49 protein-coding genes, 3 pseudogenes and 1 CRISPR repeat array are annotated in these 51,858 nt (G+C 42.9%); of the genes and pseudogenes, 28 read left to right on the plus strand and 24 right to left on the minus strand.

Annotation, left to right across the window (positions count from 1 at the left end):
- Positions 1-111 precede the first annotated feature (111 nt).
- From FC62_RS06845 to FC62_RS08035, 10 genes and pseudogenes are all read left to right on the plus strand, one after another.
- A complete protein-coding gene (locus FC62_RS06845; RefSeq protein ID WP_000234705.1) occupies positions 112-1,137 on the plus strand; it encodes a hypothetical protein in 1,026 nt (341 codons plus the stop codon).
- 70 nt (positions 1,138-1,207) lie between these two features.
- A complete protein-coding gene (locus FC62_RS06850) occupies positions 1,208-1,603 on the plus strand; it encodes a conjugal transfer protein (protein ID WP_000723886.1) in 396 nt (131 codons plus the stop codon).
- Positions 1,587-4,040, plus strand: coding sequence for a conjugal transfer ATPase TcpF (gene tcpF / locus FC62_RS06855; RefSeq protein WP_000941001.1), 2,454 nt, complete (start codon positions 1,587-1,589; stop codon positions 4,038-4,040). Before FC62_RS06850 ends, tcpF begins: the two co-directional genes overlap by 17 nt.
- The gene (locus tag FC62_RS06860; protein ID WP_000192390.1) at positions 4,037-6,064 is read left to right on the plus strand and encodes a CD3337/EF1877 family mobilome membrane protein; all 2,028 of its coding nucleotides are present in this window, start codon (positions 4,037-4,039) and stop codon (positions 6,062-6,064) included. Before tcpF ends, FC62_RS06860 begins: the two co-directional genes overlap by 4 nt.
- Positions 6,061-7,083, plus strand: coding sequence for a bifunctional lytic transglycosylase/C40 family peptidase (locus tag FC62_RS06865; RefSeq protein ID WP_000768374.1), 1,023 nt, complete (start codon positions 6,061-6,063; stop codon positions 7,081-7,083). The genes FC62_RS06860 and FC62_RS06865 overlap by 4 nt, the downstream gene beginning before the upstream one ends.
- Before the next feature lie 16 nt (positions 7,084-7,099).
- A complete protein-coding gene (locus tag FC62_RS06870) occupies positions 7,100-8,029 on the plus strand; it encodes a conjugal transfer protein (RefSeq protein ID WP_000584387.1) in 930 nt (309 codons plus the stop codon).
- Between the two features lie 313 nt (positions 8,030-8,342).
- Positions 8,343-8,390 (plus strand): annotated as a pseudogene (locus FC62_RS08545) (hypothetical protein); the annotation flags it as partial.
- A gap of 15 nt (positions 8,391-8,405) precedes the next feature.
- Positions 8,406-10,325 (plus strand): tetracycline resistance ribosomal protection protein Tet(M), encoded by a 1,920-nt coding sequence (tet(M), locus tag FC62_RS06875; protein WP_000691737.1) that lies wholly within the window; start codon positions 8,406-8,408, stop codon positions 10,323-10,325.
- 175 nt (positions 10,326-10,500) lie between these two features.
- Positions 10,501-11,691 carry an IS256-like element ISLgar5 family transposase gene (locus tag FC62_RS06880; protein ID WP_002299749.1) on the plus strand — a complete coding sequence of 397 codons (1,191 nt, stop codon included), beginning with the start codon at positions 10,501-10,503 and terminating at the stop codon, positions 11,689-11,691.
- 96 nt (positions 11,692-11,787) lie between these two features.
- Positions 11,788-11,955, plus strand: a complete 168-nt coding sequence (locus FC62_RS08035) for a cysteine-rich KTR domain-containing protein (RefSeq protein WP_001803271.1) — start codon at positions 11,788-11,790, stop codon at positions 11,953-11,955.
- Positions 11,956-12,012: 57 nt separating this feature from the next.
- Here FC62_RS08035 and FC62_RS06885 read toward each other — a convergent pair whose 3' ends face one another.
- A complete protein-coding gene (locus FC62_RS06885; RefSeq protein WP_001227350.1) occupies positions 12,013-12,366 on the minus strand; it encodes a helix-turn-helix domain-containing protein in 354 nt (117 codons plus the stop codon).
- A 530-nt stretch (positions 12,367-12,896) separates the two neighbouring features.
- Between FC62_RS06885 and FC62_RS06890 the strand changes: the two genes are divergently transcribed.
- From FC62_RS06890 to FC62_RS06905, 4 genes are all read left to right on the plus strand, one after another.
- On the plus strand, positions 12,897-13,319 hold the full coding sequence (locus FC62_RS06890; RefSeq protein WP_000804879.1) for an RNA polymerase sigma factor: 423 nt from the start codon (positions 12,897-12,899) through the stop codon (positions 13,317-13,319).
- Complete coding sequence (locus FC62_RS06895) at positions 13,316-13,546, plus strand: helix-turn-helix domain-containing protein (RefSeq protein WP_000845143.1); 231 nt, start codon at positions 13,316-13,318, stop codon at positions 13,544-13,546. Before FC62_RS06890 ends, FC62_RS06895 begins: the two co-directional genes overlap by 4 nt.
- A gap of 497 nt (positions 13,547-14,043) precedes the next feature.
- Positions 14,044-14,244, plus strand: coding sequence for a DUF3173 family protein (locus tag FC62_RS06900; RefSeq protein ID WP_000633907.1), 201 nt, complete (start codon positions 14,044-14,046; stop codon positions 14,242-14,244).
- Between the two features lie 26 nt (positions 14,245-14,270).
- Positions 14,271-15,464, plus strand: a complete 1,194-nt coding sequence (locus tag FC62_RS06905; protein ID WP_000237797.1) for a site-specific integrase — start codon at positions 14,271-14,273, stop codon at positions 15,462-15,464.
- A 67-nt stretch (positions 15,465-15,531) separates the two neighbouring features.
- Here FC62_RS06905 and guaA read toward each other — a convergent pair whose 3' ends face one another.
- From guaA to FC62_RS06920, 3 genes are all read right to left on the minus strand, one after another.
- The gene (guaA, locus tag FC62_RS06910; RefSeq protein WP_141322594.1) at positions 15,532-17,076 is read right to left on the minus strand and encodes a glutamine-hydrolyzing GMP synthase; all 1,545 of its coding nucleotides are present in this window, start codon (positions 17,074-17,076) and stop codon (positions 15,532-15,534) included.
- 108 nt (positions 17,077-17,184) lie between these two features.
- Positions 17,185-18,105 (minus strand): type I pantothenate kinase, encoded by a 921-nt coding sequence (gene coaA, locus FC62_RS06915; protein ID WP_056947093.1) that lies wholly within the window; start codon positions 18,103-18,105, stop codon positions 17,185-17,187.
- Complete coding sequence (locus FC62_RS06920; protein ID WP_054745602.1) at positions 18,089-18,562, minus strand: acyl-CoA thioesterase; 474 nt, start codon at positions 18,560-18,562, stop codon at positions 18,089-18,091. Before FC62_RS06920 ends, coaA begins: the two co-directional genes overlap by 17 nt.
- Before the next feature lie 79 nt (positions 18,563-18,641).
- Between FC62_RS06920 and FC62_RS06925 the strand changes: the two genes are divergently transcribed.
- Complete coding sequence (locus FC62_RS06925; protein ID WP_056947096.1) at positions 18,642-19,211, plus strand: SGNH/GDSL hydrolase family protein; 570 nt, start codon at positions 18,642-18,644, stop codon at positions 19,209-19,211.
- Between the two features lie 62 nt (positions 19,212-19,273).
- Here FC62_RS06925 and FC62_RS06930 read toward each other — a convergent pair whose 3' ends face one another.
- From FC62_RS06930 to FC62_RS08255, 4 genes are all read right to left on the minus strand, one after another.
- Complete coding sequence (locus FC62_RS06930) at positions 19,274-20,575, minus strand: NAD(P)H-dependent oxidoreductase (protein WP_056947099.1); 1,302 nt, start codon at positions 20,573-20,575, stop codon at positions 19,274-19,276.
- Positions 20,576-20,595: 20 nt separating this feature from the next.
- Positions 20,596-21,207, minus strand: a complete 612-nt coding sequence (locus tag FC62_RS06935; protein ID WP_054745606.1) for an NADPH-dependent FMN reductase — start codon at positions 21,205-21,207, stop codon at positions 20,596-20,598.
- 170 nt (positions 21,208-21,377) lie between these two features.
- A complete protein-coding gene (gene helD / locus FC62_RS06940) occupies positions 21,378-23,687 on the minus strand; it encodes an RNA polymerase recycling motor HelD (protein ID WP_054745608.1) in 2,310 nt (769 codons plus the stop codon).
- A gap of 145 nt (positions 23,688-23,832) precedes the next feature.
- Complete coding sequence (locus tag FC62_RS08255; RefSeq protein WP_169787591.1) at positions 23,833-24,000, minus strand: hypothetical protein; 168 nt, start codon at positions 23,998-24,000, stop codon at positions 23,833-23,835.
- A 92-nt stretch (positions 24,001-24,092) separates the two neighbouring features.
- Between FC62_RS08255 and FC62_RS06945 the strand changes: the two genes are divergently transcribed.
- A complete protein-coding gene (locus FC62_RS06945; RefSeq protein ID WP_054745610.1) occupies positions 24,093-24,749 on the plus strand; it encodes a histidine phosphatase family protein in 657 nt (218 codons plus the stop codon).
- Positions 24,750-24,932: 183 nt separating this feature from the next.
- Here the strand turns inward: FC62_RS06945 and FC62_RS06950 are convergent, their stop codons facing one another.
- Positions 24,933-26,747: an ABC transporter permease gene (locus FC62_RS06950; protein WP_054745612.1), complete on the minus strand. Its 1,815-nt coding sequence runs from the start codon at positions 26,745-26,747 to the stop codon at positions 24,933-24,935.
- A 10-nt stretch (positions 26,748-26,757) separates the two neighbouring features.
- Positions 26,758-27,516 (minus strand): ABC transporter ATP-binding protein, encoded by a 759-nt coding sequence (locus FC62_RS06955; protein ID WP_054745614.1) that lies wholly within the window; start codon positions 27,514-27,516, stop codon positions 26,758-26,760.
- Positions 27,517-27,755: 239 nt separating this feature from the next.
- Between FC62_RS06955 and FC62_RS06960 the strand changes: the two are divergent.
- Together FC62_RS06960 and hflX are read left to right on the plus strand one after the other, a co-directional pair.
- Positions 27,756-28,786 (plus strand): annotated as a pseudogene (locus FC62_RS06960) (amino acid permease).
- Between the two features lie 269 nt (positions 28,787-29,055).
- Entirely contained in the window at positions 29,056-30,375 is a 1,320-nt protein-coding gene (hflX, locus tag FC62_RS06965) for a GTPase HflX (RefSeq protein WP_056947102.1), read from the plus strand.
- A gap of 96 nt (positions 30,376-30,471) precedes the next feature.
- On the opposite strand, the gene FC62_RS06970 is transcribed toward hflX, so the two are convergent.
- The 6 genes from FC62_RS06970 to FC62_RS06995 all read right to left on the minus strand — a co-directional run bounded on the left by FC62_RS06970 (position 30,472) and on the right by FC62_RS06995 (position 35,397).
- Positions 30,472-31,131, minus strand: coding sequence for an amino acid ABC transporter permease (locus FC62_RS06970; RefSeq protein ID WP_054745616.1), 660 nt, complete (start codon positions 31,129-31,131; stop codon positions 30,472-30,474).
- A 7-nt stretch (positions 31,132-31,138) separates the two neighbouring features.
- Positions 31,139-31,780 (minus strand): amino acid ABC transporter permease, encoded by a 642-nt coding sequence (locus tag FC62_RS06975; RefSeq protein WP_054745618.1) that lies wholly within the window; start codon positions 31,778-31,780, stop codon positions 31,139-31,141.
- Positions 31,777-32,601 (minus strand): transporter substrate-binding domain-containing protein, encoded by an 825-nt coding sequence (locus FC62_RS06980; RefSeq protein ID WP_056947105.1) that lies wholly within the window; start codon positions 32,599-32,601, stop codon positions 31,777-31,779. The genes FC62_RS06975 and FC62_RS06980 overlap by 4 nt, the downstream gene beginning before the upstream one ends.
- Before the next feature lie 14 nt (positions 32,602-32,615).
- On the minus strand, positions 32,616-33,353 hold the full coding sequence (locus tag FC62_RS06985) for an amino acid ABC transporter ATP-binding protein (RefSeq protein ID WP_054745803.1): 738 nt from the start codon (positions 33,351-33,353) through the stop codon (positions 32,616-32,618).
- 189 nt (positions 33,354-33,542) lie between these two features.
- On the minus strand, positions 33,543-34,694 hold the full coding sequence (locus tag FC62_RS06990) for a C40 family peptidase (protein WP_056947108.1): 1,152 nt from the start codon (positions 34,692-34,694) through the stop codon (positions 33,543-33,545).
- Between the two features lie 145 nt (positions 34,695-34,839).
- On the minus strand, positions 34,840-35,397 hold the full coding sequence (locus FC62_RS06995) for a guanylate kinase (protein ID WP_054745624.1): 558 nt from the start codon (positions 35,395-35,397) through the stop codon (positions 34,840-34,842).
- An 80-nt stretch (positions 35,398-35,477) separates the two neighbouring features.
- Between FC62_RS06995 and FC62_RS07000 the strand changes: the two genes are divergently transcribed.
- Complete coding sequence (locus tag FC62_RS07000) at positions 35,478-35,687, plus strand: DUF2187 family protein (RefSeq protein ID WP_056947111.1); 210 nt, start codon at positions 35,478-35,480, stop codon at positions 35,685-35,687.
- A 61-nt stretch (positions 35,688-35,748) separates the two neighbouring features.
- On the opposite strand, the gene FC62_RS07005 is transcribed toward FC62_RS07000, so the two are convergent.
- Positions 35,749-36,381 (minus strand): LVIS_2131 family protein, encoded by a 633-nt coding sequence (locus tag FC62_RS07005; RefSeq protein ID WP_056947115.1) that lies wholly within the window; start codon positions 36,379-36,381, stop codon positions 35,749-35,751.
- A gap of 315 nt (positions 36,382-36,696) precedes the next feature.
- Here FC62_RS07005 and nrdH point away from each other — a divergent pair, with 315 nt between their 5' ends.
- The 5 genes from nrdH to FC62_RS07030 all read left to right on the plus strand — a co-directional run bounded on the left by nrdH (position 36,697) and on the right by FC62_RS07030 (position 41,081).
- Positions 36,697-36,927 carry a glutaredoxin-like protein NrdH gene (nrdH, locus tag FC62_RS07010; RefSeq protein WP_054745628.1) on the plus strand — a complete coding sequence of 77 codons (231 nt, stop codon included), beginning with the start codon at positions 36,697-36,699 and terminating at the stop codon, positions 36,925-36,927.
- On the plus strand, positions 36,927-37,307 hold the full coding sequence (gene nrdI / locus FC62_RS07015; RefSeq protein WP_056947118.1) for a class Ib ribonucleoside-diphosphate reductase assembly flavoprotein NrdI: 381 nt from the start codon (positions 36,927-36,929) through the stop codon (positions 37,305-37,307). The genes nrdH and nrdI overlap by 1 nt, the downstream gene beginning before the upstream one ends.
- The gene (gene nrdE, locus FC62_RS07020) at positions 37,288-39,453 is read left to right on the plus strand and encodes a class 1b ribonucleoside-diphosphate reductase subunit alpha (protein WP_056947120.1); all 2,166 of its coding nucleotides are present in this window, start codon (positions 37,288-37,290) and stop codon (positions 39,451-39,453) included. Before nrdI ends, nrdE begins: the two co-directional genes overlap by 20 nt.
- 61 nt (positions 39,454-39,514) lie before the next feature.
- Positions 39,515-40,483 carry a class 1b ribonucleoside-diphosphate reductase subunit beta gene (nrdF, locus tag FC62_RS07025; RefSeq protein ID WP_056947124.1) on the plus strand — a complete coding sequence of 323 codons (969 nt, stop codon included), beginning with the start codon at positions 39,515-39,517 and terminating at the stop codon, positions 40,481-40,483.
- 139 nt (positions 40,484-40,622) lie between these two features.
- Positions 40,623-41,081: an OsmC family protein gene (locus tag FC62_RS07030; protein ID WP_054745630.1), complete on the plus strand. Its 459-nt coding sequence runs from the start codon at positions 40,623-40,625 to the stop codon at positions 41,079-41,081.
- Positions 41,082-41,135: 54 nt separating this feature from the next.
- Here FC62_RS07030 and glmS read toward each other — a convergent pair whose 3' ends face one another.
- From glmS to FC62_RS07050, 4 genes and pseudogenes are all read right to left on the minus strand, one after another.
- Positions 41,136-42,947 (minus strand): glutamine--fructose-6-phosphate transaminase (isomerizing), encoded by a 1,812-nt coding sequence (gene glmS / locus FC62_RS07035; protein ID WP_056947127.1) that lies wholly within the window; start codon positions 42,945-42,947, stop codon positions 41,136-41,138.
- Between the two features lie 201 nt (positions 42,948-43,148).
- A complete protein-coding gene (locus FC62_RS07040; protein WP_075362810.1) occupies positions 43,149-43,712 on the minus strand; it encodes a GNAT family N-acetyltransferase in 564 nt (187 codons plus the stop codon).
- Positions 43,713-43,852: 140 nt separating this feature from the next.
- On the minus strand, positions 43,853-46,255 hold the full coding sequence (gene ppsA, locus FC62_RS07045; protein WP_056947130.1) for a phosphoenolpyruvate synthase: 2,403 nt from the start codon (positions 46,253-46,255) through the stop codon (positions 43,853-43,855).
- A 209-nt stretch (positions 46,256-46,464) separates the two neighbouring features.
- Positions 46,465-46,707, minus strand: a pseudogene (locus FC62_RS07050) (FAD-binding protein); the annotation flags it as partial.
- Between the two features lie 35 nt (positions 46,708-46,742).
- On the opposite strand from FC62_RS07050, the gene FC62_RS07055 reads away from it, so the two are divergent.
- Both FC62_RS07055 and FC62_RS07060 read left to right on the plus strand, forming a co-directional pair.
- Positions 46,743-46,934, plus strand: a complete 192-nt coding sequence (locus FC62_RS07055; RefSeq protein ID WP_054745634.1) for a type II toxin-antitoxin system HicA family toxin — start codon at positions 46,743-46,745, stop codon at positions 46,932-46,934.
- Between the two features lie 46 nt (positions 46,935-46,980).
- On the plus strand, positions 46,981-47,382 hold the full coding sequence (locus FC62_RS07060; RefSeq protein ID WP_056947132.1) for a type II toxin-antitoxin system HicB family antitoxin: 402 nt from the start codon (positions 46,981-46,983) through the stop codon (positions 47,380-47,382).
- A gap of 140 nt (positions 47,383-47,522) precedes the next feature.
- On the opposite strand, the gene FC62_RS07065 is transcribed toward FC62_RS07060, so the two are convergent.
- The 3 genes from FC62_RS07065 to FC62_RS07075 all read right to left on the minus strand — a co-directional run bounded on the left by FC62_RS07065 (position 47,523) and on the right by FC62_RS07075 (position 48,659).
- Positions 47,523-47,843, minus strand: coding sequence for a hypothetical protein (locus FC62_RS07065; RefSeq protein WP_056947134.1), 321 nt, complete (start codon positions 47,841-47,843; stop codon positions 47,523-47,525).
- Positions 47,844-47,847: 4 nt separating this feature from the next.
- Entirely contained in the window at positions 47,848-48,105 is a 258-nt protein-coding gene (locus tag FC62_RS07070) for an AbrB/MazE/SpoVT family DNA-binding domain-containing protein (protein ID WP_056947137.1), read from the minus strand.
- A gap of 125 nt (positions 48,106-48,230) precedes the next feature.
- The gene (locus FC62_RS07075) at positions 48,231-48,659 is read right to left on the minus strand and encodes a GNAT family N-acetyltransferase (RefSeq protein WP_056947141.1); all 429 of its coding nucleotides are present in this window, start codon (positions 48,657-48,659) and stop codon (positions 48,231-48,233) included.
- A gap of 145 nt (positions 48,660-48,804) precedes the next feature.
- Between FC62_RS07075 and FC62_RS08550 the strand changes: the two genes are divergently transcribed.
- Both FC62_RS08550 and FC62_RS07085 read left to right on the plus strand, forming a co-directional pair.
- Positions 48,805-49,011, plus strand: a complete 207-nt coding sequence (locus FC62_RS08550) for a TMEM175 family protein (RefSeq protein WP_054745645.1) — start codon at positions 48,805-48,807, stop codon at positions 49,009-49,011.
- A 2-nt stretch (positions 49,012-49,013) separates the two neighbouring features.
- Positions 49,014-49,751, plus strand: coding sequence for a class I SAM-dependent methyltransferase (locus FC62_RS07085; RefSeq protein WP_054745647.1), 738 nt, complete (start codon positions 49,014-49,016; stop codon positions 49,749-49,751).
- A gap of 456 nt (positions 49,752-50,207) precedes the next feature.
- Positions 50,208-51,821: direct repeats of the CRISPR family, unit length 28 nt; unit sequence GGATCACCCCCGCCTGTGCGGGGAAAAC.
- Positions 51,822-51,858 lie beyond the last annotated feature (37 nt).

Raw genomic sequence — 51,858 nt, forward strand, 5'->3', positions numbered from 1 at the left:
TACCAGAAAATATATTCAATTTTAACCTATAGGTTAAAGCTTTAAAACAGTGTACTGTATTTTACACAATTTTATGGACTTGACTTTAAGGAGGGGAGGAGGATTGTTCAATTGGTAATAATAGATGTTTATGGGAAAATAACAAAAATAAAATTGTCAGATAAATTGAAACTATATATATCTAATGTTTCTGATGACTGGAAGGAAAGCATTATAGAAGACATGTTACAAGAAATTCGACAACAAAAAGTTGACATGGCAGATAATTTGAAAAGGTATGGTAAAACATTTCAAACAGAATATTCTATATCTTATTTGAAAGAAATCGTTCACGCCAATGTTGAAGACTATACAAAATATAATTTAGATTCTATTGAGTCATGTCTTCAATGCCTTGTTGATAATATGATATGTCTATTCTTTGACTATGAATATCAGGATATGCCTTTTTTTGATTGGACAAGCAATTGCTTTGATGGTCGTTTTTGTGAAGAGGATTACGCTGAAAAAGTGATGTATTTTAGTAACTTTGTAAATCATGATATACAAAATGGTATTCATATGAACTGCATTTATACAAGTAATATGAATCCTAAAGAGCATACTAGGATATTATCAAATCTAAGTTTTAGAATTGATTCAAACTTTAAAGGGTGCAGGACTACAGACGACTACATTACGGAACTTAAAAAAATGGGCAACCGAATTGATTCTATACTAAAATCGGAAAACGATTATTACAAATTAGATTATATTATGAACGGGATATATAGTGATAATAGTTATAATCAAAATCATTATTTAAAGACTTTTACTTTGTTAGAACTTGTATTATTAAAACCAAATCAGAATACAAATGAAATTGACAAATTACTAATACCTTATCTTGATAAGAAATATGGAGAGGTTTCGAGTGAAGTAGCAAAATTATTAAGACAAATGAGAAATAAAATCGGACATGGTGATTTCAAAGGTTTTAACGAAAAAGCAGAAAAATTCGCTCAAAAATTTATGAAACACTTTCATTTTGACTATACAGAATACAGTAGATTAAATTGGGTATTACTTCATACCTGCTGTCTTTTAGATGATTTACTCAGAATAACTATTTTTCAACAATTAAAAGTCACAAAATAATTATTATTTTATAGAGCAATCACCTATTTTGATTGCTCTTTTTCTATTTTTACGGAAAGGACGTGAAGACATGAAAAAAATAAGAAGTTACACCAGTATTTGGTCAGTAGAAAAAGTGATTTATGCAATTAATGATTTACAACTCCCTTTTCCCATAACCTTTACACAAATGACATGGTTTATCGTTTCTTTGTTTGTCGTTATAATCTTTGGCAGTTTACCACCACTTTCCTTGATTGACGGAGCACTACTCAAATACTTAGGGATTCCCGTTGTCCTCACTTGGTTCATGTGTCAAAAAACCTTTGACGGGAAGAAACCCTATGGATTTTTAAAATCTATTATTACCTATGCTCTACGCCCTAAAATAACCTATGCTGGCAAACAAATACGATTAAATAAAGAAAAAATGAATGAATCAATCACGATTGTAAGGAGTGAACAATTAAATGGCACACCCCATTAAATATATCGAAGATAATCTCGTATTTAATCATGATGGCGAAGTATTTGCTTATTATGAATTAATTCCCTATAATTACAGTTTTTTAAGTTCCGATGAAAAAGTTCAAGTTCATGATAATTTCCGTCAATTGATTGCCCAAAATCGTGATGGTAAGATTCATGCCCTGCAACTAGCAACCGAATCAAGTATTCGAGCGACACAGGAACAATCGAAAAAAGAAATCACTGGACGATTAAAAGAGATAGCTTACGAAAAAATAGATGAACAGACCGAAGCGTTAGTTTCTATGATTGGTGACAATCAAGTGGACTATCGCTTTTTTATTGGTTTTAAACTCTTGCTGAATGAACAGGAAGTATCGGTCAAAAATATTGGCAAAGACATTCAAAAAGCATTTGCGGAATTCTTTCATGGCGTGAATCACAAGTTGATGGGCGATTTTGTTTCTATGCCTATGTCAGAAATCGAACGCTTTTCTAAAATGGAACAGTTATTAGAAAGTAAATTATCCAGACGCTTTCACATTCGCCCATTGGGGAAAGATGATTTTGGGTATATCATTGCCCACCTTTACGGTCAAACAGGGATTCCTTTTGATGACTACGACTACCATTTACCCAAACGATATGAAGATAAAAAAGTGTTGGTAAAGAAATACGATATTATTAAACCCACTCGCTGTTTAATCGAAGAAAAGCAACGCTACTTACGGATGGAACAGGAAGATACTACCACTTATGTGGCGTATTTTACGATTAACAGTATCGTCGGCGAATTGGATTTCCCCAATAGTGAGATTTTTTATTACCAGCAACAACAGTTCACTTTCCCGATTGATACCAGCATGAATGTTGAAATTGTTGCTAATAAAAAAGCTCTGTCTACCGTTCGCAACAAAAAGAAAGAATTGAAAGACTTGGATAGTCACGCATGGGAAAGCGACAATGAAACCAGTACCAATGTGGTGGACGCTTTAGAATCTGTCGACGAATTAGAAACCAACCTAGACCAAACCAAAGAATCCATGTACAAACTAAGCTATGTGGTACGGGTATCGGCAAAAAATCTGGACGAGTTGAAACAACGTTGTGATGAAGTAAAAGATTTTTATGATGATTTGTCTATCAAATTAGTACGACCTTTTGGCGATATGCTAGGCTTGCATAATGAATTTATTCCCTCAAGCAAGCGATATATCAATGACTATATTCAATATGTCACGTCGGATTTTTTGGCTGGTCTTGGTTTCGGAGCTACACAAATGCTTGGTGAAAATTCTGGTATTTACGTCGGTTACAATCTCGATACAGGCAGAAATATTTATCTCCAACCCAGCCTTGCAAGTCAAGGAATTAAAGGCTCTGTGACGAATGCGTTAGCGTCTGCTTTTATTGGTTCATTAGGTGGCGGAAAATCATTCTCTAACAATATGCTGGTCTATTATTCGGTACTCTTTGGCGGACAGGCAATCATTGTAGACCCAAAAGCTGAACGTGGCAAATGGAAAGAAACCTTACCTGATATTGCCCATGAAATCAATATCGTTAATCTCACGAGTGAGAACGACAATAAAGGGTTACTTGACCCTTATGTGATCTTAAAACTCCCGAAAGATTCAGAAAGCCTAGCCATTGATATTCTCACGTTCTTAACAGGCATTTCCAGCCGAGATAGCGAGAAGTTTCCTGTCCTGCGTAAAGCGATTCGGAGTGTCACTCAAAGCGAACAACGAGGGTTGTTATTGGTGATTGATGAATTGCGAAAAGAAGATACACCCATCAGCAATAGTATTGCTGACCATATCGAAAGCTTTGTCGATTATGATTTTGCCCATCTGTTATTCAGTGATGGCAATGTCACCCAATCCATTAGCTTGGAAAAACAACTCAATATTATTCAAGTGGCAGATTTGGTCTTACCCGATTCCAATAGCTCTTTTGAAGAATACACCACCATGGAATTATTAAGTGTGGCAATGCTGATTGTCATTAGTACCTTTGCTTTAGACTTTATCCACTCTGACCGTTCCATTTTTAAAATTGTTGACCTTGATGAAGCTTGGAGTTTTTTACAAGTGGCACAAGGAAAAGCTCTATCTATGCGTTTAGTTCGGGCAGGGCGTGCCATGAATGCAGGGGTCTATTTCGTTACTCAAAACGCCGACGATTTACTAGATGAAAAGATGAAGAATAATATTGGCTTGAAATTCGCCTTTCGTTCCACTGACCTAGTGGAAATCAAAAAGACCTTAGAATTTTTTGGCGTGGACAAGGAAGATGAAAACAATCAGAAACGCTTACGTGAATTAGAAAATGGACAATGTTTAGTTTCAGACATCTATGGTCGTGTAGGGGTTATGCAGTTTCACCCGATTTTTGAAGAGTTGCTTCATGCCTTTGATACCAGACCGCCTGTGCGAAATGAGGGGGAAAAATGACACAAAAACAAAAGAAATTTCTTCACTATAGTTGGATAACGCTCCTTTGTGTGGGCGTTATTTTACTTTTATTAGGCACGCTGGGCAATGCAGTACAAGCAACAGGCTTAGTTGATGAAACCATTGATACAAGCAACGAGTATTCCAAGTATGGTTTAAATCATTATCAGCTTGATTATTATGTGGACAATAGCTGGGGCTGGCTGCCGTGGAATTGGAGTGACGGCATAGGGCAATCAGTGATGTATGGACTGTATGCCATTACCAATTTCATTTGGACGATTTCTCTTTATCTTTCCAACGCCACAGGCTATTTGGTCAAAGAAGCCTACGCCTTGGATTTCATTAGTCAAACGTCTCAAGCGATTGGTGAGAACATGCAGACCATTGCAGGGATTACACCGAATGGCTTTTCCAGTTCGGGTTTTTATGTCGGCTTCCTTCTTCTTTTTATTCTGATTGTTGGAATCTACGTTGCCTATACAGGACTGGTGAAACGAGAAACGACCAAAGCTATACGAGCTGTGTTAAATTTTGTGGTGGTGTTTATTCTATCAGCTTCCTTTATTGCGTATGCTCCCGATTATATTGCGAAAATCAATGATTTTTCCAAAGATGTGAGCACTGCCAGTTTAGATATTGGGACAAAGATTGTCCTTCCCGATACGGATAGTCAAGGCAAAGACAGTGTGGATATGATACGTGATAGCCTATTTTCTGTTCAAGTCAAGCAACCGTGGTTATTACTTCAATATGGCTCAACCGATATAGAAACCTTAGGTGAAGACCGTGTGGAAAAGTTATTGGCTACCAGTCCAGATACAAACAATGGTGAAGATAGAGAAAATGTAGTGATTGAAGAAATTGAAGATCATGACAATACCTATTTAACACTCCCGAAGACCATTTCCCGATTAGGAACAGTCTTCTTTTTGTTTGTATTCAATATTGGTATCTCGATTTTTGTTTTCCTTCTAACAGGAATCATGATTTTTTCGCAAGTGCTATTTATTATTTTCGCTATGTTTTTGCCAATCAGTTTCCTATTAAGTATGTTGCCGAGTTTTGATGGCATGGGCAGGCATGCCATTACCAAGTTATTTAATGTGATTATGACAAGGGCTGGTATTACCTTGATTATTACCGTTGCCTTTAGTATTTCCACTATGCTTTATTCGCTGTCAGCAAGTTCTCCCTTTTTCATGATTATGTTTTTACAAATTGTGACCTTTGCAGGGATTTATTTTAAACTGGGCGATTTAATGAGCCTATTCTCTTTACAAAGCAACGACTCTCAAAACATGGGCAGACAAGTGTTTCGCAGACCTCGTCAAATGATGAATCGACAAACCAGAAGATTTCAACGCAGTATGAGTAAGATTTTTCGTGGAAAAGCAGGGTCAACGAAGCAAAAGACAATGACAACAAAGCAGAATCAAACCAATAAAGCTAACCATACTCGTCAAAATGAACGGACTACACCAAAGAAAGAAACAGCACTTTCCAATGTGAAAAAGCAACAAGGCGGTATCGGGCAACGATTAGGTGAAAAGACAGCCCATGTATTGGACACGAAAAATCGTCTAGTCAATAAAAGAAAGCAGGCTAAACAACAGATACAGGCGACACCAACCCATGTCAAATATGCCCTTCATCAAGGAAAAGAGAATGTCACTCATAATGTAACAGACTTTAAACAATCTATGGCAGATACCAAAGCTCAACGCAAACAACAGCGTATGAACCAGCAGGAGCAAAAACGAAAGAACATTGCTCAAAAGCGTTTGGAGCTGGATAAAGCAAAAGAAAAAAGACGAAAAGAAAACCCATCATCTCCTGTTCAGAATAACCAGCAGCATGTTCGCAAGCGTCAGCAAACCGTCACGCCTGTTTTGTCACAAAACACTAAACGTGAAAATCATCAGCGACCATTGAAAAAAGAGCAAAAACAAAAGACACCACCGAAGCAATTCAATCAGAGGAAGCTAAATAAAAGAACGGATAAGCGAGGACAACAAACATGAAGCTAAAAATAACAGTGATTTGTAGTGTGGTCTTCTCTCTCTTCTTTTTTCTCTTATTATTCCTAGTCATTTTCTTTGCAGATGATACGGACAGTGGCGAAAACAACAAGGATTCTTCTATTTCACAAGGCGGTGTGACCGTTTCACCAGAAGTGTTGGCACACCGTCCGTTGATTGAAAAATATGGTAAGGAATATGGGATTGAAGACTATGTTTCTTATATCTTAGCCATTATGCAAGTGGAATCGGGCGGTACAGCAGAAGATGTTATGCAAAGTTCCGAATCTTTGGGTTTACCGCCCAACAGTTTGAGTACCGAAGAGTCCATCAAACAAGGGGTTAAATATTTCAGTGAATTATTAACCAGTGCAGAACAACAAGGAGTGGATATAGATTCTGTTATCCAATCTTATAATTATGGCGGTGGCTTTTTAAATTATGTGAGGAGTCATGGGAAAAAATATACCTATGAATTAGCCGAACAGTTTTCTAAAGAGAAGTCGGGTGGTCAAAAAGCAGACTATCCCAATCCCATAGCCATACCTGTGAATGGTGGTTGGCGATATAACTATGGAAATCAGTTTTATGTTCAGTTGGTTTCACAATACCTAACCGACACTTCCCCAACAGAATTTGATGATGAAACCGTGCAAGTCATTATGGACGAAGCCTTGAAATACGAAGGGTTTCCCTATGTCTTTGGAGGGGCGTCGCCTACCACCTCTTTTGATTGTAGTGGCTTAATACAATGGGTGTATGACAAAGCTGGCATTTCTCTCCCTCGTGTCGCCCAAGATCAGTATGACGCTACGCAAGAAATCTCTATGGAAGAAGCCCAAGCAGGCGACCTTATCTTCTTTCATTCAACCTATAATGCAGGCACATATGTGACTCATGTGGCGATATATTTAGAGGGAAATCGCTTTTATCATGCAGGCGACCCAATCGGTTATGGCGACTTAAGCAGTCGTTATTGGCAAGACCATCTGATTGGGGCTAGACGTGTTATTCATAACTAAGAAAGGAATGAATCAAATGATTATAAAAATCGAGCGAAAAGAAAAGAAGGAGAAACCAAAGAAATCTAAAAAACCGAGCAAGCAAAGAAAAGTTCCGATGATTAAAGTTGGCACGCATAAGAAATTAACCTTTGTTTTATGGGTTTTATTGATTGGTAGTGTCGGATTTGGAATCTATAAAAATTTTACTGCCATTGACACTCATACTGTCCGTGAAACAGAAATCATTAAACAGCAGATTGTCGATACCAACCAAGTAGAAAGTTTTGTGAAATCCTTTGCGAAAGACTACTTTTCGTGGCAACAATCCCAAGAAGCCATTGATAAACGAAATGAAAAATTGACCCATTATTTGACGGAAGAATTGCAGGTATTAAATGAAGAAATGATTCGTAAGGATATTCCTACTAGTTCTAGTGTGAACGATATACAGGTGTGGCAGGTTTCTCAAGTGAATGAGAACACCTTTGAGGTACTGTTTTCTGTTGAACAAGTTATTACCGAAGACAAAGACAAGGAAACTATATCGTCTAGCTTTCATGTGGTTGTCCATATAGATGAATCAGATAATATGGTTATTATCAAAAATCCGACAATGAGTAAGAAACCTCAAAAATCGGACTACCAACCCAAACAGCTAGAAAGTGACCATACAGTAGATACAGAAACGATGGACGAAATCACTAGCTTTTTAGAAACGTTCTTCCAGCTCTATCCTACCGCCACAGAAAAAGAATTGACTTACTATGTAAGTAATCATGTGTTACCTATGATTAACAAGGAATATGTTTTCGAGGAATTGGTGAATCCTATCTTTACCAGAAAAGATAACCAAGTAATCGTGAATGTCGCTGTGAAATATTTAGATCAAGAAACAAAGGCAACCCAAATCTCGCAATTTGAGTTGATATTAGAAAAACAAGATAATTGGAAGATTGTAAAATAACAAATATTGGTACATGATTACAGATACTTTGTAATCATGTACTCTTTTTGATAAAAAATTGGAGATTCCTTTACAAATATGCTCTTACGTGCTATTATTTAAGTGACTATTTAAAAGGAGTTAATAAATATGCGGCAAGGTATTCTTAAATAAACTGTCAATTTGATAGCGGGAACAAATAATTAGATGTCCTTTTTTAGGAGGGCTTAGTTTTTTGTACCCAGTTTAAGAATACCTTTATCATGTGATTCTAAAGTATCCAGAGAATATCTGTATGCTTTGTATACCTATGGTTATGCATAAAAATCCCAGTGATAAAAGTATTTATCACTGGGATTTTTATGCCCTTTTGGGTTTTTGAATGGAGGAAAATCACATGAAAATTATTAATATTGGAGTTTTAGCTCATGTTGATGCAGGAAAAACTACCTTAACAGAAAGCTTATTATATAACAGTGGAGCGATTACAGAATTAGGAAGCGTGGACAAAGGTACAACGAGGACGGATAATACGCTTTTAGAACGTCAGAGAGGAATTACAATTCAGACAGGAATAACCTCTTTTCAGTGGGAAAATACGAAGGTGAACATCATAGACACGCCAGGACATATGGATTTCTTAGCAGAAGTATATCGTTCATTATCAGTTTTAGATGGGGCAATTCTACTGATTTCTGCAAAAGATGGCGTACAAGCACAAACTCGTATATTATTTCATGCACTTAGGAAAATGGGGATTCCCACAATCTTTTTTATCAATAAGATTGACCAAAATGGAATTGATTTATCAACGGTTTATCAGGATATTAAAGAGAAACTTTCTGCCGAAATTGTAATCAAACAGAAGGTAGAACTGTATCCTAATATGTGTGTGACGAACTTTACCGAATCTGAACAATGGGATACGGTAATAGAGGGAAACGATGACCTTTTAGAGAAATATATGTCCGGTAAATCATTAGAAGCATTGGAACTCGAACAAGAGGAAAGCATAAGATTTCAGAATTGTTCTCTGTTCCCTCTTTATCATGGAAGTGCAAAAAGTAATATAGGGATTGATAACCTTATAGAAGTTATTACTAATAAATTTTATTCATCAACACATCGAGGTCCGTCTGAACTTTGCGGAAATGTTTTCAAAATTGAATATACAAAAAAAAGACAACGTCTTGCATATATACGCCTTTATAGTGGAGTACTACATTTACGAGATTCGGTTAGAGTATCAGAAAAAGAAAAAATAAAAGTTACAGAAATGTATACTTCAATAAATGGTGAATTATGTAAGATTGATAGAGCTTATTCTGGAGAAATTGTTATTTTGCAAAATGAGTTTTTGAAGTTAAATAGTGTTCTTGGAGATACAAAACTATTGCCACAGAGAAAAAAGATTGAAAATCCGCACCCTCTACTACAAACAACTGTTGAACCGAGTAAACCTGAACAGAGAGAAATGTTGCTTGATGCCCTTTTGGAAATCTCAGATAGTGATCCGCTTCTACGATATTACGTGGATTCTACGACACATGAAATTATACTTTCTTTCTTAGGGAAAGTACAAATGGAAGTGATTAGTGCACTGTTGCAAGAAAAGTATCATGTGGAGATAGAACTAAAAGAGCCTACAGTCATTTATATGGAGAGACCGTTAAAAAATGCAGAATATACCATTCACATCGAAGTGCCGCCAAATCCTTTCTGGGCTTCCATTGGTTTATCTGTATCACCGCTTCCGTTGGGAAGTGGAATGCAGTATGAGAGCTCGGTTTCTCTTGGATACTTAAATCAATCATTTCAAAATGCAGTTATGGAAGGGATACGCTATGGTTGCGAACAAGGATTATATGGTTGGAATGTGACGGATTGTAAAATCTGTTTTAAGTACGGTTTATACTATAGCCCTGTTAGTACTCCAGCAGATTTTCGGATGCTTACTCCTATTGTACTGGAGCAAGCCTTTAGAAAAGCTGGAACAGAATTGTTAGAGCCATATCTTAGTTTTAAAGTTTATGCACCACAGGAATATCTTTCACGGGCATATAACGATGCTCCCAAATATTGTGCAAATATCGTAAATACTCAACTGAAAAATAATGAGGTCATTATTATTGGAGAAATTCCTGCTCGATGTATTCAAGATTATCGCAATGATTTAACTTTTTTTACAAATGGGCTTAGTGTTTGTTTAGCAGAGCTAAAAGGATATCAGGTTACCACTGGCGAACCTGTTTGCCAGACCCGTCGTCTAAATAGTCGGATAGATAAAGTAAGATATATGTTCAATAAAATAACTTAGTGCGTTTTATGTTGTTATATAAATATGGTTTCTTATTAAATAAGATGAAATATTCTTTAATATAGATTTGAATTAAAGTGGGAGAGTGTAAAATATTTTGTGTAAATAGAAAAAAGGAAGTCCCTTCTGTAGAATAGAGTTACCACAACACATTCACAGAAGAGAGGACTTCCCTATGAACGATTTTACTACAGAAATTCTAAAGACTCTAGCGAACAAAGGCGATTTGAATGAATTATTCCGTGTCCATTTGGAGAAAGCAGTCAATACGCTTCTCAAAACGGAGTTAACGGCTTTCCTAGATTACGAAAAGTATGATCGCATTGGTTTTAACACGGGTAATTCTCGTAACGGCTCCTATGACCGTACGGTCAAGACCGAGTATGGGGAACTTCATCTCCAGATTCCGCGCGACCGCAATGGTGAGTTCAAGCAACAGACTGTTCCTGCTTATAGACGGACGAATGACACGTTAGAGGAGACCGTCATTCACCTCTTCCGAAAAGGTATTACCATGTCGGAAATCGCAGACTTGATTGAGAAAATGTATGGGCATTACTACACGCCCCAAACCATGTCCAATATAACAAAATCATTTACAGAAGAGGTAACGGCGTTTAAAGGGCGGGAGCTTCATGACCGTTATGCTGCTATTTATATGGACGCAACGTATATTCCGTTAAAGCGGAAAACCGTCGCCAAGGAAGCTATTCATATCGCAGTTGGCATTCGCCCGGACGGATCAAAGGAAGTATTGAGCTATGCGATTGCACCGACTGAATCCATCACGATTTGGGAGGAAATTTTATTGGACCTTCAAGAGCGCGGTTTGAAAAATGTCCTCCTGTTCATCACGGATGGCTTAAAGGGGATGGTAGGAGCGATTAGTCGGTTCTATCCCAAAGCTCGTTTTCAACATTGTTGTGTACACGTTTCCCGTAATATCAGTCACAAAGTGCGTGTCGATGATCGTAAGGAAGTCTGTGATGATTTTAAAATGGTGTATCAAGCCTCATCTAAAGAGGTGGCGTTGGAAGCACGTGGTGCTTTTGCGGAAAAATGGAAAACCAGCTATCCAAAAGTGGTTGAATCGATTCTTTCGAACGATCACTTGCTCACTTTCTATGATTTCCCCTTGGCCATACGCAAGAGTATTTATTCTACGAACTTGATTGAATCCTTTAATAAGCAAATCAAGAAATACAGCCACCGCAAGGAACAGTTCCAAAACGAAGAGTCGATGGAACGTTTCTTAGTCTCGTCTTTTGATACTTACAACCAAAAATTCCTAGGTCGCAGTCATAAAGGCTTTCAACAGGCCGAAGGCGAACTTGAACAAATGCTAAGCCAACTGATTGAGAATTAGAAACAATCTGCAGTAGGGAAGAATCATTTACACAAAATTATTGACGCTCCCTAAAGTGGAAAGGAGGAGATTGTTATTATAAACTACAAGTGGATATTGTGTCCTATTTGTGGAAATAAAACAAGACTACGAATACGAGTGGATACTATACTTAAAAATTTCCCTTTATACTGCCCCAAATGTAAGAACGAAACTTTAATTAATGTTCAAAAAATGAATATAATAACAATCAAAGAGCCAGACGCCAAGACGCAGAGCCGATAATTTGAGAAATGAAACTCTCATCTTATCGGCTCTTTTTGTTTATCTGAATTTTACTGACTAGCCTTCAATATTTCTTGCTTCATTGATACCTTTTGCTAGTGCTTCCATTAAGGATAGTTCTTTGTCTGTAAAGCTATCCATGTATTTTTCTACCTGTAACCTTCGAGTGCTTTTAATCAAATTATCTGTAGGTAAGAAAAATTCATCAATAGATACATGGAGTAATGATACAAGATCATACAGCACTTGTGTACTTGGGTGTTGTCCTTTGTTTTCTATATTTGTTAAATAACGTGGGTCAATTTCAATCATTGTTCCCACTTGTTCACGAGTGAGACCCCGTTTCATTCGAGCCTCTTTAATCGCTAAACCAACGGCTCTAAAATCGTATTTATCTTCTTTTTTACGCATACTAAATCACCTCTATACATTTTACTGTTCCTATATAACTATAAACAGGTATAGAAAAACATGTTATATAGTTTATGAGTTCCTATAGAACACTGTGGAATTTATTAATGCGATGAATCCAATTTCAAATAGAAAGGTCGCTGATTTTATTTACCTATACAACTTTATAAAATTTAGTCATACTCCTAGAAAGTAGATAAAATTGGCGACTTAATGGAGGGAAAAGTCGCCATGAGAAAGATAATCTGTCATCTAGTTCTCTTAATTAAGTTCTTATCAAAAAAACTTATCCACCTGTACTGGATAGATATGACCATCAATGTGGTTTTGCAGATTACATAGATAGAAAAATCAAAGCATATGAACAGAGAAAACAATCTGTTTATGTGCTTTTTTGGTCACTTAATAAATATCTTTTAGGATTTCTCTTCATTTATGCAACAAATCCCCCTTTCGTGTCGGGGCTTAGTATGAAGGGAGATAAAGAAGCACATGCCACTCCCTTTCACGACAGAAAGGGGGTGAAAAGCATGAAACCATCTTCTTTTCAAGAAACCATAGAAAATCAGTTTGACTATATCTGCAAACAAGTTATTGAAGATGAACGAAAAGATTACTTCAAACATCTAGACAGACTATCAGCAAAAGAAGTCTCGTTTTCTGATATAGATAACTACCTTGTCAACTCTTTTTCTACTGTTGATACGTACGTCACTGATTTCCAACTATTTAAATTATTTGGATTAAGAATCAATGTTGAAAGTGATTTATTAAGTGAAGCCCTGCGTCATCTTTCAGAGAAAAAACGGAACATTATTTTACTTCATTACTTTATGGATATGAGTGATGTGGAGATTGCGGAGTTACTAAATTTGAATCGTTCGACTGTTTATCGTCATCGAATAAGTGGACTAGCCATGATTAAAGAATTCATGAAGGAGTGTAAAGAATGAAAACAGCCTATCCAAGGGTTCCCTTCCCCCTCATTGTAAAGGCGACAGATGGCGACGTGGAAGCAATTAATCAGATTGTTAAACATTATCGAGGGTATACCTCAAAACGTTCATTACGTCGCATGACAGACGAATATGGAAATTCTCATATGGTTATTGATGAAACCCTACGTGGCAGAATGGAAACGAAACTCATCTCTAAGATTTTATCGTTCGAAATTAAATAGTCCCATTTTTTCGTGGAAGCGTGTCGAATCGTATCCACGCTTCCCAATTTGGGAGGTTTGTTATTCCATCAAAGCATATTGTGTGTTCAGTAGGTTTTGATAGGCTAACAAGCCAAACGTTCTTTGACAACCAAATAAAGGCAATCGAATACGTTTCGGTAAGAAAAGAGCTGATGAACTAACACGCCATGACCTACAAAATTAGTGAGCGATTCATGTTAGTAATTCGAAAGTAATCTTTAGCAGGATTGCTGCCATGACTTTCTTATCGTGATAATGATACTCCCGTATAGCCATAGTCCGAGCGTTAGAAGCGTCACAGGCAATGGGTACGGCTACATGAGAACCATGCAGAAGTGAAATTCCTGTGAGCTTTGCTAGAGCTGTTCGATTGCTAAGATATTCTTCTCTTGTCAGTGTATTATTATAAAACTATTTGATATAATTATAGGTGAATATTGGAGTTTTCCTAGCCTATAATTGGGAAAGGAGTAATAATGATAACGGTCACAAAAAAGGATTTAGTTGAGCTAGGATATGGAACTTCTTTTTCAGCAGACATCATAAAAAAAGCAAAAGAATTGATGATTACAAAAGGGCATATCTACTATCAATCTCGAAAGCTAGATAGAGTCCCTCGTGAAGCTGTTGAAGAAATTCTAGGAATTCGGTTTTCAAATGAAAACAGGTCTGAGTAGTTTTTGCACAGTAAGGAGTAAAAACTATGGTTAAAGACCCAATAAAAAAAGCAAAGAATGGAACCTATTATTTTCGTGCAAATCTAGGTTATGATTCTAAAGGGAAAAAAATTCAAAAATATCGTAGTGGATTCACTACTAAAAAAGAAGCAAGAGAAGAATATTCGAAACTGCTATTGATGAAACCAGAAGAATTAAGTGAGAATAAGGATAAAATGACGTTTAAACATTATATCTTTGAAATTTTCCTTCCATGGTATAAGACACAGGTAAAGCTCAGAACATATGAAAATCGCTTACCAACTATTAAGAAGCATTTCTCTTATTTTGATAAAATGGCTGTTTCCGATATTGAGCCTATTGATGTGCAAAATTGGCAACTAAAATTATCAAAGAAGTGTAAGTCTTCTTATGTAAGAGCTGTTCAAGGACTATTTTCAGTTGCTATGGATCGAGCAATTGTCCTTGGGATAACCACCACAAATCCATCTAAGATTATTGGCAATGTGAAAAAGCAAAAGTCTAAAATTGAATTTTGGACAAAAGAAGAATTTGAAAAAGTAATCTCTCTAATTTACAAAGAAGATTACTATCAACACTTTTTATTTATCTCTCTGTGGTTTTTATTTATGACTGGAATGCGAATTGGTGAAGCTACTGCCATTCAATGGGAAGATATTGATTTTGACTCAGGAGTACTAACCATCAACAAAACACTCTATTACAAGAATCAATCGAATTATAGATTTGTTGAACCAAAAACAAAGGCGAGCGTTCGTCATATTGTATTAGATAAATGCACATTAACTTATTTATCCGAATGGAAGGAAGTACAACAAAATCTAATTCAGACAGACTTTGTAATGAGCTATAACGGTATTCCTACCCAAAAACATACACTATCATATGCTATTGAACGCTATGCTAAGCTGGCTGGTATCCATCGAATCAGAATCCATGGGTTACGGCATTCTCATGCTTCCTTGTTAATCAGTATGGGAGAAAATCCACTTATCATTAAAGATCGTCTAGGACACGAAGATATTGAGACGACTTTAGGAACGTATGGACATCTTTATCCTAACAGTAATTTCGAGGTAGCTAACAAATTAAATGGAGCCATTTCCTTTAAAGAAGCAAAACAAAATTATGATACTTCACCAAAGAATCAATTTACTGTAGACTACTTGCGAAACAAAGAAATGAAAAAAGTGCAATAAAAGTGCAGTAAAAAGATAAGAAGAGCCAGAAACCCTTGGTATAAGAGGATTTCTAGCTCTCCTACAACTACTCCCACTCAATCGTTGCCGGTGGCTTACTCGTGATATCGTACACTACGCGATTAACGTGTGCGACCTCATTAACGATGCGCACCGAAATCTTCTGCAACACATCCCACGGAATCTGTGCAAAGTCGGCGGTCATTCCATCAACGGATGTCACAGCACGGATACCGATTGTGTAATCGTATGTCCGACCGTCACCCATCACGCCGACACTTCTAATGCCTGGTAAGACAGTAAAGTATTGCCATACCTCGCTCTCAAGCCCCGCGTTCTTGATTTCCTCACGTAGAATCAAATCAGAATCACGTACGATTTCGAGTTTATCCTCAGTCACCTCGCCGATGACGCGGATACCCAGTCCTGGTCCGGGGAATGGCTGACGCCAAACCAAATCATGTGGCATCCCCATACGCTCGCCAAGTTCACGCACCTCGTCCTTGAACAAAGTATTCAGTGGCTCAATTAACTTAAATTGCATGTCCTCAGGTAGGCCACCCACGTTATGGTGTGACTTGATAGTTGCTGCGGTACTGGTTCCTGACTCAATGATATCCGTATACAAGGTTCCCTGGGCCAAGAAATCGATGCCATTCAGCTTCGTTGCCTCATCGTCGAAGACCTCGATGAATTCCTTACCGATAATCTTTCTCTTGGCTTCTGGATCACTCACACCAGCAAGTTTATCCAAGAAACGCTTCTGAGCATCAACCTTGATGATGTTCAAGCCGAACTTGCCTTCTAGACTTTCCATAACTTGGTCAGCTTCATTCTTTCTGAGCAAGCCATGGTCAACAAAGATTGAGGTCAATTGGTCGCCAATTGCCTTATGCAAAAGCACACCGACAACTGATGAGTCAACACCACCCGAAAGACCAAGCAACACTTTTTTGTCACCAACGGTCTCACGAATCTTGTTGATTTGTAGTTCGATGAAATCATCCATCGTCCAGTTAGCTTCAGCACCTGAAATGTTGAACGTGAAGTTCTTCAAGATGTCCATGCCATATTCAGTGTTGCGCACCTCAGTATGGAATTGAATACCGTAAATTCTACGTTCGCGGTTCTCGATTGCTGCAAAAGGTGTGTTGGCACTCTCAACCACAGTAACGAACCCATCAGGTATCTTCGTCACCTTGTCACCATGACTCATCCAGACGAACTGGTTCTTTGGTAGGCCAGAGAAGAGCTCAGAGTCTGCATCGGTCACTTCGATGTCTGCCTTACCATACTCCCGCTCCGTCGAAGCCTCGACAGTTCCGCCATTTGTATAAGTAATCAGTTGCATCCCATAACAAATGCCCAACACTGGGATTCCCAGGTTGAAAATTTCTTGGTCAATCGTAAATGCCCCATCGTCGTATACACTATTGGGTCCACCAGAAAGGATGATACCTTTAGGCGCGATGTGTTTAACCTCATCAGCTGTAATCGTGTTTGGGAATAACTCAGAATAAACGCCCAAATCGCGGATGCGGCGTGTAATCAATTGGTTATATTGACTACCGTAATCAAGCACAATAATCTTGTCGGCAGCGATATTTTCAATGTTTTCAAATAAATTAGTCAAAAGGCTACTCCGTTCTCCACAATAATCCTAACAATAACTCTATTAATAATAGCGACTTTTGACGCAACATTCAATAAAAACTACCTATTAATACTTTCGTAACCAAACAGAGTCGATTAAATGGTGCTTGGTTTTATGCAAAATCAGGTTGGCTCGCGGCTTCGTCGGCGCAATATACTCGCGTAAATTCGTGAGATTAACCTCCTGCCACACATCCTTAGCCATCTGAATTGCATCATCCATCGAGCGGTGCGCGTATTTATAGTAATAGTTCTCCGGATCATTCTGCGCCAACTCAAGGATGCGTTTAAATCGGCTGAGGTACCACTCCTCAATCTGGTCCTCATCCGCATCTAGATAGAGCGAGAAATCAAAGAAATCACTAATATATAGCTCCTGATTCGCCGGTAGTTGGAGCACGTTAATTCCCTCGACGATCAGAATATCCGGCTGTGTCACATGTCCATACTCTCCCGGCACGATGTCGTAGATGTTGTGCGAATAGATAGGGTATGTCACATCAGGCTTACCACTAGAGACGTCATTTAAGAAATCGTACAACAGGTTCATGTTGTAACTATCGGGGAACCCTTTTCGTTCTAACAAATTACGTCTATTTAACTCCGCCGTACTGTAGAGGAAGCCGTCCGTTGTAATTAGTTGAGCCTGCAGCTCGGGGTAAAGGCGTTTAAGCATCAAGGTGATCAACCTCGCACTCGTACTCTTACCGACTGCCACGCTACCCGAGATTCCAATGATAAACGGTATCTTGACCTGCTCCGTCTGCAGGAAGTGCGCGCGTTTCTCCTCCAGCTCCTTCTTCTTGGTGTAGAACAGGTGGAGATAATCGACCAGTGGTAAGTATATTTGGTCGACATCCTGCAGGTTGACCCGATCCCCCAAAGAGGTCAGATCCACCAAATCACGTTCCGTGACGGGACTCTCCTTTTTTGATTGCGCAAAGGCGCTCCAGCTTGCACGTGAATACTTCTTAAATATCTCTTTCATCTCTCGTAGTTAGCTCCGTTTTTATTTCGTTGTGCAGCGCTTGGCTGAGCTCTGCCCGTTTCAAAAATCCTGCAATGAGGTTTGCCTCAAATTCCGTCTCCGGCACCAGTTCTGGTAGTTTAACCTGCTTGTTTAGTACCACGAACGTCAGCATAGCGTAGGCCGCCAGTTCGTGTTCGCCGTTGTAGATTAATCCAAGTACCTCGATTACTCGGTCTGAATGCCCGCTCACCATGGACTTGATTGTGACCTCTTCACCGAGTGCCAGCGCCTTGATAAAGCGCACCTTATCGACCGATCCCGTCACCGCGCGCTCGTTCGTCATTTTCTTGACCGAGCCAGCCAAGGAACTATCAATCTTAGCAAGCAGCTTTCCGCCAAACAAAATACCCAGGTGGTTCAAATCCGCTTGTTCCACCTTGAAGTGGTGAATGTCAATTGTATCTTTAACTCTCATGAACAGATTCCTAACTAAATTTGTACTTACGGCTATTCTAATTTAATATAAAGAATATAAAAAGGATTTAGAGGCAATTATGGCAAAAATTATACTTTTTGGAGACTCCATCCTCGGCGGGTTTACAGATGGGCAGATGACGAATAAGGTCACCAATCAGCTCAGACAGGCTTTCCCCACCGATAAAATCATCAATAACTCAATGGCCGGTGCTACTACCGAGCAAGCCTTGGCAAATGTCAACAAGAGAGTCATCCGAGAACATCCTACCGTTGTCGTCGTCAACTTCGGCGTCAATGATGCGGGACTGGCACTTGCAATGAGTGCCGGCCGTTACAATAACAATTTAAACATGCTAGTTGAAAAAATCGGGGCGAAAAAGGTGATCTTAATTTCACCCAGTTTCACAAATTGGCGCGTGGACCGCGATCAATCGTGGACCCGCATCCTGCAGTTCGAGTTGGTTACTGAACATGTCGCCAAACACTACCAGTTACCGTTTCTGGACCTTGCTGCCTTAATGCAGCAACAACAAAATCCATTGACCCTCTTGCAGTCAGATGGCGTCCATTTAAACAATCAGGGTATTAAACTCCTAGTAGATCACCTGATTCCACTCATTAGAACCAAACTCACCACAAAAGAGTAGCCAAAATTTTGGCTACTCTTTTTTTAATCACATATCATGGATGACCCACGAATGAGTTCTGGCTAACTTTCAGAAGCACCCGAGGTACTGTCCACTGCTGGTACCTTTGGTGCCACTACTTCGGCAGGCTGCTCTGTCGCCGATGCACCACTCGTATCGTCAACCTTTGCTGCACTTGGTCCGGGTACAGTGGTAATTACCGGGCCCGCACTAGAAGCACCGGTGACCGCGCTAACCTGATTATCTGGATCCGGAATTAATTTCTGACCAGTAGTCTCTAGGTAGTACTTCACGATTGGCCACAAATCAACGACCCACTCATTAATTCCCCGGTAGTTCCCTGCCTCATCATGCATTGCCTTGTAGTAATGCATCCAGTGCCGTGTTGGGCCATTTCCGGGCACAGACATCTTGACCAAGTCGGTTTTGCCAGTCCTGAGTTGGTTAACCACGTTTGCGGCACCTTTCAGTGCCCGCGTTGGATGAACGTCGGCTAGTGGATCGCCCACTTGCCCGGGACGTCTTGGTGCTAACATTGCCTTTGGATCCTCGCCCATGCGGTTGTAGTAGATGAATTGGTTATTCTCGTCTGCATAGGTCAGTTCGATTGGCATCGAGTTCAGGAACCAGTTCAGTTGATCCACCGTTAAAATTCCGCGATCGAGCTTCACATAGGTCTTGCCTGCAACCGCATTAACTTTGGCCGCTGCCTGCTCCACCCAGTCCTCGGCTTTCATGTCAACGCCATCAATCGTGGTATCACATTTGCCAGTGGACCACATATCCTCTGCAGCGCCAGGATTGTCTGCACGCCCGTTTAACTTGTTGATCACCTGGACAAAGTCGAGGAATTTAGTTAACGTCGTCCGCAAGAACTCAACAGTCCGTTCGTCCTTCAAGTTACCTTCGTCATTGAAGGCCTCCTTAACGTTCGCCAGTAAGAACTCGTTACCTGGCATCGTAATTGCATTCACACCTGGTGATTCCAAAATCTGACGCAGGTTCAATTGCGCCCGACTCGAGCCTTGATTGTGGTATGAAGCCCCCACAATCATCACGGGTTTATCTGCAAATGGGTGCAGGTTACATGACAGCCATTCGATGACACTCTTGAGCGCTGCTGGGATGGTGTGGTTGTGCTCTGGTGTCGCAATAATTACACCGTCAGCAGCCATGATTTTCCGGTTCAGGTACTGAATTGTTGGACTATTTGATTGGTCATTACTTTGGTTAAACATGGGTACATCGGTGATGTCTAACACCTCGACGTCAACCAGATTACTAAAATGCTCAGCGATAAAACGCATCAATAATTTGTTATATGATTGTTCGGCCACAGAGCCGACGATTCCGACTAATTTCATTTTGGTAGACTCCATTTCAATTATTTATTTTCTTCCCACGAGAAATCATTAGCAATGGCCTCATCCTGCGTTTGGGTGTTGTTCAGTTGGGCGGTAATTCTGACAAAGGCCTCGAAGTCGGCAAATAAGCCTTCAAGCAACTTCACCTTCTCCGGATCCTTCAGATTCCCTTCATCGTCAAAGGCCTCGAGTGAATGACCCAGCAGATATTCTGAACTAGGCATTACCCGTGCCATCAGCTCCGGTGAGTCGAGTACTTGTCTCAAGTGCGCTTGGGCACGGCTTGAACCAAGTGAGCCATAAGAAGCACCAGTAATCATGACCGGCTTATTAACAAATGGATGTACGCCATAGGACAACCAGGCCAGTGCGTTCAACAATGCGGCGGGGACGGAGTGATCATATTCCGGTGTGCTGATAATCACGCCATCAGACTCTGCGATCTTGTTCGCTAACTGCGTTGCATACAACGGAATCGTGCGTTCGCTGTTCTTTGCGAAAACCGGTAGGTCTTTGATCTCAACCAGTTCAATCTCCGCCTGATCGGCAAAATGACGTTTGATAAACTGAAGCAAGGTCCGGTTAGTCGACTTGTCGGCATTACTTCCTACGATAGCGATAAATTTATTCATCTGAAAATCTCCTTTGAACATTATTTGCTACATCTTTCACAATTTATTGTAAGGGCTTTCAGAGATAAAAACAAGAGCTTTCTGTGAACTTTTTTACATATTTTCTTGGGAAAATATTCCAAAACAATATAAAAAAGAGCCTCCAGTTTTCTGGAGGCTCAAATATTCCACTAGCGAACTTCATATAAATCGGGTGAGATGTGCGCGAGTAGCGGACTAAATTCTCCCTGATACAAAATGGTCAACGTGTGCATTGCCCGTGAGGCAATCGTGTAGACCAGTTGGCGTTCAAAGTCACCTTGATAATTCTTGCTCGAGGCATCCCACATGATGACCGCATCGAATTCCAATCCTTTGGCCAAGTATGCCGGCACCACGATGGCTCCGGGAACGAGTCGCTGATTCTGGGACCCAATCAAAGTCGTTTTGAGCCCATTTGCTTTCAACAGTTCAAATACCTGTTGTGCTTCTTCCAGCGTCTTCGTGATTATGGCTGTGGCCACCTTTTCGTTCTCCGGCTTTTGCAGCATTGTTGCGACGACCTGGATCAGCTCTGTCACGTTTTTACGCCCGTAAACAACCGGCAATGGTCCCACTCGGTCAAACGCTTCAATCTGCTGCCCGGAACTCAGAATTTCCTTCGTGTAATTCGTCACCTGTGCCGTGGAACGGTAAGAGGTCGTTAGTTGCACAACTTTCGTCTTCTCTTCGTCAAACAAGCCTGATATTTCACTCAGAAGCGAGCTGCTATCCTCTTTGATCAGAATTGCCTGATTCAAATCACCCAGCATGGTGAACTTGGCGCGTGGAAAATTATACTTGAGGTAGGCCAATTGGAACGGCGTGTAATCCTGAATCTCATCGATAAAGACGTAACGCATCGAAGTTTCTCCGCGGCGTCCCGTAACCAAATCATACAGGTAGAGGTAAGCGGACGCGTCAGCCATCTTCACCTGGCGCTGCCTGAAGTCATTCTTCAGCTGCTCAATAGAATCCGCCCAATCAGTCTCGGTTAAACCAAATTCGCTCAACTCAATCAATTGCGGCACACGCTTTAGGAAATGCACGTATTGACCACGAATATTCAGGAATTGGTTGTGATGAATCTTCCGACTAACTGTCTTTAATTGCTGCAAAACAATTTTGCGGGCGAGAAAGCCTGTCTCCTTCGCACTGGATTCAAACTCTTGGTCGGGCCGGTCGTAGAGCTCGCGCAATTCCTCTGCACTCATGTGCTCAATCAAGTCTTGTACCCAGGGTTTGCGCGTCTCCGCGTCAACTCGTTGGTTCAATAACTTCAGCAGAGCTTCCTTCGTTGACTCAATCCGATTACGCAAATGGTAGTTCTCGTTAAAGCTGTAGTAAATTTCCTTAATCTGTTCCTTGCTGAAATAGGGCTCAGTCTGGTTCTTGAAGAAGATGTCCTTGAACTGCACACCCGCTTTCTCCAGGTGACTAGCATATCGCTTAGTCGCTCTGAAAAAGAGCACGTCATTTTTCAGCTTTTCAAGGTTAGACTGTTGATTCGTCTGGGTCTCTTCAAACTGCTGAAACAGATTCTGAACAGACAAGCCAGGAATTCTTCTGGAGAGGAATTGCCAGTATGTCATCTGGACCATGTTCTGTTCACCGAGCTCCGGTAGGACATTCTCGATGTAGTCGTTAAATAATTGGTTCGGACTAAACATGATTACCTGGTCACTGGTTAAATTACCACGGTAGCGGTAGAGCAAATAGGCTATCCGCTGCAAGATTGCACTGGTTTTACCTGAGCCAGCTGCACCTTGAACAAAAAGCAGGTCGGACTTGGTGTCCCGAATAATCTTGTTCTGCTCCCTTTGAATAGTGGTCACGATGGACTTCATCTGCGTCGATGACTTCTCGTTCAACACCTCAAGGAGCATCTGATCACCAATGGTTTCCTGGGTATCAAACATTGCCTTGATTTTACCCTGTTCAATGATGAATTGACGCTTTAGGGTCAGGTCGACCTTCTGAGGGCCATCAGGTGATTCATAAGTTACCTCACCCAGCTTACCGTCATAATAGATTGACGAAATGGGTGCTCGCCAATCATAAATGAGGAAATTATCATCACGGTCACTCAGCGAGCCCAGACCGATGTAGATGGTTTCGGCCTTTGGTTCACCCTGCTCATGAAAGTCCACGCGTGCAAAATAGGGCTTTTGTTCTAAGCGCTGCAGGGTGGCCAATTCGTGAGTTGAGTGTTGCCATGTATTATTCCGTTCTTGGAGCAGTTGTTGCTGTTGCCTGATTGAGAGCGCCGTCTCCATCGTGGCAGATGCATCCCCATAGTTCAACCGGACGTCATCATAGAAGTGCTCATTCAGATGCTTCTCCTCTGATTTCACCCGGGCGATGTCGCCAGACAACTTGGATTTTTGTTGCGTTATTTCAGCCAAGACATGGTCGAGACGTGCTTGCTCAGCGGCTTGATTCACTAACTCATGTTTGTCCATTCACTCACTCCATCCTAAAAAGTTACATAATATAATACCACACCTACACCTTTTAATCAAAATTTAATCACAAAAAAACCTCACGAAAAGTCGGACTAATAGTCTAACACACGTGAGGTACAAAGCGCAATTTTTAATGTTGATATTACTTTCTATTCTGGCGTCTCCGCTGGACCAAATATGGAATCCAATAAGTGACCACATAGCCCATTGCCATCCCGACGAAAGTCCAGACCATAATCTGGTGCAAGAACCAACCGAGAATCAGGCCAGCCAAAGTAAATAATCCCAAGATTGTACTACGATTGTTCATCAGATGTTCCCTCTTTATTCGCTATAATTCTTTATAAATTGCTACCTTTACTTTATCATAGAAAATGAGGCAATCATAAAGGAGTAGTCCAAATGAAGAAAATTTATATTATTAGACACGGCAGAACTTTTCTGAACAAGTACGATAAAATGCAGGGCTGGTGCGATTCACCACTAACGAAAGACGGCCTAGCTGGTGCGCAGGAGGTAGCTCAGGTTTTGCGGGACGTCGACTTTGGTGCGGCATTCTCATCTGATCTGAAGCGAGCAAGCGACACGGCTAAAATAATTCTCCAGGCGAACAAAAACGCGGCTACACTGGAACTAGTTGAGTCACCCCACTTTCGGGAGGCCTTCTACGGCTACTTCGAAGGCATGGGAAGCCCGGAAGCCTGGTTCCTTGCAGGAATGCCCCACGGTTTCAAGAATAAGGCAGAGATAATTAACCAGAACAACTATGACGTAGCCAAGGACTTCATGAAGGAAGCAGATCCATTCCATGACGCTGAGAACGCCGCAGAATACTGGGCCAGGGTTGATCAAGGACTGGAACTAATCAAGGCACTTCCCGATTCCGTCGAGAACGTATTATTGGTAACGCATAGTAACACCATCTCGAGTATTGCAGAACGATTCAGTCAGCCAGGCGAGTTCGCGCTCGCTCGCGGAGCCAGAAATTCCAGCATCTCGATTCTGGAACTAGCACACGACAAATTTAAGCTCGTCAGCTTCAACAAACTTACGCTCTGAGCACCAATTAAATAAGCAACGGGTCCATTCACGGACACCGCTGCTTATTTTTTTCTGGGAAAGCAAACTAGAATTGGCCACGCGCCTTGCCGGCAAGCACGACGATCACGAGTCCGACAACAAGCAGCAAGAGCCCACGATAAAAATGGTTAATCCAGTCTCCATCATTGTTTGTGTTCCTCCTTAAACTGTCTTCTTCAAGACAATGGACCGATACAGGTATGTTGTCAAGAGATAATAGATGCCGTAGAGGGCGATAAAGATCGTAAATGGCAGCCAGATTCCCTGGTAAGGTGTAAGCAGGAATGCCTTGAAGAATTGAAGGCCAAACAAGACGTGGACAATTCCGAGTATTCCTGGGAGTGCGAACAAGACCGCAATTTCCTTCGTAATCGAATTCTTCAACACACGTTCTTTCACACCAATCTTGCTGAGCATCTCGTAGCGTGCAACGTCGCTTTGAGCACCACTCAATATCTTAAACATCAAAGTACTTGCCAACATCGTGAGAAAGGCAATTCCAAGGAAGAAGCCCATGAATTCAAAGCCCGAAAACACCTGATGCATCGCCTGATACGTTATGGGCTTGGTATTTTGTGAAATATCCTTTAACTTGGGATTGGCCGCAACTTGCAGCGTTTGGATCTTCGTCAATTGCTTGACATCTTTTTGGAAGTTCACCACTTTTAAAAGCTGAACCCGCTGTTCTTGTGCACTCTCACTGCTATAAGCAGCATCAGTGAGGAAGACGTACTTCTTACCGCCGTAATTTGGGATGATGCCAGTTAACTCATAGTGGGCGGCCCCATCTGCATCTTCCAGTTGCGCCACGCTATACGTGCTCAGTTGCGTTTTAAAGCTGTTATTTTTGGGATTGTAGATGCCCTTCATATACTTCAACGGTTGGCGTTCAAACTCGGACTTGTTCAAATAAACGTTCTGGGCGTCCTCCTTGTAGTGGTACGTGGTGGTCGACTTGACGGCAACGTCCTTCAGCTCATCCTTGACCGCTTTGTCGTTTGTAAAAATTTGCGCATCAAAGTAACGCGAATTAGCCATCTGCTCTGCCATCCGGTCGAACCCAAGACCGACTGTGATGGCTCCAAGAGCTAAGGCGAACAGAATAGAAATTACAGATAAAATCCTGGTGTAATCAGTGATTCTAAAGCGTAATTGGTTCAGTGTGAAGCTCCGTAATCCCCGATAAAGGACGCGGTGATTCTTTCTGATTAGGTTGATAACCGCGATGAATAACGAGTTGAAGACGAGGTATGATCCGAGCACAATCGTCACCAGTGCGATGGGAATTGACATCAGAACTAAGTTCTGGACATTCGCCATGGACCAGTAACCGACCGCGAGCGATATGACACCAAGCACAGCCTGAACCGTAATTCGGAAGCTATTCTTCCGGTATTTAACGGGTTTATTCTGTCCGTGCAACAATTCCAGAACAGGTGTCTTGACTAAGTTTCTTCTGTTAAAGAGTGCGGCGATGAAGAACAAGACCACGAAGAACAAAATCGTGGCAATCACCGCGGGAATGTACAGGCCGACAAAACCCGGCAATGTCAGATCGAGCTGACTAATGAGGAGGCCTGATACCACCTGCGTCAGCCCGACGCCGAGGAGAACACCAATGATGGTCGCAATTGTGCCCATCAACATCGTCTCGAGGAAGATTAGCGTGCCAATCTTACCGGTTTTGGCCCCCAGCATGAGGAACATACCGTAGTCCCGTTGCCGCATACTGAGCAAGAAGCTATTCGCATAAACGATGTAGACCAAGGTGATAATTGCGAGCAAGACGACACCGAAGGCAAAGACAAACGTTGTATTGCCAGAGCTCAGCATCGAGTTGTTCGACAAGAATTTATTGTTCAGCGCCAGGCTCAAGAACATGTAGAAAATCGCACTGGAGATTGTGAGTCCCGAGAACAAAACAACGTAGTCTTTGAGCCGGCTTTTGGCGCCTGATAATGCTAATTTAAATAACATGACTCTCCTCCTACTGTCCGTATGTCCCTAAGTTATCAATAATCTCCTGGTGAAATTCATGCCGGGTCTTCGTGCCACGCACCAATTCCTGCCCAATTTTACCGTCCTTGATAAAGAGAATTCGTTGTGCATAGCTAGCCGAGAACGAATCATGGGTCACGAGTAAGATCGACACTTGATCGTTCGTATTGATGTCCTCCATCGTGTCTAGTAACTCCTTTGCACTCTTCGAATCTAACGCTCCCGTTGGCTCGTCACCGAATAGGATTGCAGGCTCGTGCACCAAAGCGCGGGCTGCGGCAACACGTTGCTTCTGCCCACCGGAAATTTCCGCAGGATACTTATCGAGGATCGCAGCAATGCCCAAACGGGTGGCAATCTTTTGGACAGCCGCATCAATTTTCTTACTATTCACACCCTGAAGCGAGAGTGGCAACGCGATATTCTCGCTGTTCGTCAAGTTCTCTAACAGGTTGAAGTCTTGGAAGATAAAGCCAATCTCCTGGCCCCGGAAATCTGCCAATTTGTCCTTCGATAACTTCGTAATATCCTGCTTATTGATGGTCACACTACCAAAAGTTGGCTGATCAAGTGTAGACAGAATATTCAGGAGCGTCGTCTTACCAGAGCCCGAAGCCCCCATGATTCCGACGAACTCGCCATTCTTCACAGAGAAGTTGACATCGTTTAGCGCTTGGTACTGCTTCTCATTTTTTTTCCCATAGATTTTGCCGAGACCTTTTACATCGACGACATTCATATTTTGCATAGTTTTATTCCTCCGATAGAACATATCTTAGCGAATAATCGGATAAATTTACTGCGTTTGACCTTACTTTCTACTAACAAAATTGTAAGTTTCTCTGAAACAAAACTTTAATTTAACCCGCTAAATAATTATAATAGTCAATTGTGTCTAAATATATGTATGAATGAAACAAAGTAAAGGGGAAAAACTATGCAAGATCTTGAACAAAAAAATACATTAGTTGGCCCGTCATTGCCTTGATGGACTTTGTCACAGTCATCGGCTTTGAAGACATCATCTACAACTTTCAGAATCAGGGCCTCGGGACCATTACCACCTGGATTCTGATGCTATTCTTATTCGTGATTCCGTACGAAATGATGGTCGGGCACCTACCTTGGTCAGGGCAACATGCCCCACACCGAGCCCTTTACCTGGAAGTCAATGATTCCAAACTTTAATCTCACTTACCTGACAACGCTCGGTCTGTTTATCTTCGCCATGAACGGTTCCGAGTACATTGCGCCTTACGTGACCGAGATGAAAAACGGGCCAAGAGATTTTCCAAAAGCAATTTGGATGCTCGCCATTATGACTGGCTTCCTGACCGTACTAGGTTCATTCTCCCTTGGAATCTTCTTTAATGCACACCATCTCCCAAACGGTTTGAAGATGAACGGCTCATATTATGCATTCCAATACATGGGAAATGAGTTTAGCATGGGGAACTTCTTCCTGTACGCCTTCGCCATCACACAGGCCATCTACATGATGGCACAGCTAGCGGTCCTAATCGATGCCGGCACCAGAATGTTCCTCTCGGATACCGCCAAAAAATATCTGCCGCAGCAACTTACCAAACTAGATGATCGTGGCCTGCCTATTAATGGTTACTGGCTCACGACCGGAATTTGTATGGTAATTATGGTGCTGAGCGCAACGCTTCCGAACATGAACTCCATCTTCAACCAACTATTAAACCTGAACGGAATTGTCTCACCCTTTGCAACGTGCTTCCTCTTTACATCGTAAGTCTGGGTGCGCAAGAACCAAGAATCGCAAGTGGGCCCTTGTCGTCGGCTGGTGGTGTCTCATCCTGACCTTTACGGCGGCAACGGGCTCCATCTTCCAAGTCGACGAGCAGTTTGGCTCTAAAGCTTACTGGCACGTCATTACTCTGAATTTAGTCGAACCATTAATCATGTTAGGTATCGGCGCTATCTTGCCTCTAATCGCCGCACACCAACGGCAAAAGGCTAAGGAACAAACACCTATTGCCAGACTACATTAAGCAATGCCCATGACCAAATTGAACGCCATAAGTGACAGTCACTTTCAATCTGTGGTATACTCAGATTATCTTATTGAAGGAGAATCCAATCATGCGTATTTTAAATTTCGTAATTGTACCAAACAATGACAATGAAAATTGAATTAGTGATGAGGATTGATCAAGTTAGCGACTGTTTCACTGTCGTCAATTAGTGCTGAAAGCCGGATCACTCCGGCTTTTTTTGCGCCGAAAAACAATCCTCTTTTGAAGACAGAAAGGTCAAATATTTGATAGACAATAAAATATCACAAACAAAAGTGATTATCGGCGGTGTGAACAAAGGGGAACCAAACTTCGACTACTACATGCGGGAGCTCGCCCAGTTGAGCGCAGCCAATAACATGGAAGTTGTCGGTCGGGTCGATCAGAACTTGGAACGACTTGTGGCAGCTACCTACTTTGGGAGCGGCAAAGTAGCCGAAATTGGCACACTCGCACAAGAGAGTGGCGCCACCCACCTTGTTCTAAACGATGAACTAAGTCCCACCCAGATCAGAAACCTGGAGCGGGAAACAAAGCTTCACGTCGTTGATCGGACGGAGCTAATCCTCGAGATTTTCTCCAATCGCGCAAAGACCAAGCAGGCCAAACTTCAGGTAGCACTGGCCAGGTTACAGTACGAATTACCGCGGCTGCACACCGCAGAGAATAGTGGCCTAGACCAACAGCGGGGTTCGGGAACCGGTGGTTCAGGTGGTGGCGGACTCGCTAACCGTGGTTCTGGTGAGACTAAACTCGAATTAAACCGGCGAACACTTGGCAAACAGATTGCCATGATCAAGGAAGAATTGCAGGAAATCAGTAGAAGTGAGGCCACCAGAAGAAAAGAAAGAAACGAGAGTGCACTGCCGCAAGTCGCCTTGGTTGGTTACACGAACGCCGGCAAGTCAACGACGATGAATAGCTTGCTACAACTATTCGGACAGGGTGAAGACCATGAGAAGAAAGCCAAGAAACAGGTTTTCGAGAAAGACATGCTCTTCGCCACACTTGATACAAGTGTAAGACGCATCGACCTCGCAAGTAACTTCTCATTTCTTCTCAGCGATACCGTCGGTTTCATCAGTAAGTTACCACACAAACTCGTGGAGTCGTTTAAGGCCACACTACAAGAGGTTCGAGATGCAGACTTACTCATTCACGTTGTTGACGTCTCAGATGAGAATCACAAGGAGATGGTTGAAACCACTAACGCCGTTCTAAAGGAGTTAGGTGTCTTAGAGACGCCCACGATCATTGCATACAACAAGGCTGATGAAACCGTTAGGGAATACCCCAGCATGGACGGCGACGACCTCTTCTATTCTGCAAAAGACGAGCAGTCAATGCAGCTACTTAGTCAGCTGATTACGAAAAAACTCTTTGCCGATTATCAAGTCCGCACGCTGAGACTTCCCCTAACGGCCGGTAAAGACCTAGCTTACCTCCATGCAAAGGCTGAAATACTGACTGAAGACTACACCTCAGACGGGGTGACCGTCGAAGCCAGACTAAGTCCAACCGACCAGAAGCGCTTGGAGTCCTTCACGGTGAATGTGCAGGAATAACGGCGAATCTAAACAAATCGTTTGCAAACAAAAAGCTCACTTGGAATTAACTAGAATTAGTTGATTCAAGTGAGCTTTTTTGGCAATTATGTGCGCTTATGCACCTCGTAACCTTCTATCGAAGAACTTCGCTAGTAACGACAACGAGAAGCAAACGACGAAATACATCCCGGCAAGTGCAACAAAAATCGGAATCAAGTAGTTCGTGTTCTGACCGTAGACGTTCTGCGCGTGATACAACAGGTCTGGCAGCACGATAATGGTAGCCAGGCTAGTATCCTTAACGAGTGAGACAAATTGACTCAGTAGTGGTGGAATCATCATTTTGAGTGCCTGGGGAAAGACAACATGGTACATTGCCTGAACGTAAGTCATGCCGTTTGCCCGGGCAGCCTCCATTTGACCAACTGCGACAGCATTAATTCCTGACCGGAAGATTTCCGAACACATCGCCGATTCAAAGACGGTCAAGGCGGTGATTGCCGCCGGCATGATATCCAGCCTGATGCCAAATGTTGGCAGGCCGAAATAGGTGAAGAAAATAATCAGCAACAACGGTAGATTTCGGATAATATCGATGAAAAAGCCGATGATCGCCGAGACATACTTGATTTTGGTGTAACGGATTATTCCCAGAATTGCCCCAAGGATGAAACTAAGAATAATTGCAATTACAGAGACCTCAATTGTGGTCAAAAGGCCCTGTAACAGATAACGGATGTTAATCCACGAATATGCTCCTGCCCAATCCATAATCTACCTCCTATCCTTCCCAGCGGCGCTCTAGATATCGCATTAAATAACTAAGCGGCATTGTCACAATCAGGTACAGGATACCGACAATAAAGTATGTGGGTACCTGCTGGAACGTAATACTTGAAATCTGGTTTGCCTGGTACATCAAGTCAAATCCCGCAACAAAGGCCAAGACGCTAGAGTTTTTCACGAGAGTAATCGTTTGATTACCAAGCGGTGGAATCACGATTTTGATTGCTTGCGGGAAAATCACGTGAATCATCCCTTGCATGTAGGTCATGCCGTTCGCGCGCGCCGCCTCCCACTGACCGGTTGGCACGCTTTGAATACCCGCCTTGACCACCTCGGCGAAGAAGGCTGAGGTATAAATCAACAAGCCGATCGTACCCGCCGTGAAACCATCGATACTCGTTACGTACTTCGGAATCACTATGTAAAAGAACATCGTGACTACGAGTAACGGAATGTTCCGGAAAATCTCGACATAAATCGAACCAAAAATCCGCAGAATTTTGTTTGGATTAATCTCAAATAAGGCGAAGATAATCCCTAAGAACAGACTACCAGTGAAGGCTAGAATACTAGAGAAAATAGTCATTCCAAGGCCTGAGATGAAGTCGTTCATGTAAGTTTGAAAAATCTCGATCATTGTACGTCACCTACCTTAAATCCCGGAATCTGACCGAACCATTTCAGAAGTAGTTGATTATAGGTCCCGTCAGCCTTCATTTCTGCTAGGGCCCGATTAATCTTCTTCAACAAAGGTCGTTGCCCTTTATTCACAGCAATTCCGTAGTCTTCAACCGTAAAGTTTTTACCGGCTAAGCGATAATTCTGATTGTCCGAAAGTAAGCCATACAGCATCACATTATCTGACGTCATGGCGTCAGCCTGGCCTGATTGGAGCGCCGAAAACGCCTGCGCCGCGTCAGGGAGCTGTAAAATTTTGGTGAATGGTGCGACCTTTTTGATGTTCTGTACTGAGTTAGAACCTTGCAGACCGATTACCTTTGTTCCCTGTTTCAAGTCAGTCACAGATTTAATTTTGCTGTCGCGCTTTACCATAATGGTTTGACCCGCTTTGAAATAAGGCTGAGAAAAATCCACGACCTTTTGCCTATCTGGGGTAATCGTCATGGTTGCCACGAGCGCGTCAATATTCCCATTCTTTAGTAGAGCCATCCGTGTATTACTGGTGACTGGTACGAAGTTCACTTGGACATCCTTACCGAAAATTTCGGTAGATAGTTTCTTCGCTAAGTCGACCTCGAAGCCCTCGAGCTGGTTATCCTTAATGCTCAGAATGCCGACCAAGCGCAAGTCGGATTTCACACCCCAGGTAATTTTTTTTGTTTTCTTAACTTGCTGGACAATATTCCTTGATGCCACACTTTGACCAGAGCAAGCGGTAGTCAAGAATGCTAGCGCCAAGATGCCCATGAGTGCAATGAAAAAATGCTTCTTTTTCATAATCTATTCCTCCTCTAATGGGAGATGACCTTACTCAAAAATTCACGAGCACGTTCATCTTCTGGGCTGGCAAAGAACTTCTCCGGATTATCCGATACTTCGAGTATTTGACCGGAATCCATAAATACGACCCGATCAGCCACCGAACGGGCAAAGCCCATCTCGTGGGTCACAACAACCATAGTTATTCCCTGTTCTGCGACCTTTCGCATTACCTCGAGCACGTCGCCAATCATCTCGGGATCAAGCGCACTGGTCGGCTCATCGAAAAGTATTGCTTTAGGCTCCATCGCAAGCGAGCGAGCAATCGCAATCCGCTGTTTCTGACCGCCGGATAGCTGTTTAGGATAGCTGTTGGCTTTATCAGCCAGTCCAACCATTTTGAGCAACTCCATCGCCCGTACCCTGAGCTTTGCCGGATCTTTCTTCAGCACAATCTTTGGCGCGAGCGTGATATTCTCCAATACGGTCTTGTTAGCATAGAGGTTAAAGTGCTGGAACACCATGCCGACATCACGCCGAATTTTATTTAAATCGGTCTTCTTGTCTGCGAGGTCAAAGCCATTCACGATCAGCTTCCCATCCTCAATTGATTCCAAACCGTTGATCGTCCGTAGTAGCGTCGACTTTCCCGACCCAGATGGCCCGATGATGGAGACGACCTCTCCCCGTTCGACCTTCAAGTTAATATCCTTCAAGGCCTCAAATTGTCCGTAAAACTTGTTGACATGTTCGAATTCAATCATTGCCATATAGACCACATCCTTCTCCAAAAAGTAAATCTGCTTTAACTTTACCAAAAAACAGGCCATTTGTCTTAAATAACACGATTTTTCCAAACAATTGACATTTTTCGCCGTGAAATGTACCTAATTTCTACGAGAGTACAAAAAAATACCTCCAGTAATTTACTAGGGGTACCAAGTTAATCGTTAGTTTGATTAAAGTACGCGAACACCAAATGATGCAGGATTATATGATGACAATGTTGCAATTTGTACATTTTGACCTGGTCTTGGTGCGTTAATGTACCGGTTATTACCAAGGTAGATACCTACATGGTAAGTGTTTCCGTGTGAACCCCAGAAGACCAGGTCTCCTGCTTGTAATTGAGAGACTGCTACTTGCCGACCAGCTGACTCTTGTGGGACAGTCCAGCCACCAATGTTCTTACCAACAGCATTTAAAAATACATATTGTGTAAAGCCAGAGCAATCAAATGCGCTTGGTCCCTTACCACCCCATACATACGGCTTACCAAGTTGTTGCTTAGCTAAGTTGATTACTGCTTGGATTTTAACATTTCTGTCCGAACTTTGTGATGCTGAAGTAACATCAGAAACATAACTAGATTGAACCCAATCGTTGTTACCAAGATCATACCAGACCTCTCCATTAACACTTTGAGCAGCACGAATCACCTTCCATTTAGAACCTGAAGTAAGCTTTTGACCAGTTAATTGTGGATTATTAGGATTACTGTAAATTGAAGCAGTGTAGCCAGTCTTAATCTGAACAACCTTAACTGAGGTTGAATAAATATTCAGAGTATTATTTGCAGTCAATGCACTGGCTTCAACCCAATCATTGTTCCCAAGGTCATACATTGTAACACCCTGAGTGTTTACAGTAGCGCGAATAACTTTCCACCTTGTGTTTGCATTAAGTGTTTGTGCAGCTCTTGTTTTGTCAGCATCACGATAAACTTGTACTTGAGTACTAGTCTTTGCAACTGCTGGAACTGTACTTGCACTTGAAAGAGCAGTTGATGATGCTACTAGGTACTTCGCTTCAACCCAGTCATTCTTTCCTAAATCCGCCCACTTAACACCATTAGTATCCGTTGTATAGCGGATAATCTTCCACCTAGTACCGTGTTTTAGATATTGACCAGTAAGGTTATTACCAACGCTAGGTGACTTTCTAACAGCCAGGCTGTAACCAGGTTTATAGTTAATTTTACCAACTTCTGTTGCTGCTTCTACAGTATTTGATGTAATATTTGAGTTTACTTGTTGTGCTGCTACCAGGCCAAAAGTACCCAGTAATGCTGCAGCAGAAATCTTCGTCACATTAGATTTAAATTTATTCAATTTATTTCCCCCGTTTTTACGTCCAGGTGTCTAGACCTTTTCTTACTAACGAAGATTATTGTAACCTCGTGATATTTCGAGACTGTTACAGAATAAAAGCCCTTTGGTTACACTTTATTTCTTTCTTAAGTGTTTTTTTGATTATTTAAACATTAGTTAGCGACTCAATCAGTTGATCAATCGCTGCTTTAGCAGCATCTAAACTGTCGTTCTTGATGATGTGCGCCCGCTGTAAAAGATCATCGTCAAGTGCTAAATCACGCTTGAATTCCGGACTGTGCAGCCTCTTCTCAATCTGACTTTTCGTGTCGCCCCGCTCCTCAAGCCGTTGCGCTAACTCGGCAGGTTCTGAGACAGTCAAATAGACGAACACAGCCTGCGCTGGTAGCTCCTGCAGGTAGGTGTGAACGCCTGCCGTTTCAACTATTAGTGAGACGATATCGCTCTTTTCAAAGGATTTCTGCAATGATTCCCTTGAAGAACCATATTGATAGCTACCGTATTTAACGTGTTCAAAGAAGTGCAGTTGGCGAAAGCTGTCGGCACTCTCGAAATAATAATCAACGCCGTCCTGTTCCCCAGAACGCAGTGGTCGCGTGGTATGAGTGATTACCCGTGGTATGTTGTATTTTTGGGTGAGATACCGACTAATGGTGGTTTTCCCAACACCACTTGGGCCGGCAATAATAATTAATTTCTTCATATTGATTCTCCTACTTGAAAAATGGTGCAAGATATAATACTATTTTCCTATTGCAAAAAATTAAAGAGGGCGGTTGTTTCATGAAAAAAGAAGAACTCGAAGTTGGTCAAACCGTAAGTGCAACTGTTAAAGAAGATATTAAGAAGCCATTCACTGGTAAAGTTGAAAAAATCTATGAAAATTCGGTATTACTGGAAATCGTCTCAAATGAAGCCGAAGATAACACAGCAGTTTCCGAATTAAATAATAAAATCGTGGTCAACCTGAGCTCGATTAAGAAAGCAAAGTAGCACTCAACTTCACTACAAAACATGAATAAAGGCTTGCTCATTCAGATGAGTAAGCCTTTATTTATTTGGTCTGTTGATCTTTCACAAACGTCTGATCAGGTATCCGAATCAGATAATATTCAGTTGCTACCCTGCCAGCACTTAGTCCTAAGCCGTTACGCCAATTTTTTTTATACCTGGCAACATAGGTTGCCAGATAGGCCTTTTGGTAATTTTGATCCATCTTAACCAATACCTTTTCGTCAAACGGATAGGCACTTGCGGCCGGCGATAATGGGCTCGCGCCGTCTGAGATAGAGGAGTTTGCTCCGTTAATCGTGATTTTGTTGCCGTCGCTAAGGAGAGTATATTCGACCTTTGAGTCCCTGCTTTGTACGGTGTTCACCTTAACATAGAAGGATTTATCTTGGTCAACCGTCATAATTAACGGGCGGAACTTAACACTATCCGTGATGCGCGCATGGTCATTTAATGATGGATTATCAAAGAATGTTACGATACTCATCGAAACCAGGAGTCCGCCCCAAACCACAATTTCCAGGACATCAAGTACCAGATTTTTGACAGAGAAACGCACATGGTCCATGACAATCATCTTGATATGACGTTTACGAATATTCTGGATAATAAATACGAGCAACAGAAAAACAATTATCCAGGCAAAAACACCGATATAGTTATAAGCAGATTTCATAGAATCCCTCCAATTACTTCAATTATGAGTATAAGGGAAAAAAGATGCAAGGTCACCAAAAAGAAATCAAAAATAGACCAAAATTTTATGCAGTTGAGCAAATATCCTATTCCACGTACTATATTTAGATAAACCAATTAATAAAATAACAAATCCAAGGATTTACTATTGACAATCAAGGCAAAAAATCAGACAATCACATTAACTAGTATTCAGACATTCAATTCCATACAACATCTTGTGTCTGGATGCCAAAAAAATACAAAAAATCTCACAAAAAGGATTGACTTTTTAAAATTGTGAGTGGAGGACATTATGGGTAATATTACTGTATATACTAAGAATGATTGTGTTCAGTGCAAAATGACTAAACGCTTCTTAAAAGAACACCATATCAACTACGAAGAGAAGAATATCAACTCTGACCCAGACGCAATTACGTATTTAAAGAGCCTCGGCTTCAAGAGTGTTCCTGTTGTTTTCCCTAAAGATGAAAACCCAATTGTCGGTTTCAGACCAGAACAGCTTAAGGGTCTTGTAAAATAATGGTTGAAATTGCGTACTACACGGTTACTGGGCAAACCAGACGGTTCATCAAGAAGACTGAACTTGATGCTTACGAGATAGACGATGCTGATCCATATCACGACATGGACCAGCCTTTTATTTTAATTGTCCCCGCATACGACGACAACATGATGGACTCCGTCATCGACTTCCTCAATTTCGGTTCGAACAAGGAGAACCTCGTTGGCGTGATTGGCACGGGTAATAGAAACTTCAATCAGTTATACATCCACACGGCAAAAGACATTGCCAACAGCTTAAAAGCACCAATTCTTTATGATTTCGAATTCAATGGCACGCCGACTGATGTGGCGCGCGTAAAGGAGATAGTGGCGAACTATGAGTCTACAGAAGCTTAACATTCAAGATGTAACATATTTTAAATTAAACAACGAATTAAACCGACCTATTGATGGGAAAATCCCATTGGAGAAAGACCGCGAGGCACTGGCAGCCTTTTTCAAAGAGAACGTCGAGCCAAACCTCAAACAATTCGCCAACCTGCAGGAACGCCTAACTTATTTGGTCGACAACAACTATATCGAAGCAGAGTTTCTGCAGAAATACACATCAGAGTTCCTGGAACAACTGTACAAACGCCTGCGGGACTTCAATTTCCACTTCAAATCATTTATGGCGGCCTACAAGTTTTTCAACCAGTACGCCCTGAAGAGTGACGACAAGTCCGAATATCTAGAGACTTTCGAAGACCGGGTATTTTTCAATGCCCTTTATTATGCTAATGGGAACGAGCAGCTGGCAACTCAGTTAGCCGATGAAATGATCAACCAAAGATACCAGCCGGCGACACCGAGTTTTTTGAATGCGGGCAAGAAACGGCGGGGCGAATTTGTGTCCTGTTTCCTCATTCAAATTACCGATGACATGAACTCAATCGGTCGTGGCATCAACTCGGCGCTGCAACTGTCACGAATTGGCGGTGGTGTCGGCATTACACTCTCGAACCTGCGTGAAGCTGGAGCACCAATTAAGGGAATTGTGGGTGCGTCAAGCGGCGTCTTACCAGTGATGAAGCTGCTGGAAGACTCCTTCTCCTACTCAAATCAATTGGGCCAAAGGCAAGGTGCCGGGGCTGTTTACCTCAATGTTTTCCACCCAGACATCATCAACTTCCTATCTGCAAAGAAGGAAAATGCCGATGAGAAGATCCGCGTAAAGACGTTATCTCTTGGCGTTGTCGTGCCTGATAAATACTACGAGTTAGTTCGGAATAACGATACGATGTACCTCTTCTCCCCTTACGACGTTGAGCGCATCTACGGCACACCATTCTCATACGTAGATATTACAGCTGAATATGACAACATGGTGCAGAACCCCGAAATCAAAAAATACCCAATTAAGGCGCGCGAGCTAGAAAATGAAATTTCCAAGCTGCAGCAGGAATCAGGTTACCCTTATATTTTAAACATCGACACCGTTAATCGTGTTAACCCAATCGACGGTAAGATTATCATGAGTAATCTTTGTTCAGAAATTCAACAGGTTCAAGTCCCATCAAGCCTGGATGACGCACAGAACTATACCCAGATGGGTACGGATGTTAGTTGCAATCTCGGTTCAACTAACATTGGTAACTTGATGAAAAGCCCAGACTTTGGTGTTTCTGTCCGTGCAATGGTAGACGCACTAACATTTGTCTCAGACACATCAAACATTACCGCCGTTCCATCAATCGCCCGTGGTAACGAGCTCAGCCACTCAATTGGACTAGGTGCAATGGGACTCCACACGTTTCTCGCAACCCACCAGATCGATTATGGCTCAAAGGATGCAATTGAGTTTACCAGTGTTTACTTCATGCTTTTAAACTACTGGTCACTCGTCGAGAGTAACCACATTGCTACGGAGCGCAATGAAACGTTCGCTAATTTTGCCAAATCAACTTATGCAACAGGTGAATACTTCGACCAATATCTGAATAACAGCTTTGTCCCAACTAGAGCGCGTGTCAAGGAACTCTTTAAGGATATCTTTGTGCCAACTCAGGCAGATTGGGTAGAATTAAAGAATAAAATCCAAACCACAGGGCTATACAACGCATACCGTTTAGCGGTTGCGCCAACAGGTTCAATTTCATACATCAACGATACTTCAGCAAGCTTGCACCCAATCACCCGTTTGATTGAAGAAAGAACTGAAAAGAAGAACGGTAAACTATACTTCCCAGCACCAGGACTCAGCAATGATACAATTTCATTTTATAAGTCTGCATACGATACTGATATGCGCCTGGTAGTGGATACCTACGCGGCAGCACAGCAGCATATTGATCAAGGAATGAGCATGACTTATTTCATTCGATCAAGTATCCCTGCTGGTTTATACGAGTGGAAGGAAGAGGAAGAACAGACGACAAGAGACCTATCAATTTTGCGTAATTACGCTTATTATAAGGGTATTAAGTCAATTTACTATGTGCGGACTTTTACAGATGATTCAGAAGAAATTGGCTCAAATGAATGTGAGAGCTGCAGCATTTAACAAGTTGTGACACCTTGCGTTTAACTTAGGCACATCAATAAAGCAAATGGAGACGAATAAAATGGTTGAAACCTACTATAAATCAATCAACTGGAATGCGATTGAGGATCAAGTTGATAAAGCGACCTGGGAGAAGCTAACCGAGCAATTCTGGTTAGACACGCGTATTCCCTTGTCGAATGACCTTGACGATTGGCGCACCTTAACGCCAGAGGAGAAGAACTTGGTCGGCCACGTTTTCGGTGGCTTGACACTCCTTGACACCCTTCAATCACAGGACGGTAATGACCAACTGCGAAAGGACGCACGGACACAGCACGAAATTGCGTGTTTTAATAATATTCAATTCATGGAATCGGTCCATGCTAAAAGTTATTCCTCAATCTTCAGTACGTTAAATACGGACTCGGAAATCGAGGAAATCTTCGATTGGACTGACCATAACGAATACTTACAGACCAAAGCTGAGATTATCAACGACCTGTATCAAAATGGCGAGCCTTTGCAGAAAAAAATTGCTAGCGTCTTTCTAGAAACCTTCCTCTTCTACTCTGGTTTCTACACGCCGCTCTACTATCTTGGAAACAACAAACTTGCGAACGTCGCAGAAATTATCAAGTTGATTATCCGTGATGAGTCAGTCCACGGCACCTATATTGGTTACAAATTCCAACTCGGTTTCAACGAGTTATCCGAGGATAAGCAGACCGAAATCGCGGACTGGATGTATGATCTCCTCTACAGGTTATATGAGAACGAGGAGAAGTACGCCGAGACGTTATACGACGGGATTGGCTGGACAGAAGAGGTAAAAACCTTCATGCGTTATAACGCCAACAAGGCACTCATGAACCTCGGTCAGAATCCCCTCTTCCCAGACACCGCTGACGACGTCAATCCAATTGTCATGAATGGCCTCTCAACTGGTACCAGTAACCACGATTTCTTCTCGCAGGTCGGAAATGGCTATCTATTTGGTCACGTAACCGCAATGAGCGATGAAGATTATAATATCGGTTTAGATAGATAATTAGTTAACTTCAACCATTTTAAAAATAGGCCCAATTTTAGGCCTATTTTTTGTGTCTGCGGTATCTTCATGTCTGATTATTACCCCATCATTATTAAAAAATGATAAGCTTACAGCACAGAGAATGGAGGTTATAGTTATGTCCATATCACACTCAAAGGCCGTTGCAACAAGTGTACGCGGCTATCAAGTTCGAATTAATGTCCGTGACCACGAGCTCATGCTCGATGAACCCACGGAGACCCCGGGTGGTCTCAATTCGGGTATCACGCCGGTGGAAACCTTACTTTCGGCTGTCGGTGGTTGTAAAATCATCATGGCTAAAAGTTTCGCTCACCGTTTCGGTATCAAGTTAAACGGTATCAGCGTCACTGTCGACGGCGAGCTAGATCGTAGAGGGTACCTCGCTCAAGACGATAGTATTCGTCCGGGATTACCAAAGATCTGGTGTACTTACCAAATTGACGCAAATAACACAGATGCAGAGATTGCCGAATTCATTAAATTTGTTGATCACTATTGTCCCGTCGCCGATACCATCACAAATGGTGCGGAGATTACCACGCAAATCGAGCGCGTCAATCTCGATGCCAAATGAACCAGAAGTAAATAAGGTACAGTCGAGTTGACTGTACCTTATTTCTTTGTCAGATTATTCAACTGTTACACTTTTGGCCAAATTACGTGGTTGGTCGACATTTAGACCACGTTGCAGTGTCGAGAAGTATGCAATCAATTGCCCAACAACACCAGTCAACAACGGCATCAACTCCGGCGTCAAAGTTGGCAGCACGAATTGGTCTCCGCTTCCCTTGGTCTCCTCGGTACTAACGACCACTACGTTGCCGCCGCGTGCCTTAACCTCTTGCACATTACCCCTGGTATGAGACGCCGTCAATTTCTCGGTAATGAAGAAAATGGCTGGGACGCGGTCCTCGATGAGTGCAATGGTGCCGTGCTTCAACTCGCCAGCGGCGAATCCCTCCGTATGGACGTACGAAATTTCCTTCAATTTGAGTGCAGCCTCTAGACTAACATCGTAGTCGATGCCACGGCCCAGGTAAAATGCGTGTTCCTGGTCCGTCAGGTACTCTTTTGTTAATGCAGCAAATTTATCCTTCTCGGCTAACACCCGATCAATTCCGACCGCCGCCAAACTCAATTGCTGCTGTAGATCCCACTCAACTGCTAAACGTTCTTGTAACTGAACTCCCAATGCTTTTGCCAAAACCGCTTCGACAGCAATCTGTGCTGTATATGCTTTAGTTGAGGCCACAGCAATTTCTGGTCCCGCAAGTAGCGGCAGGTGAAAGTCCGCTTCCCGGGCCAACGTCGAGTTAACCACATTAGTCAAGACCAGCGTGCTTAACCCCCTCTTCTTCGCTTCAACCAAGACTTGACGGCTATCTGCGGTTTCCCCACTTTGAGAGAGAAAAATAAAGAATGGCTTCTGCGACAATAACGGCCAGTGATAACCAAATTCGCTTGCTACGCCGACCTCAACGGGTTTCTTCGTGTACTTTTCAAATAGTCGTTTACCAACTAGACTTGCGTGGTAACTCGTACCGGCCGCCACGAAGTAGAACCGATCAGCCTGGGCCATTAACTGGAGGAGCTCAGCGGGAACGTTAATACTGCTATTGTTAGCCAAATAATGCTGGCTGATCCGTCGCAAGACAGCAGGTTGCTCATCAATCTCCTTGAGCATAAATGTATCATACGTACCTTTTGTGGCAGCGGCATGGTCGATCTTGATCGTGATGGGAGCGCGGTGCACATCTTGGCCGTCCTGATCAAAGACAGAGACAGTCGTCTTGGTCACAACGGCAAAATCGCCATCATGCAATTCAAGGTATTGGTCTGTCACGTCAAAGGTCGCCAGTGCGTCTGAGGCGACAATGTTATAACCATTAGCTAGGCCAATCAGCATCGGACTCTTATTCTTAGCCACGTAGAGCTGCTCTTCGTTCTCCTTATCAACGAGCATCAGAGCGTATGAGCCCTCGAGCAAGCCTAGTGTTTTCTGAAAAGCGGCCAGAGTAGTCAACCCATCTTGCTCAACAAACTTGGCGATTAACTGGACAATCACCTCTGTATCGGTCTGGCTGACAAAGGTAGTGCCGGCAAGTTCCTGTTCCTTTAACTGGGTGAAGTTGCTGATCACACCATTGTGCACCAAATAGAAGCGTTCGCTGGTCGAGAACTGTGGGTGAGCATTTTCAATGCTAGGCTGACCATGTGTTGCCCACCGTGTATGGGCAATTCCCATCGTACCGCTCATCTCAGGCGCAATTTGCTCCTCCAAGTCCGCAATCTTACCAACAGATTTCACCAGCTCGTCAGACCCATCCTCACTGAGGAAAATACCGGCTGAATCATAACCGCGATATTCCAGGCGCTCGAGCCCCTTCAACAAAATATTTTTACTTTGGCTCGTGCCAATCGTTCCAACTATTCCACACATATAATTTTTACTCCTTAAATTGGTATAGACTAATCTGTGAACTTATCACAAAGAGGTGTAGTGCATATTATATGTTTAATGTGCGATATAAGTCAAATAATTTTTAATTGGTATAGTTCAATTTGTAAGTTGTGGTCTAGAACCGTTTCTGAACAAAAAAAGCTCAACCGATTTCCGGTTGAACTTATTCAATTACTTCACTTAATATTCAAATTTCGCCGCCCGGCCAACCAGCGAAGTCGGCTCATCAATCGCCTTGCGCAAAACGCGGACGAAATATTCGTGTTCGTTCTCGTGGCGCACGTGGCCACCGTTCTTCTTCATCACCTGGAGCGACGCGAGGTTCGTCTTTGCACACGCCAAGAAAATCTCCGGTTCGTTTGATGGTAGGATCTTATCTGCTTTTCTCAAAGCTAACTTTAAGCCCGCGGTCCCATACCCACGCCCTTGAAATTCCGGGAGAATGCCATAACCAATGTGACCGGGACCTTGACGCAGAAAGTCATTTAGGTAGTGCCTAATTTTGAAGAGGCCCACAATTTTGTCATTATCCCAGAGAAAGAAATACGTGTCTGGTACGTGACCGTCTGGGAGATTAAGTCCATTGCTGCTATCTTCACGCTCATCTATTGCGTTTGTCAGAAATTCCGCAAATGAAATATTCTGGTATGGCACTTCGAAGCCATTAATTTCAGGCATCTTTTGAAAAAACTCATATTCTACCGCCGCATCAGCTTGATTTAAGCGTTTTAAATAAACTGTCATCTGCATCCCTCACTTTAGATTATGATATGTACATTAATCTTTTCTAAGAGAATAAGCAACAATAACATGATTATTTAAATAAAAAAGACCAACTTGTTGCTAAGTTGATCTTTTAGAGCTCCACCACCGCGCTAAAAAGATTACCACTCGTAGTCCGTCTGATCCTTTAAGCCACGACCCGTAGCCGCATCGATGAGAATTCGCTGTTCGAAGTGCGCCACGTTTCTCTTCGTCTCCTTCACCATGTCCGGGTTTACCGACACATAGTCAATACCACTTTGAACCAAGAAGTTCGTAAAGTCTGGAAATTCCGATGGCGCCTGACCACAAATCGAAACTGTTTTACCAGCAGCATGTGCAGTCTTAATTAGATGGCGAATGGCGCGTTTCACCGCCAGGTTCCGCTCATCAAAGAGGCTGGCCACCGTATCGTTGTTCCGATCACACCCGAGTAAGAGCATCGTCAAGTCATTCGAACCAATCGAATAGCCATCGATATACTGGTTGAACTGGTCCGCCAGAATGATGTTGGACGGGATTTCGGCCATCATATAGACTTTAAAGTCGGCAGTCCGCTCTAGCCCCTCGACACGCATAATCTCCGTGACCTTCTCTACCTCGGCGACGGTTCTCACAAAGGGAATCATCACGTTCAGATTGGTCAGGCCAAACTCTTGGCGAACCTTCTTCACCGCAGCTAACTCTAGTTTGAATGCCTCGATGTATTTCGGATCATAATACCGTGAAGCACCACGCCATCCTAACAAGTCTGCAGGTTCATTTGGTTCATACTTCGAACCACCCTTCAACTGGCGGTACTCACTCGACTTAAAGTCCGAGAGTCTAAGGACCACCGGCCGTGGGCTCATGGCACGTGCCACCTTTGCAATACCCGCTGCAAGCATTCGAATTGCTTTACCCTGCTGTCCCTCCTCAATCAGATACAACGGGTGCTCATGGATATAGGATGTCCAGATGAACTCCTCACGCATTAGGCCTATGCCATCAACCGGCAAGTCCGCATAACGTTCAATTAGGTCAGGATCGCCCAGGTTCATCATCACGGGTGTTGCGGTTGGTGCAAACGTCTCACCCACAGCCTGCACTGTCCCAGTTTGGTCTACTGGTTGAGGTTGAGTAAACATTGCAGTCACATCACCCTGATAGACAATACCGTTTGAAGCATCGACTGTGACTGTGTCTCCGGTCTGTAGGAGCTTCGTGGCAGGTGTGCCCTTGCTACTTGTACCAACGATACATGGAATCTGCATTTCACGCGAGATAATCGCTGCGTGACACGTCATTCCGCCGTTATCCGTGATGATTGCCACCGCCTTTTTCATCGCTGGAACCCAGTCGGGCGAGGTCATGATGGTCACAAGAATCTCGCCGGGCTGAAACTCCTCAATGTCTTTCGCGTCATCAATCACATGTACCACACCACTAACGACCCCAGGACTTGCAGGTAATCCACGCAACAACGCTTCAGCATAACTTTCATTGAAATCACTGTGCTGTTCAGTACCTGCCTTTCCCTGCTCCTTCTTTCTCCTGGACCAGACTGTCTCTGGACGGGCCTGAACCACCCATACTCGGTTCGTATTACTGTCGAGCGCGAATTCCATATCCATGTAAGAGCCGTAATGCTCCTCGATGGCCTTCACATAGCCGGCAATCTCTAGAATTTGTTCATCAGTTAAGACCTGCTGCTCCTGCAATTCGTCCGGTACCGGTACCTCGACAACGCCACCATCCGGTTCCCGCACTAGTTGCACATCTTGTTTAATCACACTTTTATCGACAATTTGCATGGAGTCTTTTGCAACCACATAATGATTCGGCGTTACTTTCCCCAGGACAATGTACTCACCCAAACCATAGATTGCGTCAATCACAATTTTGGTGTCATCGCCATTCGAGACATCAACCGAGAACATGATGCCTGATGCTTTCGAGAAAACCATCATCTGAATAGCCGCAGAAAGAGCGACTCGCTCATGTGGAAAGTTCTGCTTGTGCCGATAATATGCCGCTCTATCTGTAAATAAGGAGGCATAACACTGCTGGACGCGATTAACCACATCTGCCTGACCACGAATATTCAAGTAAGACTCCTGCTGACCTGCAAAAGATGCATCCGGCAAATCCTCCGCTGTTGCAGAGGACCGAATTGCCACAAAGGGGTTGTCTTGGTTCATCTTCTGACCTAGCTCCTGGTATGCAGCAGTAATCTCGGCCGCTAAATCAGCCGGCATCTCGGCAGTCACAATCAGCCGCCGAATCTCTGCACACGCTAGGTGCAACTCAAGTGAATTCTCGTAATCCTTAATACCTGCCAGTAAGCTATTCACCCGCTCATTCAGGTGAGTTTGCTCCATAAAATAACGGTAAGCATGGGCAGTTGTCGCGAACCCGTATGGTACGGGAACCGACATGGCGGAAGTCATCTCTCCTAAAGAAGACGACTTGCCACCGACAAGATTGACATCTTCACGGTGTAGTTCATCAAACCATAAAACATTTGTGGTATCACGGTTACTCATTAGATTTTCCTCCTACCAATTCTACGTCAACAACATTACTTCCCTGTCTAGCTCTTTTGAAAGCGATTTCATATTACACCTATATTGTATTGCATCGTGAACAGAAGTTAAAGGGGCCAATTGGTCTAACCACTTTGGCACGAGCAAAATAAAAAAAGACGGTCTATTTAACCGTCTATCGCCATTTACATTTTTGACAAAAATATCACTTATTGCGCTACAAAAGCAGCAGACTGGGTGCCTGCTTGGCGTCCAAAAATAACAATATCAGCAACTGCGTTCCCACCGATACGGTTGTTACCATGCAAACCGCCAGTAACTTCCCCGGCAGCGAACAATCCCTTGATTGCGGTGCCCGATTTATCTAAAACTTGGGTCTCCGTGTTAATCTTGACGCCACCCATCGTGTGGTGAATACCTGGGGCAATCTTAATGGCGTAGTAAGGACCATGGTCAAGCTTTTGGTCCATCCCAAAGGAGCTATCCAGTGGAACATAAAGTAACAGAGGTGCTCAAGATATTGCAGAACGCTGGTTTCACGGAGGATAGAATTAGAGGTAGTCACCATAGATTCAAATACTCACATGGTCATTATGTGAGCGTAGCATACGATAAGCCTGGCAAGACAATACCAATCAAAACCTACAACAGTATTTTACGGCAAGCCGGTATCAAGTAAAATATCCCTAATAAATTCATTTAGACAAATCAGAAAGGACATAAATATGAAACGCTTAGTGACGTACGCAGCTGTACTAGACGACTCTGAGAATAAGCCTAACGAATACACAGTGACTTTCCCGGATATTCCAGGTGCAATCACCGATGGTCAAGGCCTCTCAGAAGCGCTCAATAACGCGGAGGAAGTGTTAGGACTAATGCTATTTGATCAGAATCCTTTGCCAGCCGCTACAGATATCAAGGATATTCAAGCTCAACATTCAAATGCTACGGTTTCATACATCACAACAGACCTTGAACAAGCAAAGAAAGAAGTACACGTTCCGCTGGTCAAAAAGAATACTACAATACCAGCAGACCTAGCTCGAGAAGCAGAGAAGCAGGGAATCAACTTTTCAGCAGTACTAACCGCCGCACTAAAAGAGCGCCTGGGGATTAAATCCTAGGCGTTCTTTTCTTTACCTACTTGTTAATAAAAACTTCTTCTCGCTGATACTTCGCCTTAACTATCGATAAAGAAGCTGCCAGCAAAATCCGCTAACCAAACAAATACCACCCCTCACCATTCGGAGGTGGTATTTTGTTGCTAAAACTTCTGGCGTAACTGCCTTTGGTGATAAATAGGACCAATTAGAAGATATTCCTTTTCTTGATCTATTCGATAGAAAATTGCATACAATCGCCCAATTTGAATCCTTCGTGTTTCCATGGAAAAGCCAAAGGTCCCAGAAACATCAGCAAATCGTCTCGGAAAACATTTCAATGATTCCAAAGAACTTTGAATTAGTACTACGTACTCACTAATTTTTTCCTCTGTCAGGCCAACTTCTTCCCAATCTTGAACTAAGCTTTGGAGGGACGTCAAGAATCCATCAGTCATCACAAGTTCGAGTTTTTCCTCTTCCATTCCTCTATTTCCAGCCATACTTACCAAATTCTTTTTTTAATCTCTCATTGTCAACAATTAATCCCTTTTCAAAATCTTTGAAACCCTCGTCAATCACCCGTCTATCGTGTTCCAAATCAGATTCATAACGATCAATAATTATTTTATTTTGTGAGACTTCATAGTGTAGTATATCGCCTTCTGAAACTTCCCAATTCTTTGGAATAATCGCACCTAGGCTGTTACCAACTTTACGTACTTTCAATTGATTTCTCTTTGCCATTATCCTCACCTCGTAGGCAGATTATAACATCAGTTATAACTTTACTGTCAAGCACAAATATTGCAGCCTGGAAAACTAGCCAAAACAAATACCCGCCCTCACTATTCGGGGCTGGTATTTTGCTGTTAAAACTTCTTCTCAAACTTGGCCTGATACTTCACTTTAGTGAAGCCGTTATGCTCATAGAACTCGTGGGCGGATGTTCTCTCAGCACCGGAATTGAGCCGCACGCCGGCGAATCCCAGCTCATGCGACCACTCCTCTGCCGTCTTGACTAACTGGCTCCCAACACCCTGCCCTTGAAACTCGTGGACAACCGCCAGCTCCATCACGTTGACCAACTTCTCGTTAATTAGGCTGATGTATTCAGCCAGTTGAATATAGCCTGCAAACTGGCCATCAACCTCGGCAACATTAATCTTGAGCCATGGCCGCGCCAGGACTTCTTCAAGCATCTGTGCCGTATGCTCCACCGTGTAATCGTAATGCAGTTCGTCATAATTCAGTTTGGTAATCGCACGCACATCTTCAGGTTTCACTGGTCTAATAATCATTCACTTGCCCTCTCCTTATTCGAATGACCTTAGATTACCACTTTCCTCCGCTAGCTTCATGGCTTAATTTTCCGGGAAAAAACGCACAATTGCATCACAGTGCTATAATCTAGTAATCGAAAATAATCTCTGAAGGACATTAATTGTGGAAAAGTTAAAAGAACGGATGGATTTCTTCAGTGACGCAGTAATGGCCATCATCATCACGATTATGGTCTTGGAGCTGACCCTGCCTACCAGCAATACGGCCGCCGCTTACCTCCAGTTTGGTAAGTCAATTGGCAGGCCGATATGCAGCAAGCACTGGCCCAGCTTTTCGAAGATGTCAACGAGAAATAATAATGGAGAGTAATCATGAAAGAGAACATTTACGATAACGAGCAATTCTTTGAGAAGTACAGTCACTTCCCGCGGTCGGTCGCGGGTCTCTCTGCGGCGGGGGAATGGCACGAACTAAAGAAACTCCTGCCTGATTTCCACGGCAAGCGGGTGCTAGACATAGGTTGTGGCTTCGGCTGGCACTGCATGTACGCCGCCGAGAATGGCGCAGAAACTGTACTTGGGACTGATATTTCGAGTAAGATGCTGGCGGTGGTGAATGAGAAAAACACGTTTGACAATGTGCACTACCAGCAGATTGCGATGGAAGATATTGACTTCGCCCCTAACAGTTTCGATGTGGTCATGAGTTCTCTGGCCTTTCACTACACGCCGGACTTTCGTGCCATCTGTGAGAGGATTAGTCACTGCCTCACAGTTGGCGGCCAGCTTATCTTTTCCGTAGAGCATCCCGTGTTCACAGCGTTTGGCACGCAGGACTGGATCTATGATGAAGATGGTAAGCCAAAATATTGGCCGGTCGATCATTACTTCACCGATGGTAAGCGTAACGCCGTGTTTTTAGGGGAATCCGTGGTGAAATATCACAAGACACTGACGACATACCTGAATACACTGTTGCAAACGGGCTTTACGATTACGGGAATTGTCGAGCCGGAGCCGGGCGCGGAGTTGCTGGATACTGTTCCGGGGATGCGCGATGAGTTGCGCCGACCAATGATGCTTCTTGTGTCAGCGACGAAAGCGGCTTAACGTCACGTTGTTAAAATTTTCACCTTGCTAAATATTTTGAGGACTTTGGGGCACTAATCGGTTAGATTAGTGTTTTTTTGTTTGGTCGTTGGAATTGGGGGAAGTGTTGGATTAGTGGGAAAACAAAAAAACCCGCAAATGCGGGGAATACAACCTGGATATGTATTAAATTAGCAAACATAACAGGATCACACCCGCGTATGCGGGGAAAACCACCCTAGTATTATAGCATTAATACACATTTCCTAGTGAGAACAAATACCCTAATATGCATAATGACTGTATATTAAAGTATAATCGCAAATATTTCTTTGACTAATTAAACTTGCCAGGACTGAACTTCATGCTTAGAACGTTCATAAGTTGTAATTGCTGACTGATATAAGCTATCGGTGTATGAATCACCCCGTATATACAGGGAACTAAAAAATCAGATTTGAAATATTCCGGCACCAAGGATCACCCCCGCCTGTACGGGGAAAACATTGAAAACCGCAAATTTATCACTCAACTTGATCAGTCACCCCCGCCTGTGCGGGGAAAACTTGAATGACCTCCTAATTATTTATACTGTGCTAGGATCACCCCCGCCTGTGCGGGGAAAACTGATGCATATTACACATGGCAAGATAATGAATAGGATCACCCCCGCCTGTGCGGGGAAAACTCGTGCAAGGCAGAATTGGTGGTGTTGAGTGGAGGATCACCCCCGCCTGTGCGGGGAAAACGACAAGGCATATCACATCATCAAGTGGGCGGTAGGATCACCCCCGCCTGTGCGGGGAAAACCGCTTACAAATATCTGCAACCAGCCTAGCACAAGGATCACCCCCGCCTGTGCGGGGAAAACTTTGAAAATCTAGGTAAATTTATCGAACACTTAGGATCACCCCCGCCTGTGCGGGGAAAACGATTATGCATAAATGCCGTAAAAGCGGTTGTAAGGATCACCCCCGCCTGTGCGGGGAAAACTAAACGCATAGTCGATAATAGCCTTGCTTGCTGGGATCACCCCCGCCTGTGCGGGGAAAACCTGCCAACACGAAAATTAGAAATGCTCTGGCGAGGATCACCCCCGCCTGTGCGGGGAAAACTACTGAGCCGTGGCTTTGCTGCTAGACCCCTGAGGATCACCCCCGCCTGTGCGGGGAAAACTTTTAACTCCGATAATCCAATTTTTAGTTGGAGGGATCACCCCCGCCTGTGCGGGGAAAACGTAAACATTTCAAAAACTTTTGAATTATCATGAGGATCACCCCCGCCTGTGCGGGGAAAACCCCGCGCGACTACACACACGCCGGCCCGTATGAGGATCACCCCCGCCTGTGCGGGGAAAACTTAACCTCTGCACCTGTTAAATCATTGCGCGGAGGATCACCCCCGCCTGTGCGGGGAAAACTATCCACCTTTGAACCATCAGCTTTTAACTTGAGGATCACCCCCGCCTGTGCGGGGAAAACGGTCTGGCACTATTCAGCAGGTTTTAAGCTACGGGATCACCCCCGCCTGTGCGGGGAAAACTTCTCCCTCTCTCTATCTCTCTTACAATATCTAGGATCACCCCCGCCTGTGCGGGGAAAACGAAAACACTAAACTACTATGGTTTAGATACTAGGGATCACCCCCGCCTGTGCGGGGAAAACAATTGTCGGTATTGATATGCCATGGATTAGCAAGGATCACCCCCGCCTGTGCGGGGAAAACGACTACACGGGCTATAACGATTTAAAGGAATTAGGATCACCCCCGCCTGTGCGGGGAAAACTCGATAACGGCGTCCGCCGTTAAAACGACCATGGGATCACCCCCGCCTGTGCGGGGAAAACTGTTTCATTAAATCAGACGGGTTCAATGTATCAGGATCACCCCCGCCTGTGCGGGGAAAACCGATGGTGTTAAAAGTATAATAGGAAGCGATGGGGATCACCCCCGCCTGTGCGGGGAAAACACAGACGTCTGATAGAGTAGAGGAAATTATTTAGGATCACCCCCGCCTGTGCGGGGAAAACTCGGTCAAGCTACCATTACAAGAACCACTAGTGGGATCACCCCCGCCTGTGCGGGGAAAACATTACGCAAAACAAGGTAGATGTCGATGCGGCAGGAT

This window comes from Amylolactobacillus amylotrophicus DSM 20534, assembly GCF_001434555.1.
GTDB classification, from domain to species: Bacteria; Bacillota; Bacilli; order Lactobacillales; family Lactobacillaceae; genus Amylolactobacillus; species Amylolactobacillus amylophilus.

Bases quoted from the DNA above. Each gene is read 5' to 3' on its own strand.
- FC62_RS06850 (WP_000723886.1), top strand. From the start codon at position 1,208: ATGAAAAAAATAAGAAGTTACACCAGTATTTGGTCAGTAGAAAAAGTG.
- tcpF (WP_000941001.1), top strand. From the start codon at position 1,587: ATGGCACACCCCATTAAATATATCGAAGATAATCTCGTATTTAATCAT.
- FC62_RS06860 (WP_000192390.1), top strand. From the start codon at position 4,037: ATGACACAAAAACAAAAGAAATTTCTTCACTATAGTTGGATAACGCTC.
- FC62_RS06865 (WP_000768374.1), top strand. From the start codon at position 6,061: ATGAAGCTAAAAATAACAGTGATTTGTAGTGTGGTCTTCTCTCTCTTC.
- FC62_RS06870 (WP_000584387.1), top strand. From the start codon at position 7,100: ATGATTATAAAAATCGAGCGAAAAGAAAAGAAGGAGAAACCAAAGAAA.
- FC62_RS06880 (WP_002299749.1), top strand. From the start codon at position 10,501: ATGAACGATTTTACTACAGAAATTCTAAAGACTCTAGCGAACAAAGGC.
- FC62_RS06885 (WP_001227350.1), bottom strand. From the start codon at position 12,366: ATGCGTAAAAAAGAAGATAAATACGATTTTAGAGCCGTTGGTTTAGCG.
- FC62_RS06890 (WP_000804879.1), top strand. From the start codon at position 12,897: ATGAAACCATCTTCTTTTCAAGAAACCATAGAAAATCAGTTTGACTAT.
- FC62_RS06895 (WP_000845143.1), top strand. From the start codon at position 13,316: ATGAAAACAGCCTATCCAAGGGTTCCCTTCCCCCTCATTGTAAAGGCG.
- FC62_RS06900 (WP_000633907.1), top strand. From the start codon at position 14,044: ATGATAACGGTCACAAAAAAGGATTTAGTTGAGCTAGGATATGGAACT.
- FC62_RS06905 (WP_000237797.1), top strand. From the start codon at position 14,271: ATGGTTAAAGACCCAATAAAAAAAGCAAAGAATGGAACCTATTATTTT.
- coaA (WP_056947093.1), bottom strand. From the start codon at position 18,105: ATGAAAGAGATATTTAAGAAGTATTCACGTGCAAGCTGGAGCGCCTTT.
- FC62_RS06920 (WP_054745602.1), bottom strand. From the start codon at position 18,562: ATGAGAGTTAAAGATACAATTGACATTCACCACTTCAAGGTGGAACAA.
- FC62_RS06925 (WP_056947096.1), top strand. From the start codon at position 18,642: ATGGCAAAAATTATACTTTTTGGAGACTCCATCCTCGGCGGGTTTACA.
- FC62_RS06930 (WP_056947099.1), bottom strand. From the start codon at position 20,575: ATGAAATTAGTCGGAATCGTCGGCTCTGTGGCCGAACAATCATATAAC.
- FC62_RS06935 (WP_054745606.1), bottom strand. From the start codon at position 21,207: ATGAATAAATTTATCGCTATCGTAGGAAGTAATGCCGACAAGTCGACT.
- helD (WP_054745608.1), bottom strand. From the start codon at position 23,687: ATGGACAAACATGAGTTAGTGAATCAAGCCGCTGAGCAAGCACGTCTC.
- FC62_RS08255 (WP_169787591.1), bottom strand. From the start codon at position 24,000: ATGAACAATCGTAGTACAATCTTGGGATTATTTACTTTGGCTGGCCTG.
- FC62_RS06945 (WP_054745610.1), top strand. From the start codon at position 24,093: ATGAAGAAAATTTATATTATTAGACACGGCAGAACTTTTCTGAACAAG.
- FC62_RS06950 (WP_054745612.1), bottom strand. From the start codon at position 26,747: ATGTTATTTAAATTAGCATTATCAGGCGCCAAAAGCCGGCTCAAAGAC.
- FC62_RS06955 (WP_054745614.1), bottom strand. From the start codon at position 27,516: ATGCAAAATATGAATGTCGTCGATGTAAAAGGTCTCGGCAAAATCTAT.
- FC62_RS06975 (WP_054745618.1), bottom strand. From the start codon at position 31,780: ATGATCGAGATTTTTCAAACTTACATGAACGACTTCATCTCAGGCCTT.
- FC62_RS06980 (WP_056947105.1), bottom strand. From the start codon at position 32,601: ATGAAAAAGAAGCATTTTTTCATTGCACTCATGGGCATCTTGGCGCTA.
- FC62_RS06985 (WP_054745803.1), bottom strand. From the start codon at position 33,353: ATGGCAATGATTGAATTCGAACATGTCAACAAGTTTTACGGACAATTT.
- FC62_RS06995 (WP_054745624.1), bottom strand. From the start codon at position 35,397: ATGAAGAAATTAATTATTATTGCCGGCCCAAGTGGTGTTGGGAAAACC.
- FC62_RS07000 (WP_056947111.1), top strand. From the start codon at position 35,478: ATGAAAAAAGAAGAACTCGAAGTTGGTCAAACCGTAAGTGCAACTGTT.
- FC62_RS07005 (WP_056947115.1), bottom strand. From the start codon at position 36,381: ATGAAATCTGCTTATAACTATATCGGTGTTTTTGCCTGGATAATTGTT.
- nrdH (WP_054745628.1), top strand. From the start codon at position 36,697: ATGGGTAATATTACTGTATATACTAAGAATGATTGTGTTCAGTGCAAA.
- nrdI (WP_056947118.1), top strand. From the start codon at position 36,927: ATGGTTGAAATTGCGTACTACACGGTTACTGGGCAAACCAGACGGTTC.
- nrdE (WP_056947120.1), top strand. From the start codon at position 37,288: ATGAGTCTACAGAAGCTTAACATTCAAGATGTAACATATTTTAAATTA.
- nrdF (WP_056947124.1), top strand. From the start codon at position 39,515: ATGGTTGAAACCTACTATAAATCAATCAACTGGAATGCGATTGAGGAT.
- FC62_RS07030 (WP_054745630.1), top strand. From the start codon at position 40,623: ATGTCCATATCACACTCAAAGGCCGTTGCAACAAGTGTACGCGGCTAT.
- glmS (WP_056947127.1), bottom strand. From the start codon at position 42,947: ATGTGTGGAATAGTTGGAACGATTGGCACGAGCCAAAGTAAAAATATT.
- FC62_RS07040 (WP_075362810.1), bottom strand. From the start codon at position 43,712: ATGACAGTTTATTTAAAACGCTTAAATCAAGCTGATGCGGCGGTAGAA.
- ppsA (WP_056947130.1), bottom strand. From the start codon at position 46,255: ATGAGTAACCGTGATACCACAAATGTTTTATGGTTTGATGAACTACAC.
- FC62_RS07060 (WP_056947132.1), top strand. From the start codon at position 46,981: ATGAAACGCTTAGTGACGTACGCAGCTGTACTAGACGACTCTGAGAAT.
- FC62_RS07065 (WP_056947134.1), bottom strand. From the start codon at position 47,843: ATGGAAGAGGAAAAACTCGAACTTGTGATGACTGATGGATTCTTGACG.
- FC62_RS07070 (WP_056947137.1), bottom strand. From the start codon at position 48,105: ATGGCAAAGAGAAATCAATTGAAAGTACGTAAAGTTGGTAACAGCCTA.
- FC62_RS07075 (WP_056947141.1), bottom strand. From the start codon at position 48,659: ATGATTATTAGACCAGTGAAACCTGAAGATGTGCGTGCGATTACCAAA.
- FC62_RS07085 (WP_054745647.1), top strand. From the start codon at position 49,014: ATGAAAGAGAACATTTACGATAACGAGCAATTCTTTGAGAAGTACAGT.